Origin of the sequence: Halorubrum salsamenti, from assembly GCF_007671685.1 — an archaeon.
Lineage (GTDB): Archaea > Halobacteriota > Halobacteria > Halobacteriales > Haloferacaceae > Halorubrum > Halorubrum salsamenti.
Genome location: NZ_VCNL01000001.1, coordinates 723136 through 778817 on the forward strand (window position 1 = coordinate 723136; position 55682 = coordinate 778817).

Annotated in this window: 56 protein-coding genes (1 of these 56 running past the window's edge); 32 read left to right on the plus strand and 24 right to left on the minus strand. The window is 68.8% G+C overall.

Going from position 1 to position 55682, the window contains the following annotated elements; genetic code table 11:
* Nucleotides 1–92: 92 nt before the first annotated feature.
* The 9 genes from FGL94_RS03560 to FGL94_RS03600 form a co-directional block, all read right to left on the minus strand.
* Nucleotides 93–2483 (minus strand): amino acid permease, encoded by a 2391-nt coding sequence (locus FGL94_RS03560; RefSeq protein ID WP_241659119.1) that lies wholly within the window; start codon nucleotides 2481–2483, stop codon nucleotides 93–95.
* A complete protein-coding gene (locus FGL94_RS03565; RefSeq protein ID WP_144920993.1) occupies nucleotides 2480–2920 on the minus strand; it encodes a universal stress protein in 441 nt (146 codons plus the stop codon). The genes FGL94_RS03560 and FGL94_RS03565 overlap by 4 nt, the downstream gene beginning before the upstream one ends.
* Before the next feature lie 120 nt (nucleotides 2921–3040).
* Complete coding sequence (locus FGL94_RS03570; RefSeq protein WP_144920995.1) at nucleotides 3041–4579, minus strand: TrkH family potassium uptake protein; 1539 nt, start codon at nucleotides 4577–4579, stop codon at nucleotides 3041–3043.
* 630 nt (nucleotides 4580–5209) lie between these two features.
* Nucleotides 5210–6712, minus strand: a complete 1503-nt coding sequence (locus FGL94_RS03575; protein ID WP_144920997.1) for a TrkH family potassium uptake protein — start codon at nucleotides 6710–6712, stop codon at nucleotides 5210–5212.
* A gap of 7 nt (nucleotides 6713–6719) precedes the next feature.
* On the minus strand, nucleotides 6720–8057 hold the full coding sequence (gene trkA / locus FGL94_RS03580) for a Trk system potassium transporter TrkA (protein WP_144920999.1): 1338 nt from the start codon (nucleotides 8055–8057) through the stop codon (nucleotides 6720–6722).
* Nucleotides 8058–8141: 84 nt separating this feature from the next.
* Entirely contained in the window at nucleotides 8142–9035 is an 894-nt protein-coding gene (locus FGL94_RS03585) for a mechanosensitive ion channel family protein (RefSeq protein ID WP_144921001.1), read from the minus strand.
* A complete protein-coding gene (locus FGL94_RS03590) occupies nucleotides 9035–9280 on the minus strand; it encodes a YhbY family RNA-binding protein (protein WP_128904590.1) in 246 nt (81 codons plus the stop codon). Before FGL94_RS03590 ends, FGL94_RS03585 begins: the two co-directional genes overlap by 1 nt.
* A 272-nt stretch (nucleotides 9281–9552) precedes the next feature.
* Complete coding sequence (locus FGL94_RS03595; protein WP_144921003.1) at nucleotides 9553–12051, minus strand: efflux RND transporter permease subunit; 2499 nt, start codon at nucleotides 12049–12051, stop codon at nucleotides 9553–9555.
* A gap of 84 nt (nucleotides 12052–12135) precedes the next feature.
* Entirely contained in the window at nucleotides 12136–13824 is a 1689-nt protein-coding gene (locus FGL94_RS03600; protein WP_144921005.1) for a COG1361 S-layer family protein, read from the minus strand.
* 169 nt (nucleotides 13825–13993) lie between these two features.
* On the opposite strand from FGL94_RS03600, the gene FGL94_RS03605 reads away from it, so the two are divergent.
* A complete protein-coding gene (locus FGL94_RS03605) occupies nucleotides 13994–14656 on the plus strand; it encodes a TetR/AcrR family transcriptional regulator (RefSeq protein WP_144921007.1) in 663 nt (220 codons plus the stop codon).
* A 39-nt stretch (nucleotides 14657–14695) separates the two neighbouring features.
* Here the strand turns inward: FGL94_RS03605 and FGL94_RS03610 are convergent, their stop codons facing one another.
* Both FGL94_RS03610 and FGL94_RS03615 read right to left on the minus strand, forming a co-directional pair.
* Complete coding sequence (locus tag FGL94_RS03610; RefSeq protein ID WP_144921009.1) at nucleotides 14696–15397, minus strand: HD domain-containing protein; 702 nt, start codon at nucleotides 15395–15397, stop codon at nucleotides 14696–14698.
* A 159-nt stretch (nucleotides 15398–15556) separates the two neighbouring features.
* Entirely contained in the window at nucleotides 15557–16978 is a 1422-nt protein-coding gene (locus FGL94_RS03615) for a DUF7289 family protein (RefSeq protein WP_144921011.1), read from the minus strand.
* 190 nt (nucleotides 16979–17168) lie between these two features.
* Here FGL94_RS03615 and FGL94_RS03620 point away from each other — a divergent pair, with 190 nt between their 5' ends.
* Complete coding sequence (locus tag FGL94_RS03620) at nucleotides 17169–18095, plus strand: cation diffusion facilitator family transporter (protein WP_144921013.1); 927 nt, start codon at nucleotides 17169–17171, stop codon at nucleotides 18093–18095.
* Between the two features lie 59 nt (nucleotides 18096–18154).
* Nucleotides 18155–18868 (plus strand): YqjF family protein, encoded by a 714-nt coding sequence (locus FGL94_RS03625; RefSeq protein WP_144921015.1) that lies wholly within the window; start codon nucleotides 18155–18157, stop codon nucleotides 18866–18868.
* 619 nt (nucleotides 18869–19487) lie between these two features.
* Here the strand turns inward: FGL94_RS03625 and FGL94_RS03630 are convergent.
* Nucleotides 19488–19724: a hypothetical protein gene (locus FGL94_RS03630; protein ID WP_144921017.1), complete on the minus strand. Its 237-nt coding sequence runs from the start codon at nucleotides 19722–19724 to the stop codon at nucleotides 19488–19490.
* A gap of 112 nt (nucleotides 19725–19836) precedes the next feature.
* On the opposite strand from FGL94_RS03630, the gene FGL94_RS03635 reads away from it, so the two are divergent.
* From FGL94_RS03635 to FGL94_RS03645, 3 genes are all read left to right on the plus strand, one after another.
* Entirely contained in the window at nucleotides 19837–20670 is an 834-nt protein-coding gene (locus FGL94_RS03635; protein ID WP_144921019.1) for a 4-phosphopantoate--beta-alanine ligase, read from the plus strand.
* A gap of 57 nt (nucleotides 20671–20727) precedes the next feature.
* A complete protein-coding gene (locus tag FGL94_RS03640) occupies nucleotides 20728–21177 on the plus strand; it encodes an Lrp/AsnC family transcriptional regulator (protein WP_144921432.1) in 450 nt (149 codons plus the stop codon).
* Between the two features lie 69 nt (nucleotides 21178–21246).
* On the plus strand, nucleotides 21247–22401 hold the full coding sequence (locus tag FGL94_RS03645) for a DUF63 family protein (RefSeq protein ID WP_144921021.1): 1155 nt from the start codon (nucleotides 21247–21249) through the stop codon (nucleotides 22399–22401).
* A gap of 15 nt (nucleotides 22402–22416) precedes the next feature.
* Here FGL94_RS03645 and FGL94_RS03650 read toward each other — a convergent pair whose 3' ends face one another.
* The gene (locus FGL94_RS03650; RefSeq protein WP_144921023.1) at nucleotides 22417–22695 is read right to left on the minus strand and encodes a DUF7111 family protein; all 279 of its coding nucleotides are present in this window, start codon (nucleotides 22693–22695) and stop codon (nucleotides 22417–22419) included.
* A 103-nt stretch (nucleotides 22696–22798) separates the two neighbouring features.
* Between FGL94_RS03650 and FGL94_RS03655 the strand changes: the two genes are divergently transcribed.
* On the plus strand, nucleotides 22799–23728 hold the full coding sequence (locus tag FGL94_RS03655; protein ID WP_144921025.1) for a 1,4-dihydroxy-2-naphthoate polyprenyltransferase: 930 nt from the start codon (nucleotides 22799–22801) through the stop codon (nucleotides 23726–23728).
* Nucleotides 23729–23732: 4 nt separating this feature from the next.
* The gene (locus tag FGL94_RS03660) at nucleotides 23733–24821 is read left to right on the plus strand and encodes a mandelate racemase/muconate lactonizing enzyme family protein (protein ID WP_144921027.1); all 1089 of its coding nucleotides are present in this window, start codon (nucleotides 23733–23735) and stop codon (nucleotides 24819–24821) included.
* A 36-nt stretch (nucleotides 24822–24857) separates the two neighbouring features.
* Here the strand turns inward: FGL94_RS03660 and FGL94_RS03665 are convergent, their stop codons facing one another.
* Nucleotides 24858–25268, minus strand: a complete 411-nt coding sequence (locus FGL94_RS03665; protein WP_144921029.1) for a halocyanin domain-containing protein — start codon at nucleotides 25266–25268, stop codon at nucleotides 24858–24860.
* Between the two features lie 158 nt (nucleotides 25269–25426).
* Here FGL94_RS03665 and FGL94_RS03670 point away from each other — a divergent pair, with 158 nt between their 5' ends.
* Nucleotides 25427–25882: a DUF5799 family protein gene (locus FGL94_RS03670; protein ID WP_144921031.1), complete on the plus strand. Its 456-nt coding sequence runs from the start codon at nucleotides 25427–25429 to the stop codon at nucleotides 25880–25882.
* 72 nt (nucleotides 25883–25954) lie between these two features.
* On the opposite strand, the gene FGL94_RS18150 is transcribed toward FGL94_RS03670, so the two are convergent.
* Nucleotides 25955–26098, minus strand: coding sequence for a DUF7557 family protein (locus tag FGL94_RS18150; protein WP_186313326.1), 144 nt, complete (start codon nucleotides 26096–26098; stop codon nucleotides 25955–25957).
* 71 nt (nucleotides 26099–26169) lie between these two features.
* Nucleotides 26170–28275 carry a hypothetical protein gene (locus FGL94_RS03675; protein WP_144921032.1) on the minus strand — a complete coding sequence of 702 codons (2106 nt, stop codon included), beginning with the start codon at nucleotides 28273–28275 and terminating at the stop codon, nucleotides 26170–26172.
* Between the two features lie 145 nt (nucleotides 28276–28420).
* Here FGL94_RS03675 and FGL94_RS03680 point away from each other — a divergent pair, with 145 nt between their 5' ends.
* From FGL94_RS03680 to FGL94_RS03750, 15 genes are all read left to right on the plus strand, one after another.
* A complete protein-coding gene (locus FGL94_RS03680) occupies nucleotides 28421–29422 on the plus strand; it encodes a phosphotransferase family protein (RefSeq protein WP_144921034.1) in 1002 nt (333 codons plus the stop codon).
* A gap of 240 nt (nucleotides 29423–29662) precedes the next feature.
* Entirely contained in the window at nucleotides 29663–30466 is an 804-nt protein-coding gene (locus FGL94_RS03685) for a helix-turn-helix domain-containing protein (protein ID WP_144921036.1), read from the plus strand.
* A 91-nt stretch (nucleotides 30467–30557) separates the two neighbouring features.
* Nucleotides 30558–30935 carry a BlaI/MecI/CopY family transcriptional regulator gene (locus FGL94_RS03690; RefSeq protein ID WP_144921039.1) on the plus strand — a complete coding sequence of 126 codons (378 nt, stop codon included), beginning with the start codon at nucleotides 30558–30560 and terminating at the stop codon, nucleotides 30933–30935.
* Nucleotides 30932–33001 carry a TAT-dependent nitrous-oxide reductase gene (nosZ, locus tag FGL94_RS03695; RefSeq protein ID WP_144921041.1) on the plus strand — a complete coding sequence of 690 codons (2070 nt, stop codon included), beginning with the start codon at nucleotides 30932–30934 and terminating at the stop codon, nucleotides 32999–33001. The genes FGL94_RS03690 and nosZ overlap by 4 nt, the downstream gene beginning before the upstream one ends.
* 49 nt (nucleotides 33002–33050) lie before the next feature.
* Entirely contained in the window at nucleotides 33051–33881 is an 831-nt protein-coding gene (locus tag FGL94_RS03700; protein ID WP_144921043.1) for a hypothetical protein, read from the plus strand.
* Nucleotides 33881–35416 (plus strand): nitrous oxide reductase family maturation protein NosD, encoded by a 1536-nt coding sequence (gene nosD / locus FGL94_RS03705; RefSeq protein ID WP_144921045.1) that lies wholly within the window; start codon nucleotides 33881–33883, stop codon nucleotides 35414–35416. The genes FGL94_RS03700 and nosD overlap by 1 nt, the downstream gene beginning before the upstream one ends.
* Nucleotides 35417–35418: 2 nt before the next feature.
* Complete coding sequence (locus FGL94_RS03710) at nucleotides 35419–36156, plus strand: ABC transporter ATP-binding protein (protein ID WP_144921047.1); 738 nt, start codon at nucleotides 35419–35421, stop codon at nucleotides 36154–36156.
* Nucleotides 36149–37165 carry an ABC transporter permease gene (locus FGL94_RS03715; protein WP_144921049.1) on the plus strand — a complete coding sequence of 339 codons (1017 nt, stop codon included), beginning with the start codon at nucleotides 36149–36151 and terminating at the stop codon, nucleotides 37163–37165. Before FGL94_RS03710 ends, FGL94_RS03715 begins: the two co-directional genes overlap by 8 nt.
* A gap of 316 nt (nucleotides 37166–37481) precedes the next feature.
* On the plus strand, nucleotides 37482–38198 hold the full coding sequence (locus FGL94_RS03720; protein ID WP_144921050.1) for a ZIP family metal transporter: 717 nt from the start codon (nucleotides 37482–37484) through the stop codon (nucleotides 38196–38198).
* Nucleotides 38199–38319: 121 nt separating this feature from the next.
* A complete protein-coding gene (locus FGL94_RS03725) occupies nucleotides 38320–38649 on the plus strand; it encodes a DUF2249 domain-containing protein (RefSeq protein ID WP_144921052.1) in 330 nt (109 codons plus the stop codon).
* Complete coding sequence (locus FGL94_RS03730; RefSeq protein ID WP_144921054.1) at nucleotides 38646–38792, plus strand: DUF2249 domain-containing protein; 147 nt, start codon at nucleotides 38646–38648, stop codon at nucleotides 38790–38792. The genes FGL94_RS03725 and FGL94_RS03730 overlap by 4 nt, the downstream gene beginning before the upstream one ends.
* A 123-nt stretch (nucleotides 38793–38915) precedes the next feature.
* Nucleotides 38916–39464, plus strand: coding sequence for a halocyanin domain-containing protein (locus FGL94_RS03735; RefSeq protein WP_144921056.1), 549 nt, complete (start codon nucleotides 38916–38918; stop codon nucleotides 39462–39464).
* A gap of 84 nt (nucleotides 39465–39548) precedes the next feature.
* Nucleotides 39549–40346, plus strand: coding sequence for a helix-turn-helix domain-containing protein (locus tag FGL94_RS03740; protein WP_144921059.1), 798 nt, complete (start codon nucleotides 39549–39551; stop codon nucleotides 40344–40346).
* A complete protein-coding gene (locus FGL94_RS03745; protein ID WP_144921060.1) occupies nucleotides 40343–40654 on the plus strand; it encodes a CGCGG family putative rSAM-modified RiPP protein in 312 nt (103 codons plus the stop codon). Before FGL94_RS03740 ends, FGL94_RS03745 begins: the two co-directional genes overlap by 4 nt.
* Nucleotides 40655–40756: 102 nt before the next feature.
* Nucleotides 40757–41668 (plus strand): transcriptional regulator TbsP domain-containing protein, encoded by a 912-nt coding sequence (locus FGL94_RS03750; protein WP_144921062.1) that lies wholly within the window; start codon nucleotides 40757–40759, stop codon nucleotides 41666–41668.
* 16 nt (nucleotides 41669–41684) lie between these two features.
* On the opposite strand, the gene FGL94_RS03755 is transcribed toward FGL94_RS03750, so the two are convergent.
* Nucleotides 41685–43205, minus strand: a complete 1521-nt coding sequence (locus FGL94_RS03755; RefSeq protein ID WP_144921064.1) for an aldehyde dehydrogenase family protein — start codon at nucleotides 43203–43205, stop codon at nucleotides 41685–41687.
* A gap of 88 nt (nucleotides 43206–43293) precedes the next feature.
* Between FGL94_RS03755 and FGL94_RS03760 the strand changes: the two genes are divergently transcribed.
* A complete protein-coding gene (locus FGL94_RS03760) occupies nucleotides 43294–44031 on the plus strand; it encodes a helix-turn-helix domain-containing protein (protein ID WP_144921066.1) in 738 nt (245 codons plus the stop codon).
* A 148-nt stretch (nucleotides 44032–44179) separates the two neighbouring features.
* Here the strand turns inward: FGL94_RS03760 and FGL94_RS03765 are convergent, their stop codons facing one another.
* On the minus strand, nucleotides 44180–44581 hold the full coding sequence (locus FGL94_RS03765; RefSeq protein WP_144921068.1) for a thioredoxin: 402 nt from the start codon (nucleotides 44579–44581) through the stop codon (nucleotides 44180–44182).
* Between the two features lie 151 nt (nucleotides 44582–44732).
* Between FGL94_RS03765 and FGL94_RS03770 the strand changes: the two genes are divergently transcribed.
* The 3 genes from FGL94_RS03770 (at nucleotide 44733) to FGL94_RS03780 (ending at nucleotide 47816) form a co-directional block, all read left to right on the plus strand.
* Complete coding sequence (locus FGL94_RS03770) at nucleotides 44733–45650, plus strand: PLP-dependent cysteine synthase family protein (RefSeq protein WP_144921070.1); 918 nt, start codon at nucleotides 44733–44735, stop codon at nucleotides 45648–45650.
* 93 nt (nucleotides 45651–45743) lie between these two features.
* Complete coding sequence (locus tag FGL94_RS03775) at nucleotides 45744–46916, plus strand: MFS transporter (protein WP_144921072.1); 1173 nt, start codon at nucleotides 45744–45746, stop codon at nucleotides 46914–46916.
* 108 nt (nucleotides 46917–47024) lie between these two features.
* Entirely contained in the window at nucleotides 47025–47816 is a 792-nt protein-coding gene (locus tag FGL94_RS03780) for a PHP domain-containing protein (RefSeq protein WP_144921074.1), read from the plus strand.
* Between the two features lie 52 nt (nucleotides 47817–47868).
* On the opposite strand, the gene FGL94_RS03785 is transcribed toward FGL94_RS03780, so the two are convergent.
* The 3 genes from FGL94_RS03785 to FGL94_RS03795 form a co-directional block, all read right to left on the minus strand.
* Nucleotides 47869–48612: a ThuA domain-containing protein gene (locus FGL94_RS03785; RefSeq protein WP_144921076.1), complete on the minus strand. Its 744-nt coding sequence runs from the start codon at nucleotides 48610–48612 to the stop codon at nucleotides 47869–47871.
* 146 nt (nucleotides 48613–48758) lie between these two features.
* Nucleotides 48759–49307 carry a hypothetical protein gene (locus tag FGL94_RS03790; RefSeq protein WP_144921078.1) on the minus strand — a complete coding sequence of 183 codons (549 nt, stop codon included), beginning with the start codon at nucleotides 49305–49307 and terminating at the stop codon, nucleotides 48759–48761.
* Between the two features lie 125 nt (nucleotides 49308–49432).
* Nucleotides 49433–49993 carry a thioredoxin family protein gene (locus tag FGL94_RS03795; protein ID WP_144921080.1) on the minus strand — a complete coding sequence of 187 codons (561 nt, stop codon included), beginning with the start codon at nucleotides 49991–49993 and terminating at the stop codon, nucleotides 49433–49435.
* Between the two features lie 109 nt (nucleotides 49994–50102).
* On the opposite strand from FGL94_RS03795, the gene FGL94_RS03800 reads away from it, so the two are divergent.
* A complete protein-coding gene (locus FGL94_RS03800) occupies nucleotides 50103–50288 on the plus strand; it encodes a hypothetical protein (RefSeq protein ID WP_144921082.1) in 186 nt (61 codons plus the stop codon).
* Nucleotides 50289–50488: 200 nt separating this feature from the next.
* On the opposite strand, the gene FGL94_RS03805 is transcribed toward FGL94_RS03800, so the two are convergent.
* From FGL94_RS03805 to FGL94_RS03815, 3 genes are all read right to left on the minus strand, one after another.
* Complete coding sequence (locus FGL94_RS03805; protein ID WP_144921084.1) at nucleotides 50489–50887, minus strand: OsmC family protein; 399 nt, start codon at nucleotides 50885–50887, stop codon at nucleotides 50489–50491.
* A gap of 111 nt (nucleotides 50888–50998) precedes the next feature.
* Nucleotides 50999–52396: a sugar porter family MFS transporter gene (locus FGL94_RS03810; RefSeq protein ID WP_049908895.1), complete on the minus strand. Its 1398-nt coding sequence runs from the start codon at nucleotides 52394–52396 to the stop codon at nucleotides 50999–51001.
* Between the two features lie 250 nt (nucleotides 52397–52646).
* Complete coding sequence (locus FGL94_RS03815) at nucleotides 52647–53369, minus strand: metal-dependent hydrolase (RefSeq protein WP_144921086.1); 723 nt, start codon at nucleotides 53367–53369, stop codon at nucleotides 52647–52649.
* Between the two features lie 104 nt (nucleotides 53370–53473).
* Between FGL94_RS03815 and FGL94_RS03820 the strand changes: the two genes are divergently transcribed.
* From FGL94_RS03820 to hisC, 3 genes are all read left to right on the plus strand, one after another.
* Entirely contained in the window at nucleotides 53474–54508 is a 1035-nt protein-coding gene (locus FGL94_RS03820; protein ID WP_144921088.1) for a zinc ribbon domain-containing protein, read from the plus strand.
* Nucleotides 54509–54566: 58 nt separating this feature from the next.
* Entirely contained in the window at nucleotides 54567–55310 is a 744-nt protein-coding gene (locus FGL94_RS03825) for a fumarylacetoacetate hydrolase family protein (protein ID WP_144921090.1), read from the plus strand.
* A 142-nt stretch (nucleotides 55311–55452) separates the two neighbouring features.
* Nucleotides 55453–55682: the start of a histidinol-phosphate transaminase gene (gene hisC / locus FGL94_RS03830; protein ID WP_144921092.1), read on the plus strand. The gene runs 865 nt beyond the window's last position; only the first 230 of its 1095 coding nucleotides appear in the window; it begins with the start codon at nucleotides 55453–55455; the stop codon falls past the right edge of the window.

The following is a 55682-nucleotide window of genomic DNA, read 5'->3' on the forward strand; positions in this document are numbered from 1 at the left end:
CCGGCGCCGATCGTCATCCCGAACACGGTCCCTCGGTCCTCGGCGAACGTCTCCTCGCTCGTTCGTCCGTTCCGCTCATCCGTCCGCTCCGCTCACTCGTCCACCCGCGTGACCTCGTCGTCGCTCCTCGCCTCGGCGACGGCGCTCGCGTCCTCCGCCTCGGCGACGGCGCCCGCGTCCTCCGCCTCGGCGGTGTCGGTGGCGTCACCGTCCTCTACGTTCGCCCGGGAGCCGCTCCCGAACAGCCGAGCACGGATGCCGCGTTCGTCGCGCTTCTCCGCGAGCAGCACGGAGCACTCCACGTCCTCGAGCACCTGCAACACGAGCGATCCGCGGACCAACCGCGAGAGCAGTCCCTTCTGAGTCGCGCCGATGATCAGCATCGTGGCGTCGCGTGCGGCTCGGTCGATAGCGGCTTCCACGTCTCCGCTCTCGATCCGCAGCGTCGCGTCGGAGAGGTCGTGCTCGGCGGCCCACTCGGTGAGGAACCGCCTTCCGGCGTCCTCGTCGTCGGCGACGTGAAGGAGGGTGACCTCGCCGTCGAACTCCGTCTGGAGCATCTTGGCGACCGCGCCGGACAGATCCGAAGACGGCCCGCCGGCGGTCGGCACGAGGATCCGCGAGGGGTCGAACCCGCGGTCGCGGAACACGAGGAAGTCGGAGGGGAGCGAGTGCGCGAGCTCGTCGACCGCCGTCTCCGCGCGCCCCGGCGCGCCGTGGGAGTCCTCGCCCCAGCCCATCACGGTGAGATCGGCGCCGTACGTCTTGGCGGCGTCGAACACCTCCTCGAACACGCGGTGCGAGAGGACGACGTGCGTCTCCACGTCGACGCCGAACGTCTCGGCGTCGTCTCGGGCCGCGTCGAGGAGGTCGTGTGCCGCCTCGTGAGCGCCGCGGTCGCGGGCGGCCTCCAGCGACGTCTGGTCGGGGACGTTCGCGATGTTGACCGCGACGACCGTCCCGTTCCGCTGCTTGGCGATGGCCGACGCGAGCGTGATCAGGTGCTCCTCGGTCGCCGGATTCGCGAGCGGCACCATCACGCGGTAGTCGTCGCCGCTCGGCTGGACCGACGTGGCCGCCGACACGGCGGGCTTGGGCAGCTCGTCGGAGCGGTCGAGGATCCACGTCCCCAACACGCCGCGGGCCTCGACGCGGGTGCGGGCGTACAGCAGGTACCAAAGCACGGCGAAGGCGACGAGTCCGAACGAGATCAGGATGATCGTCGGCTCGATGTAGGCGATCAACGCGAACGACGACACCGTCCCGATAATCGGGACGGCCGGGTAGAAGGGGACCTCGAAGTCGGGGTCGTACCCCTCGACCTCCGACTCGCGCATCACGATGAGCGCGAGGTTAAGCAGCCCGTAGACGATGAGGTGGAGCACGGACCCCATCGTCGACAGCGACTCGACGCCGCCGGCGACGAGGAACACGAGGATGAGCGCGCCGGTGAGCGCGATCGACTTGTAGGGGGTTCCGAACCGGCTGTGGATCTCGTTGAGCTTCGGGGTGACGATCTTCTCTCGGCCCATCGCGAAGTTGATCCGCGACGACGAGAGGATCGAGGCGTTCGCCGACGAGGCGGTCGCGAGCAGTCCGCCGATCAGCAGCATGCCGGCGCCGACGGCGCCCAGCGAGTAGCCGAACACCTCGTAGTTGCCGAAGAGGAGACGCGCGGCGTCGACGACCGCGGTCTCGTTGTTCGCGACGAGCTCGTTCGGCACCGCCGCGAGCAGCACGACGAGGAACAGCGCGTACACGACCGTGACGATGACGACCGAGCCGAGGACCGCGAGCGGGAGGTTCCGCCCGGGGTTTTTGATCTCCTCGGCGACCGAGGTGATCTGCACGAACCCGAGATACGAGACGAAGATGATCCCCGTCACCGGGAGTACCTGGCTCGTCGTTCCCGGCGGCGCGATCGGTCGCAGCGACTCCATGTCGGCGTTCAGCATGCCGACGACGGTGAACACGGCGAGGATGCCCAAAAGCGACATCACGATGACGATCTGGAGTCCGCCCGTCTCCTTCGCGCCGAAGTAGTTGACCGCGATGAAAAGCAGCGCGCCGGCGAGCCCGATCACCTGCGCCGCCTCCAGCGTCAGCGGGCCGACCCCGACGGGGCCGAGCCCGACGAGCGCGTTGACGTACTCGCCGAAGCCGTACATGTAGAAGGCGGAGGCGAACGCGAGTCCGAGCCAGTTCGCCCACCCCGCGACGGAGCCGAACAGCGGCCCGAGCGCGCGGTTGACGTAGAAGTACGCGCCGCCCGACTTCGGCATCGCGGTGCCGAGTTCGGAGGCGGACAGCGCGGTGAACAGCGCGATCACGCCGCCGAGGACGAACGTGGCCGCCGCGAGCGGCCCGGCCCGGGCGACCGCGGTACCGGGGAGGACGAAGATCCCGGCACCGATCATCGTCCCGATCCCGATCGTGAGCGCGGCGAGGGGGCCGAGGTCCTTTGCCAGCTCCTCGTCGCTCATTCGGTCGATCCCTCGGGCGGGAGCGCGATTACGGGTACGTGCGACTTCGTCACGAGCTTGAGCGAGAGGTCACCGGAGAGGAACTGCAGCAGGCGGTTGCCGTCCCGCGAGCGGTAGGCGATGGCGCTCGCACCGACCTCGTCGACGGCGTCGAAGATGGCTTCCACGACGTCGCGGGCGTACGCGGTGTGGTCGTCGGCGTCGGGGAACACGGTTCGGACCGCGGCGTACGACTCGGCCGCGAGCTCCTCGGACTGTTCGACCGGCGACTTGTCGGGAGTGCCGCCGCCCTTCTCGACGACGTGGAGGGCGGTCACGCGCTCCGGGCGATAGGGTTCGAGCGCGCGCGCCGTCGCCAGCGCGTCCTCCTCGTGGGCGACCGGCAGGAGAACGTGGTCGAGCAGGTCCCGTTCCACCGGTTGGTCAGTGCTCGTCATACCAACACTCATAGCCTCGCCAGTTAAGAAGATACGCTCTCAGACGTCGCGTCGTTAGCTGAGTCCAAGTCTCGTCTCCCGCGGTTAGAGCGCGTCGCTGGTGCTCTCGAACGCGGACCGTCAGCGCTCGTCGATTCCGGTGACGAACAGCGCGAGCACGGGAACGATCTCCAGCCGACCGACCCACATCAGCCCGATCATCAACAGCTTCGTCGTGTTCGGCAGGAACTCGTAGCTCCCGAAGGGACCGAGCGGACCGAGGCCCGGTCCGATGTTCCCGATCGTCGCCAGCGAGGCCGCGAACGCCTCCGTACCGGTGAGCGCCTCTCCGACCCGCGCCGTGTCGATTTCGATGAACACGGCCGCGAGCGCGAACAGCAGGAAGTACAGGAGCGTGAACACCAGGATACCGCGGATCACGTCTTCGTCGACGACCTCGCCGCCGAGTCGTACCGGCCGGACGACGTCGGGGTTCGCCGTCGTGTACAGCTCCCGGCGAAGCGTCTTCAACAGGATGAGCCACCGGATGATCTTGATCCCGCCGCCGGTCGAACCCGCCGAGCCGCCGAGAAACATCGCGAACAGAAGGAGGAACTGCGTCTGGGTGTCCCACTGCGCGAAGTCCGCGGTCGCGAACCCGGTCGAGTTCAGCAGCGAGGCGATCTGAAAGGCGCCCTGTCTGAGCGCGTTCTCCGTGACGCCCTCGGTGACCCCTCCGATTTCGGTGACGGGGGCACCGCCGTAGAACAGCCCGACCGCGAGCACCGCCGCGAACCCGGTCACCAGCCCGAGGTACATGCGGAACTCGGTGTTCTCGAACATCCGCGTCGGGTCGTCGCGGAGCACGAACCAGAACAGCGCGAAGTTCACTCCGGCGATCACCATGAAGGGGACGAACACCCACTGGACCACGGGCGAGAACGCCGCGATGCTCTCCGCCTGCGGCGAGAATCCGCCGGTCGGGAGCGTCGAGAAGCCGTGAGCGATCGCGTTGTACAGGTCCATGTTCGGCGCGAGCGGCGTGAGCCCGAGTCCGAACAGGATCGCGATCAACGCGGCCGTGAATCCGGCGTAGATCAGCCAGAGCGCCCGCGCCGTCTCGGCGATCCGCGGCGTGAGCTTCTGGAGTCCCGGGCCCGGCGCCTCCGATTTCATCAGCTCCGCGCCGTTGACCGCCAGCTGCGGGAGGATCGCGACCATCAGCACGATGATCCCCATCCCGCCGAGCCACTGCGTGAGCTGCCGCCACATCAACACGGCGTGCGAGTGTTGCTCGAAGCTGATCTCCGCGGTCGCCGTCGCGCCGGTCGTGGTGAATCCGCTCATCGACTCGAACAGCGCGTTCACCGGGTGCCCGAGCGCCGAGGCGGTCCCGTACCCGGCGATGACGTACGGGACCGCTCCGACGATCGCGGCCATGAGCCACGCGAGCGAGACGACCGCGAGCGCGTCACGCGGTCCGAGATCCGGCTCGTCGTCGAGCCGTTCCATTCCCGCGCCGAGCGCGACGCCGATCGCCAGCGAGACCGCGAACGCGACCGCGTCCTCCCCGTAGATCAGCGCCACGACGAGCGGGACGCTCATCGACGCCGAGAGGTATTTAACGACGCTCCCGGTGTAGCTCAGCGTCGCCCGCGTGTTGACCGTCGTTCGCGTCACGAGTGTCCCTCAGAGGTTCCGATGTGAGCCGTAGCTTTCCGATGCGATAAGAAGCCGTCGGTAGGGGTCCAAGGCTTTTTAAAAGTCATCCGTCGGTGGTATCCTCGGATACGCTTCCGATCCGACCGGGACGGCTGCGATCGATAGCGAGAGTAGGTATCGCAGATCGGCGGCCGCGAGCCAGCCCGCGAGGGACGCCGCGAACGCCCGCAGGACGTGAGCGGCGAGGTTGGGGAGGAGTGAAGTGCGGGTGCTGTGGGTGGGACTCAAAGGGGCAGTCGCGAGGCGGACGCAGGCGACGTAAGTAGCGTGGCGCTACGCGCCACGGAAAGCCGGCGGCGAAGCCGCCGGCGACACCGCAGGAACGATCGAAGCGAGTGACGAGGAGCACAGCGAGCGTGCGTCCGCCTCGCGACTGGGGCTTTGGCGGTCGTCATCCCAGCAGCCTCAACCATTTATAAACAGCCAACGGCAACACCGATATTTCCTTATAAACCGCCTCACTCACGGCGTACTACATCTACTCCCGGCATCGATCGCCTATAATGCGCATTCGGTTTGAGGACCCGATTTAAAAAGCGGATACAACGACGCCGACTCCGTCGCTCGAGACTTGACCGCCGAGGGACGCTACGACGTCCAGAACGCCTTCGTGAACAGCACGAGCACCGGGATGATCTCGATCCGTCCGATCCACATGAGGACGATCATCACGGCCCGAGTGCTCATCGGGAAGGTCGCGAACGTCCCGTACGGTCCCGCGTCGCCGAACGCCGGGCCGATGTTGAGGAACGTCGTCGCCGCCGCGCCGAGCGCCTCGAACTCGTCCACGCGGAGATTCGCGCGCTCGGCGTCGACGACGATGACCACGGCGAGCAGGAAGAAGATGACGAGCGACAGGAGGAGGTACGCGTAGATGTCGCGGATCGCCCCCTCGTCGACCGGCTTGCCCGAGATCCGGACCGGCCGAACGGACTCCGGGTGGATCGCGGTGTAGAGGTTCCGGCGGAACGACTTCAGCGCGACCAGCCACCGCAGCGACTTGATCGAGCAGGTGGTCGACCCGACCATTCCGCCGACGAACATCCCCATGAACAGCATGTGCTTCGCCGCGGGCGCCCACAGCACGTAGTCGGTGCTGGCGTACCCCGTCGTCGTCACGATCGACGCGACGTTGAAGACGGCGTGGCGGATCGTCGCCTCGGCGCCGAAGGTGATCGTGGGATCGAGGAACAGGCCGACGGCGACGATCGACGCGAGCGTCCCCATCGCGCCGAGGTAGAAGTGGAACTCCTCGTTCCGCAACAGGCGCATCGGCTCCCCGTTGATGGCGAAGTAGATGAGGACGAAGCTCGTCGAGCCGATCACCATGAACGGGACGACGGCCCACTGGATGAGCGGGTGGAACGCGCCGACGGAGAGCGGCTCCGGCGAGAATCCGGCCGTCGCGACCGACGTGAACGCGTGCGCGACCGCGTTGTACAGGTCCATCTGCGGGTCGACGGCGAGTCCGAGCAGGAAGTAGACGGCGATCGCGAGCCCCGTGAGCCCGAAGTAGATCCCCCAGATGAGCCGCGCCGTCTGCGAGATCTTCGGCGTGAGCTTGTTGACGTCTTGGGTCTGCGACTCCGACTCCATCAGCTGGGCGCCACCGACCCCGATCTCGGAGAGCACCGCGGTCGCGAGGATGAGGATACCGAGTCCCCCGAGCCACTGGATCACCTGTCGCCACATCATCACGGACCGGGAGTGGATCGAGAAGTCCCGCAGGACGGTCGCGCCCGTCGTCGTCAGCCCGCTCATCGCCTCGAACAGCGCGTTCACCGGGTGCGCGACCGTCCCCACGCCCGCGACGACGAACGGGATCGCGCCGACCGCGGCGACGAGGAACCAGATCAGCGCCACCGCGAGGAACGCCTCGCGGGGCCCGAGGTCGACCGCCGGGTCCTGCACCGACCGGAACGCCGCGCCGAGCGCGAGCGAGACCGCGATCGCCGCGAGGAAGGGGAGGGGGGACTCGCCGTAGTAGAGGGCGATCAGCAGCGGGAACGCGAGCGGGATCGGGAGGGCCGCGAGGACGTCGCCGGTGAGTCCGACGCTGGCCCGCCAACCGACCCGGATCGTGGTGGTCACGGTCCTTTCACGCCATCGAGGTGATCTCGCTCACGGAGTCGGACTCCACGAACAGGATGACGTGGTCGCCGGCCCGGAGCACGGTGTCTCCGCGGGGGGTGACGAGTTTGTGATCGCGGGTGATCGCGCCGATGACGAACCGCACGTCGCTGTCGGCGACGATCTCCGAGATCGGCCGGCCGGTGAGCCCGCACCCTTCGGTGAGTTCGAGTTCGAGGACCTCGGCCTGGTCGTTTTCGAGGACGGCGATGTTCTCCGCGACGCTCTCGTAGGTGAACCGCGTGATCTCCTCGGCGGTCACGGTGCGGGGGTTGATCGCGATGTCGATGCCGATCTCCTCGAAGACGGTGACGTAGTCGGGGCTGTCCACCACCGCGATCACCCGGTCGACGCCCAGCCGCTTGGCGAGCACGGAGACGAGCAGGTTCTGCTCGTCGGACCCGAGCGCGGTGACGAGGATGTCCGCGTCGTCGACGTGCTCGCGGGAGAGGAACTCGGTGTCGGTGGCGTCGTGTTCCATCACGACCGTGTTCGGGAGATTCTCCGCCAGCCACCGCGCGCGGTCGGCGTCGCGCTCAATCAGCCGCGGTTTGAAGTCGCGCTCTTCGAGCAGTCGGGCGGTCTGGTACCCGATCTCGCTCCCCCCCACGACGACGATCTCGTCGGCGCGGCCGGGGGTCGTCTCCGGCGCGACGTCGGTCGCGAACGCCTGAACGCTCTCCGGGCTCCCGATCACGACAGCCCGATCGCCGGCCTTGATACCGGTGTCCCCGCGCGGGATCGTCATCTCCCCGTCGCGGAACAGACCGACAAAGGTGAGCGACTCGAAGCGGTCGGCCTGGGAGACGGTCTGTCCCGCGACCGGACTCTCCTCGTCGATCTCGAACTCGGCCATCTGGACCAGCCCGCTCGCGAACGGGTCGACGTCGATGGCGGCGGGGAGGCCGATGACGCGGACGATGTTCTCCGCGGTCAGGAGGTCGGTACACACCATGAAGTCGACGCCGAAGGCGCCCTCGTTCCCCTCCCACGTCCGGAGGAAGTCCGTGCTCTTCACGCGGGCGATGGTGAACCCCTCGCCGAGCGTCTTCGCGGCCCCGCAGGCGACGAGGTTCGTCTGGTCGTTGTCGGTGCAGGCGATCACCATGTCGGCCCGTCCGACGTCGGCCGCCGTCTGGATCTCCGAGGTGGTCCCGTCGCCGGCGATCGTGAGCACGTCGAGTTCGTACTTGAGCTGTTCCGCGCGGTCGGGGTCGACGTCGACGACGACGACCTCGTGGTCCGACGCGAGGCTCGCAGCGATGCTCGTCCCGACCTCGCCGGCCCCGATGACGACCACATGCATGGGCGCAACCAGAGACCCGACCCTCAAGTTCGTTACTATCGGGAGACGACCGGATCGCCGCGCGAGATCGCGTTCGACGGGCGCCTACGACTTCCCGCCGAACGACGAGGGCTCGGCCCACTCGTTCCGCCCCGAGACGGTGCGCTGCGGGAACGGGATCGAGATGCCCTCCTCGTCGAACCGCTGCTTGACGGCCTTCACGTAGTCGGCGCGGGCCTTCACGAAGTCGGCCCGCGAGGGGTCCTCGATCCAGATCCGCGACTGCAGGCCGACGTACGAGTCGGCCAGTTCGGTCAGCCGGACCGAGGGCGCGGGGTCGTCCAGGATCGCGTCGCTCTTCTCGGCCTCCTCGACGATGATGTCGGTCGCTTTCTCCACGTCGTCCTCGTAGTCGATCCCGAAGACGAACTTCAGCCGCAGCGTCTTCTTCGCGACCGGGTTCTTCACCACGTCGCTCGTCAGGGCGTGGTTCGGCACCGTGAGCAGCTCGTTGTCGAACGTCCGAACGCGGGTGACCCGGAGGGAGATGTCCTCGACGACCCCCGAGTTCCCCTGCCACTCGATCCAGTCGCCGATGCGGAACGGCTTGTCCGTGTAGATGAAGACGCCCGCGACGAAGTTCTTGATCACGTCCTGCAGCGCGAAGCCGATCGCGAGCGTCGCCGCGGCCGCGATCGTCGCCAGCGAGCGGAGGAACCCCTGATACCCCGCCGCTCCGAACGCGACGGTGACGCCCGCGAACAGCACGACGAACGCCACGAGCTTCTGGAGCGGGCGCCGGGCGTGCTCGTCGAGCCCCTGTCTGTCGAACAGTCGCGCCGTCAGCGGCGCGATAACGGACTTATAAAGCACGTACGTCGCGACGACGACGAGGAGGAAGATCGCGGCGTCGACGACGAGCCCGGTCAGCGGGCCGAGGTACGGTTCCAGCGTGCCCGCGACCGCGACGACCGCGGCTCCGTCGGCCGCGGCGCCCATCAGTGAAGCACCGCCGTGTTGCCGCGGGTCTCGATCAGATCCGCGTCGACGGCGTCAGCCAGTTCCGCGGCGAGCTCATCGGTCGTGGTCCCGCCCCGCGCGGCGCGGAGGAACTTCACCTTCACGAGCTTTCGGTCGTCGAGCTGGTCGTCGAGCTCGTCGACGACCGAGTCGATACCGTGTTTCCCGACCCAGACGGTGACGTCGAGGTCGTGCGCCTCCTTGCGAAGCTGTTGGTCGCTCATACACGGTGGAGTCGGCCGCGCGCATTGAAGCTTGAGGTTCGCGGGCCGGCTGATCGGGCTCGCGGGCCGGCTGATCGGGCTCGCGGACGCTCTCGCGGAGGCGGTCTACAGATCGCGCGCTACGAATCCCGTTCGCGCTCGACAGTGGGGTCCGGCTCCTCGGGGTCGTCGATGATGACGGCCGAGTTCGACGTATTCCGCGGTGTCCTCCGGCGTCTCCGTCTCTAACAGCCGGTCGAGCGCGTCGGTGAGGACGAGAGATCGACGAGCGACTAGTCCGCGCGTTCGCCCGACGTCTCGCGGAGTCCCCCGTCGAGCCCGAGTCCGACCCGGTCCCCGTACCGGTCCCAGACGACGACGAGCGAGGGGACGAGCAGGATCGAGTAGAGGTAGGCGTACAGCACGCCCAGCGCGAGCAGCACGCCGAAATCGCGGAGCAGGGGGATCACGGCGAGCCACAGGACGCCGAGCCCGCAGACGGTCGTGAGCATGCTCCCGGTGAGCGCGCCGCCGGTGCCGGCGATGGTGATGTCCAGCGCCTCGTCGATCGCGTGTCCCGCCTTGTACTCGTCGACGAACCGGTGGACGAAGTGGACGGTGTAATCCACTCCGAGCCCGATCGACACCGAGAGGATCGGGGCGTTGATCGGCGTCAGCGGAATCGAGAACAGCCGCATCGACCCCACCAGCAGCCCGACCGTGACGAGCACGGGCACGAGGTTGAGCAGGCCGTAGACGGCCTTCCCCTCCAGGTAGGCGTACGACAGCGCGAGGAAGACCGCCGTGAGCGCGAACGCGGCGAAGAGGCTCCGGATCGCGGACTCGGTGAGCCGATCGATCACGGCCTCGTTGACGACGAGGCTCCCGGTCGGCACCGCTTCCAGCGGGGTGCGCTCGGCGAGGTCGCGCACGTCCGCGACCGCCTCGGAGTTGTCGACGCCCGGTCGGATCGTGTAGTCGATCCGCGCGCTTCCGCGGTCCGCCGCGAGGTAGCCGCGGGCCTGCCCCTCGGCCGGGGAGTCGAGCAGGGCGTCGTACACCTCGTCGACGTTGCGGTCGGGCACTCCGGTCCCGAGCCGATCGTTGCGGTTGACGACGGCGGCGAATTCGGGGTCTCGCGCCGCCTGGTCCTCGATGACGGTCACGACGCTGGTCGAGGCCGCGCGCCGCTCGTCGGTCGTCGCGAAGGTGTCGGGCGGGTTGCGCGTGGTCCGGTCGATCAGCTCTAAGGCGTCGTCGTCTCGCACCGACTGGTCGACGTACAGCGTCACGCTCCCGACGAAGTCCTGCTCGAACTCCTCCTCGAACAGCGTGAGCACGCGCAGGAACGTGTAGTCGGTCGGCGCGAACGGCTCGGGGAGGTTCGAGTAGGTCTCCAGCCGGTCCTCGTCCGGGAAGAACGCCTCCTCGGAGAACTCCGTGTTCACCCCGGTGCCGTACGCGCCCCCGACCGCGCCGCCGACGAGGAGCACGGCGACGACGACGACCGGCGCGACTCGCGAGAGGTCGACGCCGACGCGCAGCACGCGGCCGAGCCGCGAGTCGCCCGCGCCGAGCGCGGTCGTGCCGAACTCGGGGATCGGGAGGCGCTCGCGCCAGCGGTCCGCGAGCACCTTCGCGGCGGGCAGGAAGATCCCGAAGACGACGAGCGTGAACACGATCCCGGCGGCGGCGACGATCCCGAAGTCCCGGTTGGGTTCGAAGGGGCTGGCCACGTTCGAGACGAGCCCGAACACGGTGGTGATCGTCACGAGCAGGAACGCGATGAGCAGCTGGTCGGTCGTCGTCCGCATCGCGGCCGCGATCCCCAACCCTTCGCCCCGCTCCTCGCGGTAGCGGTTGACGATGTGGATCCCGAAGTCGATCCCGACCGCGAGCAACAGCGGGAAGACGGTGACGAGCGAGTCGGAGAACGGTATCTGTGCGTACCCCATGAACCCGAACGTCCACAGCAGCGCCATCAGGAGCGCCACGAGCCCGATACCCATGTCGATCGGATCGCGGTAGGCGAACACGAGAAAGCCCAGAATCAACAGCAGCGCTGCGGGGAACACGATGATCGCGGTGTCGCCGAGCAGCGCGGTGATCTCCGACTGGAGCACGCCGTCGCCGAAGAGGATCGCGTTGTCGCCGGCCTCGTTGCCCGGTACCGAGTCGACGACGCCGACGCTGCGCGTCTGGAGCTCCGTCACCCGGGCGGTCGTCGCCGCGTCGGGCACGTCGTAGGTGATCCCGACGATGGCGGCGTCGGCGGTCTGGGCGGTCGGGTTGTAGTCCACCGACACCTGCGCCGCCACCGCGCCCGCCGCGTCGGCGTCGGCGATGGCCCCCCGAAGCTCCCGCGGGCTCGCCTCCGCCACCGCGTCACGCCGCTGGGCGGCGGTCTCCGCCGTCGGGTCGAGCCGGCGAGCGATCGCGTCCGCGTGGCTCGACGTCGACCCCACCCGGAGCGTCGACCGCGACTCCAGTCGCTCTTGGGTCTCCAAGATCCGTATCAGCGTCGGCCGGGAGAGCACGTTGTCGTCGGTGACGATCACCTGCGCGGCGGTGGCCGACCCGCCGATGGATGTCTCGAACTCCTCGTCGATGTCGTCTAACGCCTGCTGGGCCGGGATGTCCTGCGTGAACTGGTCGGCGCCGGCGCTCGTCTCGATACCGCCGAGCCCGCCGACGGCGACGACGCTGATCAGGAGGAAGACGGCGATCACCGCGCCCGGCCGCTCGGTGACGAACTCGTCGACCCGTTCGACGAACCGGTCGGCGGCGGTCACGGTCGCCTCCGGCGGTCGCGTCGGTCACCGGCCAGCGGCGGACGCCGCTCGCGCGGTCGCTCGGGTGTGGTGTCCGTCATCCGGCTACCGCCGCCGGTACCAGACGACCGCTCCCGCGCCGGCGACCACGACGAGCAGGCCGACGACGAGCGCCGTGATCGGGAGCCCCCCGTCGTCGGTGGACTCGGTCACCTCGATCGGGTACTGGCTCACGTCCGAGATCCGGTCGTTGCCCCGCTCGTCGTTGTACCGGAAGTCGAGTTCGATCGGGTGGGTCTCGACGCTGGCGCCGGGCGCGGCCGACACCTCGAACCAGATATCCGTCGACTCGCCGGGTTCGAGCTCGTCGACGAACGCCTCGTCGTTGGGGGCCGAAAGCGGGCTGTCGGCGTACAGCCCCGCGTTGATCGACGAGAGCGTCTCGGGCCGCTGGTTCGTGATCTCGAAGGAGATCCGCCGCGTCTCGCCGGCCGGCACCGTCGTGTTGTCGGCGACGAGGTCGAACTCGGGCTGGCGCGGCGCGACCTCGATCCGACGGGTCTCGTCGACCGCGATCGTCGAGTCGCCGCTCGTGTACTCGGTCGTGAACCGGAACTGTCGCGGTCCGGGGTCGGCGTTGCCGTTCACGTCCGCGTCGAAGGAGAACTCGACCGACTCGCCGGCCGGGATGTCGGGGAGCGCGTACCGGCTCTCGCCGAGGCTCACCCGCTGGCTCTGCGGGTCAGCGACCAACACCGCGTCGTCGACGTCGAGCGGTCCCTCGTTCGCGAGCGTCCCGGAGACGGTTCCCGAGTAGCCGACTTCGAGGGTGCCCTCGACGTCCTCGACCGAGAACGACTGCTCGGGGGCGGGGACGACGCCCGCTCGCGAGGAGGGGGCCGTCTCCTCGATCCCGTCGCGGTCGCGGTAGTCGACCGTCGAGACGAACGCGTACGCTCCGCCGCCGAAGTCCGGCGAGACGGTCGAGTCGAACGTCACGGTCCGGTTCTCGCCGGGCTCCCAGTTCCCGACGAACGCCTCGCCGCTGCCGTCGCCGCCGATCACGGCGCCGCTGCCGGTCGCGGTCCCGGTGACGACCGCGTCGCGGGCGGCCTCGTCGCCGACGTTCCGAAGCGTCGCGGTCACGTCGCCGCTCCCGCCGACCTGCGCGTCCGTCTCGGTGTCGAGGATCGCGAACCGCGCGCCGTCGTCGACGACGATCGTGACGTCAACGCTCTCCGTCCCCGGTGAGTCGTAGTGGTTGTCCTGACTCGGTACGATTGTTCGAGTATACCGGTATCGCGCCGTGACCTCGATATCGTACTCGCCGTCACTCACGTCATCCGGAACGGAAACGCTGATAGGAACTGCTGTTGGAACGCCAGTCGGGACGTCTCCGATCGCCGCTTCTCCTGAGGTGACGGAGAGGCGATCGTCCTCGGCCTCCGCTTCAACTTTGACACTACGCGCCGTCGTCACCCTGGGATCGAGTTGGTTCCCCATTTGCATCTCTCCGGAGTTGAGAAGGTCGACCGTGACCGTCGACTCCCCGCCGGACGGGACCGTCGGCTGAGAGAGGAACATGTCGATATCCGGAGATCCGCGGACCTGGCTCGCACCGGATCCGTTTGTCTGTTCAACGGACGCCCCGCTCCCCGCCAACGCTGCCTGCCCGCGGTCGGGTGTGTCGCCCGTCGCGGGCGCGGCCGCACCGGAGAGCGCGACGCCGGCGACGAGCGCTCCGGCAGCGACGAACGCGAGGACCAGCGTGCCGATCCGTGCGGCCCGGCTCATCTCCGCCCTCCGACGTCGGATCCCCCGGCTGCGACGCCGCAGCGACCGCCAGACCGCCCGTCGATTGCACCGGATCGAGTCATACGTTCGTGTCGGACGCTCGCAACATAAGCGTGTTGAATGAACGTTCAATCAGGATCGATATATACTCGGTCCCGGTAGGTAGTCCATGAAGGACCCCTTCGCGGAGCCGGCCGACACCCGGCAGGCGATCCTCGGAGCGGCGTTCCGCGCGCTCTGCGAGCACGGATACGCCGACCTCACGATCAGCCGGATCGGCGAGGAGTTCGACAAGAGCCCCTCGCTCGTCTATCACCACTACGACGGGAAAGACGAGCTGTTAGTCGACCTGCTCGGCTTTTTGCTCGACGGCTTCGAAGCGTCTGTCTCCGCGGGCGCGTTCGATATGACGCCACGCGAGCGGCTCGACACGTACGTCGCGGCGACGACCGATCCCGACTCGATCCACGGGGAATACGGACCAGACGGGCGGTTCATGACCGCCATTATCGAGCTTCGCACGCAGGCCGCAACCGACGACGCCTACCGCGACCACTTCGACCGCAGCGACCGGGTGTTCGGTTCGTTCCTCGAACGCACGGTCCGGGAGGCGGCGGCCGAGGTGCGAGAGGCGACGCGAGCCGGAGAACGAACCGACGCGTCCGACGACGCGGTCCTGCCCGCCGAGGTCGCGTCGACGCTTCAGACGCTCGCGATCGGCGGAATGTTACGCTGGGCGACGACGACCGACCGCGAGTGGACTGACGACACCCAGAGGGGGATCCGTCGGTACTTGGAGACGGTGCTCCCGAAGGTCGATCCCGACGCCTGAGCGGCGGCGACCGAAGACGCCCGGATCGGCGGCATCGGATCAGCGATCGGTGACGCCGTCGGCGTCCATCCGCGAAACCTCCTCTTCGAGCCACTCTCGCAACCACTTCACGCGCTTGATGCGCTGGTGGGCGATGCTCTCGGCGGTGTCGGAGACGACGCGATCGGTGTGGTCGTAGGCGCGCTGGAGCACCCGATCGACCATCTTCGCGGAGTCCATGTGGGTCCGCGATTCGTACCCCATCCGGAGTAACATTAACACGGCGCCGTTCGCGCCGACCTTGTCCAGCAGGTCGGCTTCCATCAGACACCGACTCTCTAGGGACACGTCCGTGAGGTCGCCGGTGTACGAGTGGTCGACGACTGCGCCGCACACCTCCTCGATGAACGACTCCGGATAGTTGCCGCGGCTCTGTAAGTACTCGCGGGCGACGCGCGCGCCGGCTTCGGCGTGTACGTCTTGTTCGGCCTCCAGTTTCGCTACGTCGTGGAACACCGCAGCCACGCGGACCACGTCCACGTCCGCGCCCTCGCTTTCGGCGATTTCGGTCGCCAGGTCGACGACGTTGAGGATGTGGTTGAACCGGTAGTCCGCGGAGTGCCAGGGGTACCAGCGCATCCGACCGCCGTCCTCCTCGCTCTCGACGCTGGCTGCGAGATAATCTCTCACAAACCCTTTCATCTCCTCAAAGTCCTCGTCGCTCACCTCCGTTTCCTTAATCTCGACGCCCACGGGAACCACCTCGGGCGAAAAACTCGTCGTTCATTACCGTAACCGAGGAGCGTTTCGTTCTTAGTCGTTACGACGGGCTTACCGCCCGACGTTCGCTCGGATCGGTAGTCGATTCCGTCAGTCTCACACGAGATCGATCGAATCCGACCTCACGGAGCGAAGTCGGCCTCACCGATCGAAGTCGATCTCGACCACGTTCTCGCTCACGTGAAGGTAGGTGAGCGGGTTCTGCCCCGGACCGCCGGTGATCCGGATCTCGATATCCTCGAGTGCCTCGTCTTGCTCAACGGTGAACGCGTTGCTCCTCGTGGCCAAACTGTTGAACACGAAGCCGCCGCGGAGCCTGACGTTTCCGGCGAGATCTGTGTCCGAGTTGGGAGCGTAGACGACGGCGTCGATGTCGACGTTCCCCTGGCCGGGGCCGTCTTCGAGAAACCCCTCTCGGACGTAGAACTGATTCCGACGCGCTTCGATGGACGCGCCGGTCGTCCCGACCGTCGCGTCGCCGTTCGCGAACACGGATCCGTTGACGTAGTACCGAACGACCCCATCGCCCTCGTTCGCGATCTCAAGTTCATTCCCGCCGAGATCGAGGTCTCCGTCGACCGCGATCTCGATGTCGCCGTCGCTCGTGTCGAACTCGACTCGCTCGTCGACGGCGACATCGCCGGACGCGTAGTACGTGCCGCTCGTACAGGCGCTTCCCGAGTCGAAACAGTTCGACAAATTGCTGGAATCCGCACTGTCCTGTAGGTTGGATTCGATCATCGACGCGGGCGAACGATGAACCGCTTGCTCGGTGTACTTCGATTCGCTGAGCCCGTTGTTGTTGCTTTTGTGTGTGTACTCCCCTTCGAGCGTGATCGCCCGATCGAAACTCACCTCCTCCGGCACCACCAGCCGGGCCGTCGCCGTCCGGTTCGCGTCGTCCTTCGTCACCGTGCCGTCGGCGCGTTGGACGAAGAAGTCGTACCACCCCTCGTAGTACTCGCTCTCGACTTCGACGACGACCGTCCCGTTCCGGAGGGGGTTCTCGGTCTCGGCGACTGCGCTGGAATTGCCCGCGGTCCGGCGGACGACGCCGGTCCCGCTCGCGGGCGACGACTCCGCTCCGGTCAGCCGAACGATCGGGAAGGTGAGCGTCTCACCGCGGTAGTGGTACTCCGGCGGCGAGATCATCTGCCCGCGACCGCCTTCCGTCGCCCAGACGCCCCCGCCCTGCAACGCCACGGTGCGCCGGTCACCGACGTACGCCAGCGTCCCGATCGACCCGTTGTACGTGACGGTGGTGTCGGTCCCGTTCTCGATGCGTACCTCGACGCGCCCCGCGCTCTCGTCGAGGCGGAGCTGTCCGCCGTCGACGGAACCGAGGTCGAACCGGCGCGCGTCCGTCTCGCCGAGCGCGACGAGGCTCGACTGCGAGCTGAGCTGTGACATCCCGTTCTCCACGCTCGCCGAGCGGGCCTCGTCGGTGACCAGCCCGAGCGCCGCGCTCCCGGTCGCCACCGTCACCGTCACGGCGCCGATCGTGATCGCCAACAGGAGCACGACCCCGATCACCTCGCTTTGGCCGCGCTCGCCGTGTTTCATACGAAGGCGTTCACCGCCGAGATATTTAAACGTCTACTGCCGACAATCAGTTCTGATACCCCACGGGCCACCGCAGCGCCGGGAGCGCGGCGTTGGGAACACGACGCTCGCGGCGTCCGGCACGCGGCGTCCGAACCGCGGTGATTCCGACGACGAGGTTCTTAAGGCCGGGGGATGACGACCGACACGTATGTGGGGCCCGTGGGAGAGCGGCGAGAAGGCGCGGTTCCAACGCGCCGCGGGGGTGAACGTCATCGGCAACGCGGTGAAGATCGCCGCCGAGGGGGCGGCGGGGCTGGCGTTCGGTAGTATCGCCCTCCTCGCGGACGCGGCCCACTCCGTCGCCGACCTCGTCGCCAGCGCGGTCGTGTTCGTCTGGGGCGGGTCGCGATACGACGACGCCGACGAGACCCACCCGCACGGCCACCAGCGGATCGAGCCGCTGACCGCGCTGTTCGTGGGCTCGACCATCGTGGTGCTCGGGCTGTTACTCCTCCGCGAGTCGGTACTCGGACTCGTGGGGCCGATCGAGGTCGCCGCGAGCCCCGTCCTCGTCGCCGCGCTGCTGTTCGCAATGGCCGACATGTACCTCCTCTACTGGTACACCGACCGCGTGAACGCGACGCTGGGGTCGACCGCGCTGACCGCGCTCGCGGCCGACTGCCTCAACGATATCTACACGACGATCGCCGCGTTGGTCGGCGTGTTCGGCGTCCTGCTCGGGTTCCCGATCCTCGATCCGGTCGCCGGGGCGCTCGTCAGCGTCCTCGTCGTCTATCAGGGGGTCGAGATCGCCCGCGAGAACGTCACCTACCTCGTGGGCGCGGCGCCGCCCGCCGCCGACCGGAAGCGCGTCACCGCCGCGCTCCGCGAGAACCCCGCCGTCGAGGGCGTCCACGACCTGACGGTGTACTACGACGGCACCGACCTCGAGGTCGAGGTCCACGTCGAGGTCGACGGCGGCATGACGCTCCGGGAGGCTCACGACGTCGAGACGGAACTGGTCACGGGGCTCCGAGAGCTGGAGGACGTCGGTGACGTCCACGTCCACCTCGACCCCTCGGGTGTCGGCGAGTGGAAGGACGCCGCGGACGGCGGCGACAGAGACGTCTCCTAGCGTTCCGCCCTTCTCCGGCCCGGCGTGCGGGTTAACCCGCCGGCGTCCCTCCCGTCCGTATGCTCGAACGGCGCTGGCTGGAGATGACGTGGCGCGACGGGCTGTTCTGCCACTGGCCGGTCGATCCCGTCGTCGTGTCCGAGACGCTGCCCGACCGGCTCTCGATCGCCACCCACGAGGGCGACGCGTACCTGAGCGTCGTCGCCTTCGTGATGGATGACATCCGCCCGCGCGGGGCGCCAGTCGGGCTCTCGTTCCCGGAGCTCAACCTCCGGACCTACGTCGAGGGACCCGACGGCCCGGGCGTCTACTTCTACAACCTCGACGCGGACGACCGGATCGGCGTCGCGGTCGCGCGGCGGCTGTTCGCGCTCCCGTACTACCGCGCGGAGATGGACGTGGTTCGGTCCGGGACCGCCGGCCGCTCGGGAGGCGGGGACGGTCCCGTTCGGTTCACCAGTCACCGGACTCACTCCGGCGTTCCGCACGCGCGGTTCGACGCGACCTACGAGCCGACCGGCGAGCGGTTCGCCGCCGAGCCGGGGTCGCTCGACGCCTTCCTTGCCGAGAACTACCGGTTCTACGCCGCGGGGAACCGGCTGTACCGCGGAGAGATCGCTCACGACCCGTGGACGCTGCGGGAGGCGACCGTCGACTTCCGAGCGAACACGCTGTTCGAGGCGAACGGGTTCGACCGACCCGACGGCGACCCGATCGCTCGCTACGCGGAGCCGATGGAGGTGAGCGCGGATCGGATTCGATCGGTCGGTTGAGGCCCCATTCTGCAGGCGTATTCTCGTCCGAAACGGCAAGTCTCCGAAGACTGCTTCTCGATCGATAGCGGGAGTACGTCTCTCAGTGTGGTGGTGTGGTCGTTTATAAGTCGGATCGGGGTGTTGCTGTTGGTGGTTTATAAGTGATCGATGCCGTGGTGACGGCCTCCAAAGCCCCGGCCGCGAGGACTCGCGCGGCTCGCTGCGGTCCTCGTCACTCGCTGCGCTCGTTCCTGCGGTCCTTGCGTCGCCGAGCTTCGTCCTTGCGGCCGCCCCTTTGAGTCCCACCCTGCCGCACCGCACAGCACCTCAGACCTCCCCAACCTCGCGATTCGCGCTCTGCGAGCGCTCACCGCGTCCCTCGCGCGTGCTCCTCGCGCCCGGTGGGCGCTCGGAGGCACGCGCCACCGCACTCGTTCTTGATAAGCGATCGTCGCCGTCGCTCACGGCTATTTAAATACGGTTACGCAGACGCCGATCTGCAAGACCAACTCCCGCAGTCGCCCATCGCCGTACCGGTACCGATCGCCATAGAGACGGAGATCTGCCAGGGATCGAGTGTTTCAACGGAGTCGCGAATGAAAAGCGGGGACGGCGAAGCGAACGGATTGACCGCGCGTTACGCCGGGTCGACCGGTCGCGCGGACTCCGCACACCACGCGTTACCCCGGCGACCCGCCCGTCGGAGGTCGAGCTCGACGACCGACCCGGCGTCGAGCGACGACAGCTCGGCTTCCACGTCGGGATCGTCGTACTCGACGACGTACAGCGTCCCGTTGCGTGGATATTCACGGAGCGTGATCGCTCCGTGGTCGTTGCACGCTCTCACGACCGTATACTTGCCAGTCCGTTCCATCACACGTGTTGCTACGCAGTAGCCCATGTTAACATTTGTGTAGGTGGGTACCGAGGGCGCACACTCCGGCCGCGAACGGTTCATTTTAATCGGCGCGCCGCCTCGCTCGGGTATGACGGAGACGGAGATTCCCGAGGATCACCCGCGCTACGCGTCGCTGGTGACGCGCCACCGGATCGAGGCGGGCGTCGAGAAGGGGATCACCTCGAAACAGGGGCTGATCGCGCAGGGGCGCGGCGAGGCGTTCGACTACCTCCTCGGCGAGCGGACGCTCCCGAGCGCGGACGCCGCCGCCCGCGCCGCGGCGGCGACGTTGCTCTCGGCCGAGCGCCCGGTGCTCTCGGTGAACGGCAACGTCGCGGCGCTCGCACCCGCGGAGACCGTCGACCTCGCGGAGGCGGTCGACGCCGACGTCGAGGTGAATCTCTTCAACCACACCGACGAGCGCGCCCGCCGGATCGCCGACCACCTCCGCGAACACGGCGCCGACGAGGTGAAGGGCCTCGCGGGGGACGGGGAGATCCCCGGACTGGACCACGCCCGCGGCACGGTCGACGCCGACGGGATCGAAGCGGCCGACGTGGTCGTCGTCCCGCTGGAGGACGGCGACCGCGCCGAGGCGCTCGACGCGATGGGGAAAACGGAGATCGTGATCGACCTGAACCCCGGCAGCCGGTCGCCCCGCACCGCCGATGTCCCGATCATCGACAACCTGATCCGAGCGGTGCCGAACGTCACGGCCCACGCGCGGGACCTCGCCGACGCGTCCCCCGCGACGCGTCGCGACGCGATCGACTCGTTCGACGCCGCCGAGGCGCTCGCCGAGGCGGAGGCCGCCATCCGCAAGGGGACCTTCGCGACGCCCGACGACGAGGTACCGAACGACGAGGCCGCAGATGCCGAGGCCTCGAACGCCGATATGGTCGGTGACACGTCCGCTCGTTGATGAATTCGGCACTGTCGGCGCCGGAAGTGCAAAGGCCGCTGACAACGTATGACACGCATGGAACTCGACGAGACGGACCGCGCGATCCTCCGGATTCTGCAGGAGGACGCCCGGACGCCGTTCTCGGAGGTCGCTCGCCGCATCGACATGTCCAGCGCGACCGTCCACGACCGGGTGAACCGCATGGAGGATGCGGGCGTCATCGAGGGATACCACGCGTCGATCGACCCGAAGGCGGTCGGTTACGGCGTCAGCGCCTTCGTCGGTCTCCGGGTCGAACAGGGACGAGAGGAGGACGCCTTGGAGCAGCTCCGCGAGATCGACGGCGTCCGTGAGATCCACCTGACCACCGGCGAGTGGGACGTGATGCTCAAGGTCGTCGCCGCGGACACGGACAGCCTCCGCGAGCTGATGTTCGATCGCGTCGCGGAGATGGAGGGGTTTTCGCGGTCGCAGACGATGATCATCCTCAGTACCGATTACGAGGCGGACGGACCGGCAGTTTGAGCGCCTCCCCCGGCGACGCGACGACGCCGGACCGGAACCCTCAATTCGGGGACTCCCTCAACGAAGAGCATGAGCACACGGGTCGAGGAGCGGTTCGGGCTGTCGCCGGAGAGCGCGTGGGCGGCGGTCGTCGGCGCCGTCGCGGCGCTTCTCGCTGTCGGGTCGGCCGTCTTTCCGCGGATCGTGTACGACCGATTCCTGTGGCGGTACTTCTGGGGGCCGGTCGCGGCCGACGGACAGGGCGCACAGTGCGCCGTCCGCGACGCGGGCGGGACCGAGCTGCTCGGGAGCTCGTCGGCGTGTTCGGCGGCTGTCCAGGCCGGCGAGGTCGTCGCGGAGCCGGGGTACACCACGGTCTCGACCGTGAGCTACGTCGTCATCCTGCTGGCGATGCTGATCGGCGTCGTCTTCCTCCTCCGCCGGCTGGATATCGGCACCGAGTTGCGCTTCTTCTACGCGCTGTTCCCGTTCATGCTGCTCGGCGGCGCCCTCCGAACCGTCGAGGACTCGGGGGTCGCCGCGATGCGCGCGGGCGTGGAGCCGCTGATACCGTTCCCGGCGAGTGCGCTGTTGATCAGCCCGTTCATCTACTTCACCGTCTTCGGCGTCACGCTCGCGTGCGTCCTCGCGGCGTACTCGCTCGAAGGGCGGGGCGTGGTCGACGACTACGCCCGCCCCCTGTTCGCGATGGGCGCCGTCGCGCTCGCGGTCGCGTTCGGGTACCTCTCGTACCTCTCGGCCGCGACCGACTACGTCCAGTTCTACCCGATCATCCTCGTCTTGACGCTGGGGATCGCGACCGCGGCGACCGCGGTCACGTGGAAGCTCGCGACCGCGTACGTGCCCGAGGTCCGGCAGGGGACCGGCGTCGCCGGGATCGTCATCATCTGGGGGCACGCGATCGACGGCGTCGCCAACGTGATCGGGCTCAACTGGATGCCGGCGCTGACGGGAACGGCGAACCTCGTCCCGAAACACGTCGTCAACGCGCTGATCGTCGACTGGACCGGCCGGCTGCTCCCGCAGTCGATCGTCTCGGTCACGGGGGACGCGTGGCCGTTCCTGCTGGTGAAGCTCGCGGCGGCGACGTTCGTCGTCTGGGTGTTCAACGGCGAGATGTTCGACGAGTCGCCGCGTTACACGCTGCTGTTGCTCATCACGGTACTCGCGGTCGGCCTCGGTCCCGGAAGCCGGGACATGCTGCGCGCGACGTTCGGGATCTGAGGGCGAGGAACGGGGTCACATCCCCATGTCGGCGGCGGCCTCGGGAACCGGGAGGTCGGCGACGGCGACGCCGAGCAGTTCGGCGGCGTGGTCGAGCGCCATGTCGAAGCCGTAGTACCGCTCTAACTCGTCGCCGGTCGGTCCCGGTCGAACCTTCAGCATCGCGTAGCCGTCGACGTTCTGGGCGACGGTCGCGTCCCTCCCGTCGGCCGAGAAGGTGAGGCGTCGCTCCCCGTCGATCTCCTCGTAGCGCGCGTCGATCCCGCCTTCGTCGCTCCCCGTCGCGTCGCTCATGCGCACGGTACGCTCCGATCCCAGTCGTATCTGTCGGTCGGAGCCGCCGGCTCGGCTCGCTCGGATGGTAAGATTAAGGGACGGCACGACCCTACCGGCGACAATGAGTACCGAAGTGTCGCGGCGGAGAGCGTGGGTGATCGCCGCGCGGCCGCAGACGCTCCCCGCCGCGGCGGCGCCGGTGATCGTCGGCGTCGGGCTCGCGGTTCGAGACGGGGCGTTCGCCCCGCTACCCGCGCTCGCGGCGCTCGTCGGCGCGGCGCTGATCCAGGTCGGCACCAACTTCGCGAACGACTACTACGACGCGATTCAGGGCGCGGACACCGACGACCGCGAGGGATTCACCCGCGTCGTCGCCAGCGGCCTCATCGAGCCCGGTGAGGTGAAGCGGGCGATGTGGCTCACGTTCGCCGCCGCGGTCCTCGTCGGAACTTACCTCGTGTACGTGGGCGGGATCCCGATCCTCGTGATCGGGCTCGCCTCGGTCGCGGCCGGGATCGCGTACACGGGCGGCCCCTACCCGCTCGGCTACCACGGGCTCGGCGACCTGTTCGTGTTCGTCTTCTTCGGCGTGATCGCCGTCGCGGGCACCTACTACGTGCAGGCCGCCGCGCTCGCGGGCGAGGCGTTCCCCTTGTGGCTCCCCGAGGGGACCGTCACCCTCGCGGCCGTCGTCGCGAGCCTCCCGATCGCCGCGCTGTCGACGAACATCCTCGTCGTCAACAACGTCCGCGACTTGGAGGAGGACGCGGAGACGGGCAAACGCACCCTCGCGGTCCGGTTCGGCTACCGGTTCTCGCGGGGCCAGTTCCTCGCGCTGCTCGCGCTCGCGTACCTCTCCCCCTTCTGGTTCCTCGCCGAGGGGTACGGGCTCGCCGTACTCTTACCCCTGCTCACCCTCCCGCTCGCGGTCGGCGTCGCCCGCACCGTGCTGACCGAGACCGCCGGCGACGCGCTCAACCCGGCCCTCGAATCGACCGGGAAGCTCCTCGCGGCGTACGCGGTCGCGTTCGCCGTCGGGCTCGCGGTCTGACCCGATGCGGCTCCGCCCCTTCTCGCTCGGACTGGCGAGCCCCCTCCGAACCGCACGCGGCCCCATCGATCGGCGCGAGGGGTTCCTCGTCGCCGTCGGCCCCGGCGTCGACGGCGAGTCGGTTTCCGTCCCCGGACTCGGCGAGGCGACGCCGCTTCCCGGCTGGACCGAGTCGCGGTCGGCCTGTGAGGCGGCGCTTCGCGAGGTCGGAACCGCGGGTGACGACGGCGGCGACGAAGCGATCGCAGACGACGCGCTCTCTCGACTCGACCCCGCTGAGACGCCCGCCGCGCGCCACGGTCTCTCGCTGGCGCTCGCGGACGCGACCGCCAGCGACGCCGGGTGCTCGCTCGCCGAGCACCTCGCCCGGATCGAGGGGTTTCCGGCGCCCGCCGAGACGGTCCCGGTCAACGCGACGATCGGAGACGCCGACCCGGAAGCCACCGTCGACGCGGCCGAGACCGCGGCCGAGAGGGGGTTCGACTGCCTGAAAATAAAGATCGGCGCTCGGAGCCTCGATGCCGACGTCGAGCGCCTTCGAGCCGTTCGGCGGGCGGTCGGTGACGACGTCGCTCTCCGAGCCGACGCGAACGGGGCGTGGGACCGGGAGACGGCCCGAGAGGCGGTCGAGCGGCTCGCAACGCTCGATCTCGCGTACCTCGAACAGCCGCTGCCGGCCGACGACCTCGACGGGGCGGCCGCGCTCCGAGAGCGCCAGATCGACGTGCCGATCGCCCTCGACGAGTCGCTCGCGAGCCGCGGGCTCGACGCCGTCCTCGACGCCGGCGCGGCCGACGCCGTCGTCCTGAAGCCGATGGCGCTCGGTGGGCCGGACCGGACGCTGGCGGCGTCAAAGCGTGCCCGAGCGGCCGGCGTCGAGCCGGTCGTTACCACCACGGTCGACGCGGTCGTCGCGCGCACCGCCGCGGTCCACGTCGCCGCCGCGATCCCCGATGTGCCCCCTTGCGGGCTGGCCACCGGCTCGCTGCTCGACGCGGACCTCGCTCCGGATCCCTGTCCGGTCTCGGAGGGCTCGGTACCGGTTCCGAGCGGTCCCGGCCTCGCCGGCGACGCCTTCGACGACCTGCCGTAGCTCGACGGCGAGGCGGTGAGTGACCCCCTCTCCGACTCACTCCACGACTTCGATCCTTCCCTCCATCCCGCGCGTCTGATGCGGCGTGCAGACGTACTCGAAGACGCCCGACTCAGCGAACGCGTGCTCGAAGGCGTACCCCTCCTCACCGGTGAGTTCGGACTCGAAGGCGCCGCCCTTGTCGACCACGTTGTGCGCGCCGCCCGCGCCCGTCCACTCCCAGACGACCGTCGTTCCGGCGTCGACCACGACGTTCGCGGGCGCGAAGGCGAACCCGGCGTCGGCGCCGACGGCGACCGTCACCCGCTCCTCGCCCCTCCGGTCGATCGGTTCCGGATCGCTGTCCTCGTTGCCGCCCGGGACGACGGCGTCGGCACAGCCCGCGAGCGACGCGGCTGCGATGGCTCCGGCCGCCGCAAGCGCCTCACGACGCGTTCGATCGGTCATACCGGATCGACGCCGTGGGTGGTATAAATGCCCTCGCGAACTCCGTCGGGATGAGAACCGACGGGTGGTCGGGCGGATGCCCTGGCGGACGTGCCGGCTGGCGACCGGACCGGCGATCGAGGGAAGGTGCTTTTACCGCCACCGTCGAAGGGGTGGGTATGAGCGAATGGACCGACGCGATCGTCGGCGAGCGCATGACCGTCGACAATCAGTTCACCGACCGAGTGTCGGCCTCGCGGTTCTCCAGTCAGGAGTGGGGGCTGATCATGACCGCGACCGAGTTCGAGATCGAGGACGCCGACGACCCCGACGACGCCCGGATCGTCGCCGACACCTCCAGCCTCCCGGCGATCATGCCGGAGCTGGAGAACGTCCGGTCGCAGGTCGCGGCGATGGGCGGCGCCCCCGGCGGTGACGGCGGGAGCGGCGGCTCCGGCGGCGGGCTCGTCGACTCGATCAAGGGCGCGCTCGGGCTCGGCGGCGGGGACGACGGCCCCTCCGACGAGGAGCTCGACGCGGCCGAGCGGCTCGTCCAGGAGTACGCCGACCAGCTACAGGCGCACCTCGAAGAGGTCGGCAAGTGGGAGCAGGTGCGGGTCGCGTATCAGGAATAAGGGACGGGTGCGGGGCGGAGCGAGGCCGGTGACGCCGGCGACGGCGGAAGCCCGGGAACGAGGTCGAGGCAGTTATTCGCTCCCGCGGAACAGCGTCAGCTCCTCGGCCTCGTAGATGTTGATGAGCTCGCGGACGATCTCGTCGTACTCCTCGTCGTCCATCCGGAGCGCGTCAAGCCGCTCGACCGTCTCCTCGTCGAGGTGGATCTGGGGCATACGTGACGGTTGGTCGGCAGGGGAAATAAAATCCCTCGGTCGTGGCGATCCCATCGGCGGTTCCGGCTTCGTCACTCGGAGCAACGCTCATACACGCGATCGCTCGGCTCGTTGTCGCTGGAGAGGTGTCGACGAGCCAGCTCCTCGATGTCGGCTTCGGTCTCGACGTCTTCCGGCAACAGGAGATGACCGTTCAGACGAACGATCGACTCGCTCTGATTGAGCAGCGCAAGAATATCCGATGAGTCGAGCGTCGGTCCGTTGATCCCCAGTCTCCCAGACAGTTCGTCCATCGGCTGAAACTCATCGAACAACTGGTTCTGTTCGATTCCGGCCCGTGCCGATAGCGAGAGAACGGATCCGCGCTCGATACGGTGTGACGCGGGATTTTCCGACCAAACACGGATAATCTGCATCACGAGGAAATTATGGGACGCGATTTCGAAGCCCGGATCGCCAACGATCCGCGTTCGAGTCGCATCCTCGGTCCCGGACAGAGCGACGCTTGCGGACGTCGAAACTCCATAACACAAGAGGCCAATAAGCGATCGAAACAGTCCGGCATTGAGAGTGGCCTCGGTGTGGATTGATGACAGTCCTCCGTTCTCGACGGTTGAGACACCGAACACGGGGTTGACAGTGTTCTCGAAGACCGCGAGTGCCGGTGCCCCGCGAAGACCATCGATCGAGACCGCCCCGTCGGCAGCGATGATTCGGTCGTCTTCGACCGGTAAGCCGCAGTACGCAACGTCGACCCCCGGGTCCGACAGGACCGCAGTAACGGTATCCGCGTCGGGATCGCTTATCACCTCCCATTCGCCGACCCCACCCGGAACCTCCGGGTCCGAGAGAGCGTAACGGAGCCTCCGTGCACGCTCCGCGGAATCGCACAAAGCGACGACTCGGATCTCCCCGCGTGCCGTCGTCGTTCTTTCGAGCCGGTTTTCGTGACCGTCTGTGGTCAGTACCGCCGTTCCCCACGGAACCGGCGTATCGCCCGGCGTCGGAACCGCGTCGGCGTCCGAATTGCCTTCTTCGTGGTTCAGCCACGGAGACATCCCGAGCGCGACCGGGGCGTCAGCCGTCGAATCCGACGATCCCCGAACGCGAATCGGAGCGAGTACGTGCGCGAGATGCGGCAGTAGCTCCGCGGCCTCGGCAACTGGACGGAGTACCGCTTCAGTCGGCCACTCGGGCGCGTACGGCTCGACGGTCTCCGGATCGACCTCCAAGTACTCCATCAGCCGCTCGCTCATCGAGCTGTCGGCCAAATTCGGCGGGTAAAAGGGAAGTTCCGAACCGACCTGCTCGTACTCGTGTCGGTCGGACTTGACGTACCCTTCCGTCCGGGCCAGCGTATCAAGGAAGAACCACGTCCGGAGTAGTTCCTCGACACGCTCCTCAAGCGCGACGCCCTCGGTCGGGAGCGACTCGACGTAGCCGGTGTCGAGTCGGATCGCCGGCGCGTCGCCGACGACGACCCGCGCGCCGAGGTAGTACGCGAGCGTGGAGAGCCGGTACACGTCCGCGTACGTGGGTCGAACTACAACCTCGACGCCGGTGTCGGGGGCGACGAGGGGGCTCGGGATGTCGAGTTCGTCGCCGACGCGGACCCGCGGCGGGTACCCCCGGAGCGTCGGCCACGAGCGCTCGGGGGTGAACTCCTTGATCGACGAGCCGAGCACGGATACCGCCTCGGCAAGTGCGGTCGGATCGTCGGGAACGGTGATCGTCGCTTCCGGGCGGGTGTGCAGCGATCGCGCGCCGACCGTGACGGTCGTTGAGCGGTCGAAGGTCAGTTCGACGGCTCCCAAATCGGTCGCCCCAGTCGCCGAGATCGCTACGTCCGGTATCCGAACGAACGCCTTCGTCACGCCGTTGATCTCGAGGAAGTACGTCCCTCGCGGAAAGTCCATCGAGTCGTCGAGCCGCGCGACCAACTCCCCGTCGGCGTCGCGGAGGAAGACAGACGAGTAGGCGGGGATCGAGACCGACTCGGCCTCGAAGCTGACGGCCCGATCGACGGGGACGTGAAACAGGTCGGGCAGGGCCGGCTGCGGCTGCGGCTCGCGGTCGAAACGAAGCGGGAACTCCTCGCCCTCGAGGGCGTCGCGGATACACAGCGTCCGCCCGTCTGTCTCAAATCCGATCCGACCGTCGATAGAGTCGTCAACCACGGAGTTCTGATAACCCGACAACAGTTATGAGGCTGTCGGTCATTCCCGATACCCGCCGATTCTGGCGCTCTATAACCGTATTCTACCAATTCGTGTTAACAAGCGTGACAGCAGCCTTAACATCCGGTGCGCGTGACACGCGAGCATGGACGAGAGGGTCGCGACCGCTCTCAGTGAGGCGTTTCCGGAGCGACTCGTGGACCGGACGTTCGGGGTCGGTCCCTCGTGGAACGGCGCCAACGAGACGGTCGGCGTCGCCTTCGACGACGGGGGGCGCGCGTTCTGTAAGGTCGCGGTCGACGACGACGGTACCCGGATCGCCCGCGAGCTGGCCGTCCTCCGGTACCTCGATGCAGAGCGGTCGGTCTCGGGCCCCGAGGTGTTGGCCGCCGACCCGGACGCGCCGATACCGTACCTCGTCACCGCGCCGGCGCCGGGGCGCGAGCTGCTCGGCGTCTGGGAGGACACCGATAACGCGCGCCGAGAGGCGCTCCTCCGGCGCGTCGGCGCGACGCTCGCGACCCTCCACGCGGAGCGGTTCGAGGCCCACGGGGAGATCGTCGGGAGCGACCCGCGTGGCGGGCTCGATCTCGACCCGGCTCCGTGGCCGGACGTGCTCCGCGCGACGATAGAGCGGACCCGCGAGATCGGCACCTCGGAGCGACTGGCCGACCACTACGACGCCGTGTTCGACTGCGTCGAGGCGAACCGGAACCGGCTCGACGGCGCCCCGGCCGCGCTGCTTCACGGCGACGTGGCGAAGCCGAACCTGTTCGTGGTCGACACCGGGAAATTCGAGCCGGACGCCGCCCCCGACGGGATCGTCCCGATCGACTGGGAGCTCTCACACGTCGGCGACCCGGCCCGCGACCTCGTCCGCGCGGAGGATCAGCTCCTCAACGGGTTCGACAGCGAGGGGCCAGAACGGTACGTGACATCCCTTTATAAAGGCTACCGCGACCGAGCGGGGGAGCTTCCGCCGGGGTTCTCCGAGCGGCGCCCGGTGTACCAGGTCGTTCGGATGCTCGGGCGTTCGGGGTTCATCGACCAGTGGGCGACGTACCTCGACGAGCCGCTCGATCGGCTCGTCGACCGGGCGGACGCGGAACTGCAGGCGCGGCTGGACGCCGCGCGAACGAGTTTATAAGGGTCGTGTCACCGTGTCGCGGCACTCCGCGTCGCCGTCGAGTCCGGACGTACCGAGGCCGAGCGGGAGTTCGAGCGGCGGCGTCCGACTTTGTACCACCCGTGAGGGTTGAAAAGCCAATCCGCCGGGAATGACTGCGAGGGAACGCGGCTCGGGAGCGGCTTCGACTCTCTGCGAGCGTTTTCATCGTGCTGGAAACCCCTCGCCGTTATATGGCTCGTCGAGACCCTACGTGCGAGTATGACCAACGGGATCCACGTCGAACTCGCCGTCTCGGCCTGCGAGGGCTGTCCCGTGGCCGCGCTCTCGTCCGACACCAGGGTCGAGGAGTTCCGAGTCGACGCGGACGACGCCCGCGTCGAGTTCGTCGCTCCCGACCCGCCCGAGGACCCACCGAGCGGGCTCGACCTCGTCGATTTCGCCGGCGAGGCGCACGGCCGCTACGAGATCACCTGCGAGCGCCCCGCGACCGACGGCGGCGTCGCGATCGACGCGCCGGAGGCCGAAGGGGGCGCCGATGTCCCCGCCCGCCCGTCGTCGCCGTCGATCGCGGAACCGCCTTCGCCGTCGACCGCGGAGCAGTCCTCTCACCCCACCGTCAACGGCGTCTGCGAGGGCTGCTCGTGCGCCGGGCTCCCGTCGGCGTTCGCGAACTTCCCGGTTTCTCCGCGTCGGACCGAGATGGACGACGGAGAGCTCCTCGTCTCGTTCGTGCTGACGGGTCACGAGGAGCTGCAGGCGATCGTCGACGAGTGCGAGGCCGCCGGACTCGGCGTGGAACTGCGTCGGCTGTGCGTCGACCGGGGAGACCGGAGCGCGGCGGACGACTCCTGTCGCGACGTCGTCCCGATCGACCTCGCGGGCGTGACGGACCGACAGGCGGAGATCGCGACCGTCGCCGCCGAGCGGGGATACTTCAACGGCGACGGCGCATCGGCCGCGGAGATCGCCGCGGACCTCGATCTCGCGAAGTCCACGGTCTCGGAACACCTCCGAACCGTGACGGACACGCTCTTCTCGCAGGCGTTCGGGGACGGTACTTAAACCCCCGAACAGTTCGCCGCCAGCTATCCGGAGGGTTCGACCGTAGTGATCAGTAGCGGGGTCGAACCCATCGGTTCGGCTCCGGTCACCCATGACCCAGTGGACACAGCTCGGACCGCGGGAACGCGAGCTCCTCGCCGTCCTGCGACGCGCCGACGCCCCCCTCACGGCCCGCGACCTGCTCGACGCGGTCGAGGGCCGCGGCGACGACGTCGCGTACACGACGGTCAAGCGGACCGTCGACCGACTCGTCGAGAAGGGGTTCGTCGAGCGCGAGTCGGAGCGGTACCGCGGCGGAACGCGGCACCGCTACCGGTTCGACGTCGAGGCCGCACGAGAGCGGCTGGTTCCGGAGTTCGCCGACGAGCTCCGGACGGTGCTCGGCGAGCCGGCGATCGAGCGGCTCGCTCGAACGGTCCGAACGGAACGCGACGGCGGCGACGAAGCCGACGCCACCACCCAACAATGACTACAGATCCGAACGCGAGCGACGAGCGGACGGCACGAACGGACGAACAACGCGACGAGCAGTCGGCGAAAGCGGATGCGAACGACGCCGAGACGGCGGACGACGAGCCGGAGATCGTCGACGGACGGACGATCGAACACCTGCTGACCGACCACGAGCGCGACATCGCCTCGACCGCGGAGGGGACCGACGCGACCGCGGCGAAGCGGCCGACGCTCGATCTCCCGCGGCTGGAGCTCGGGCGTCGCGACTTCATGAAGGCCGGCGCCGCCGTCGGGGCCATGAGCGGGCTCGCCGGCTGTACGAGTATCCTCGCGGACGAGGAGAGCAGCGACTCGGGCGGCGCGGCCGCCAGCGGCGAACACTCGGTCGCACCGGGCGAGCACGACGAGTACTACGGGTTCCTCTCCGGCGGTCACACCGGTGAGATCCGCGTCGTCGGGCTCCCGTCGATGCGGGAGCTGATGCGGATTCCGGTGTTCCAGGCGGAGAGCGCGCGCGGCTACGGCCACGACGCGAAGACGAGTCGGATGCTCGAGGAGGAGGGCGACGGCCACGTGTGGGGGGACACCCACCACCCGCGCGTCTCCCAGACCGACAACGACTACGACGGACGCTGGCTGTTCGTCAACGACAAGGCGAACGGGCGGATGGCCCGGGTCGACCTGGAGTACTTCGAGACCGACGCGATCACGAACGTCCCGAACTGTCAGGGCGTCCACGGCGCGTGTATGCAGCTGCCCGACACGCAGCTGGTGTTCGGCGTCGGCGAGTTCCGCGTACCGATGCCGAACGACGGGCGCGACGTGCAGAGCCCCGACGAGTACGGCTCCGTCCTCACCGCCATCGACCCGGAGACGATGGACGTCGAGTGGCAGGTCGAGGTCGACGGCAACATGGACAACGGCGACGGCGGCAAGGAGGGCCGCTGGTTCTTCGCGACCGGCTACAACAGCGAGGAGGGCGTCACGGAGTCCGAGATGGCTCGGTCGGACCGCGACTACGTGAAGGCGTTCGACATCCCCGCGATCTGGGACGCCGTCGAGGCCGGGAACTACGAGGAGATCAGCGGCGTGCCCGTCGTCGACGGGACGATGGACAGCTCGCTGAACGAGGGCGACCGCCCGATCGTCCGGTACGTGGCGACGCCGAAGAGCCCGCACGGGGTCAGCGTGACGCCCGACGGGAACTACGCCATCGCCTCCGGGAAGCTGGACCCGACCTGTACGGTCATCGACATCGAGGCGATCGCCGAGGTCGACGACCCGCAGGAGTCCATCGTCGGCCAGCCTCGCGTCGGGATGGGACCGCTCCACACCGCCTACGACGACCGGGGCCACGCGTACACGACCCTGTTCATCGACTCGCAGGTCGCCAAGTGGGACTACGAGGCCGCCGTCGAGGCCGAGGCCGGCTCTGAGGAGCCGATCATCGAGAAGCACGACGTGCATTACAATCCCGGCCACCTCATCGCCGCGGAGTCGTACACGGCGTCGCCGCAGGGGGACTACCTGGTCTCGCTGAACAAGCTCTCGAAGGACCGGTTCCTCCCGGTCGGGCCGATCCACCCCGAGAACGACCAGATGTTCTACATCGGCGACGACGAGGCCGGCATGCAGCTGATCAAGGACAAGCCGTCGTACCCCGAGCCGCACGACGCCAGCATCGTCCACAAGGACAAGATCGAGCCGGCGAAGACGTGGGACACGGACGACTACGAGATCGACTACGTCGCCGAGGGCGAGGAGTCCTTCGAGCGGGTCGACGACAGCACCGTCGAGATCGAGATGTGGGCGCGCCGCAACGAGTACGCCTTCCCCGAGGTCACGCTGCAGGAGGGCGACGAGGTCCACCTCAAGATATCGAACATCGAGACCACGAGCGACGTGATCCACTCGATCGCGATCCCGGAGTACGACATCAACCTCGCGTTAGCGCCGCAGGACACCCGCGAGGTGACGTTCACGGCCGATCAGCCCGGCGTGTTCTGGGCGTACTGCGCGTACTTCTGTAGCGCGCTCCACCTGGAGATGCGCTCGCGGATCCTCGTCGAGCCGAACGAATAGACAGTCGACCCATCCGACCGATCCACCCCCTCTACCCCATCCCCACACCATGACAGCCTCACTCGACCGACTGACGGAACTCAGGCGGGCGCTTCCGATAACGGCGGCGGCGATGTTCGTCGTCGCCCTGCTGGTGCCCGTCTGGAAGATCGCCTTCGAGGCGCCCCAGTACCCGGACGGGCTGCTCGTCGAGCTGTACGCGTACCCGCGACTCGGCGGCGACTACGCCGAGGTGCAGGCGCTGAATCACTACGTCGGGTTCTACTACCCGGACCCGGTGTTCGTCGACCCGAACTACGCGGTCCACCCGAACGCGATCGCCGCGCCGGAGTGGATCCTCGGGCCGGTCGTGTTCCTCGCGGTGGCCGCCGCGGGCGTGTTCGTCGCGCTCGCGCCGACCGACCGGAAGCTCCGTCTGGGGCTGCTCGGCCAGCTGATCGGGGCGACGGTGGCGTTCGTGGGGACCTTCGTGATCGTGCAGTACCGGCTGTACCAGGCCGGTCACGCGCTCGGAGAGGACGCGCCGGTCGTCGGGGTCGAGGAGTTCACCCCGCCGCTTCTCGGCGGCTACGAGATCGCCAACATCAGCGGGGTGGCGTGGTTCGGTCCCGGCGGCTACCTCGCCGGGGGCGGCTTCCTCCTCTTGGTCGTCGCGTTCCTGCTCCGCGGTTCGCGGGTCACGATCGGCGAGGCCCTCGGACTGGTCCGCGCCCGGCTCTCGGAGGGTCGGGGCGGCGGTAGCGACGGGGACGGCGACCCCGAGGACCTCGGACCGGCCGCCGAATCTCCCGGGCCGGAAACGGCCGGGCCGATCTCCGGCGAATCGCCGACGGACGAACCGACTCGGACCACAGACGAGTCGACCACGGAGGTGAACTGATGTCCCGGCTCCCGTCGATCGGCGGGCTGGTCTCGGCGCGCGCCGCCTTCGTCGCCGCCGCCGTCGTGCTCGCGGTCGTCCTCGGCGGCGTCGTCGCGGCGGCCGGCGCGGGGGTCGCCGGGAGCGACGCGGCGGACGCCGGAAACGACAGCGAGCCGGTCGTCGACCCGCCGACGTACGACCCGGACCGACCGACCGACGCGGGGACCGCGACGGTCCTGCGCGACGGGAGCGACGCTGAGGAGTCGGCCGACGGCGAGGCCGACGACGCCGGTCCCGAGACCTACGACGACCTGTCCGCCGCGGTCGACGCCGCGGGCCCGGGCGACGCGATCGAACTCTCTGGCGTCTTCGAGCCCGCGGAGACGGTCGTCGTCGACGAGCCCGGCGTGACGATCCGAGCGGAGTCGACCCACGGCGCCCTGATCGACGGGGGCGGCGAGGACACGACGATCGACGTGCGCGCGCCGAACGCGACGGTCGAGGGCGTCTGGATCGACGACACCGGCGAGGACCTCGAATCGCAGGACGCCGCGGTGTACGTCGCCGAGAACGCCACGGGGACGACCCTCGCGGATCTGTACCTCACCGACGCCGCGTTCGGGGTCTGGGTCAACGGCGCCGACCGGGTGACGATCGCGGACTCGCGGATCGAGGGGACTGAGGCCCCGCGGTTCGCGAACCGCGGCAACGGGATCAACCTCTGGGAGACGAACGGCACCGAGGTCCGGAACACCGATATCACCGACGTGCGCGACGGGATCTACTACTCGTGGGCCTCGAACGTCGAGGCGACCGGGAACACGATGTGGGACCTGCGGTACGGCGTCCACTACATGTACTCCGACACCAACCGCCTCGCGGACAACGTCGCCTTCGAGAACGACGTGGGGTACGCGCTGATGGTCAGCGAGGACATCGAGTTGGTCAACAACACCGCGGTCGCGAACCGCGGCAAGAGCGGTCACGGGATCCTGCTCAAGGAGATCGACCGCTCCGTGATCCGCGACAACGACCTCGTCGCCAACGGCAACGGCGTCTTCCTCTACAACGCCCAGCACAACGAACTGCGCGGGAACCTCCTGTACGCGAACGGCGTTGGAGTCCACCACTCCGCGGGCACGGAGGGGACCGCGGTCGCCGGCAACAGCTTCGTGACCAACGACGAGCAGGTGCTGACGACGACCCGCGACCTCGTGGCGTGGAACGGCACCGACCGCGGGAACTACTGGTCGGACGCCCGCGTCGCCGACACCGACGACGACGGGATCAGCGACGCGCGACACCGGCCCGCCGGCGCGGCCGAGCGGCTGGTCCAGGAGCACCCGGCCGCGGCCGTGTTCGCCGACAGCCCCGCGTTCGACGCGATCCGGTTGGTCGAGAGCCGGTTCCCCGCCGTGGAGAGCGCCGGGATCATCGACCACCGACCGCTCGCGAGCCCCACTCACGACATCGAGCCGTATCGCCCGTACGCCGCGGCCGTCGACGCGGCCGCGGAGTACGACGACGAGCCCGGAGACGACCACCACCAGTAACCATGCGCATCGAAATCACCGACGTTCACAGGCGATACGGCGACGTGCCGGCGCTCGACGGGGTCGACTTCACGGTCGAGTCCGGCGACGCGTACGGCCTCGTGGGAACCAACGGCGCCGGCAAGTCCACCCTGTTCGGACTGATCGCCGGCCACGACCGCCCCGACGAGGGATCGATCACGGTCGGCGACCGCGACGTGCGGGAGCTGGGGTGGCGTATCCGTGAGTCGATCGGCGTCCTCCCCGAGGACCCCGGCTTCCCGCCGGGCGAGACGGGCCGCGAGACGCTGGAGTTCCACGCCGACGTGCGCGGGATCGGCGCGAGCCCCGAGGACGCCGCCGAGCGGATCGCCGGTGCCGCGGCGACGGTCGGGCTCGCCGACGCGATCGACCGCCCCATCGACGGCTACTCGAAGGGGATGCGTCGACGGCTCGGGCTCGCGGCCGCGTTGCTCGCGAACCCGTCCGTGCTCCTGCTCGACGAGCCGACCGCCGGGCTCGACCCGAACGGGGTCGCCGCGCTCCGGGACGTGCTGACTCGCGTCCGCGAGGAGACCGACGTGACGCTCCTGATGGCGACCCACGCGCTCCGGGAGGCCGAGCGCGTCTGCGACCGCGTCGGCGTCCTCGACGACGGCCGGCTGGTCGCCGAGGGGACGCCCGACGAGCTGGGCGCGGACTACGAGGACGGGCTCGAGGGCGCGTTCGTCTCGCTCACCGGGGGTGGTCGCGATGCCTGAGAAGGGTGCCGCCGGGGCCGGCGAGTGCGACGGCGACGCGGCGCAGACCGAGCCCACCACGGACGGCGGGTTCGCCCTCGACGGAGCGCCCGCGGCGAGCGGAGCGGGCCGGGCGACGACCGACGAGTCCGCGACGACCGACGCGAACGCGCCCGGTGAGACCGAAACCGCCAACGCGACCGACGCCGACACCGTCTCCATCCCGCTCCCGCGGCCCGGGACCGTCGCGCGGATCGCGCGGCGGGAGACGCGGCTGACGACCCGCCGCGGGTGGACGGTCGGCCTGACGGTCGTCTTCGCGGCGTTCGGGCTCCTGCTGGCGACGTTCAGCGGCTCCGGGGTCGCGCCGACCGGCTACGAGCCGGTGGTCGCGAGCTACGTCGAGCTGGCGACGTTCCTCGTCCCGCTGGCGGCGCTGGCGTTCGGTCACGGCGCGGTCGTCGGCGCGGCCGAGCGCGGGCGCCTCGGCGTCGTCCTGACGCTGCCGGTCTCGCGCGCCGAGACGGCGATCGGGGTGTTCGCCGGGCGCGCGGCCGTCCTCGGCTCCGCGATCGTGCTCGGCTTCGGCGCCCCCGGCCTGCTACTGCTCCGCGAGTACGGGCTCGCCGGCTGGCCGACGTTCGCGTGGTTCCTGTTCGCGACCGTCGCCGTCGCCGTCGCGCTGCTCGGGATCGGGGTGGCGATCTCCGCGCTCGCGCCCACCTCGACGATGGCGCTCGCGGGCGCGCTGCTCGTGTGGGCGTGGGTCGCGCTGGTCCACGACCTGCTCGCGATGGGGGTGCTCGCCGCGCTCGACGGCGCGAGCGGGTTCGTCTCGGTCGCGGTCGCGGCCAACCCGGTCTCGACCTACCGGCTCCTCGCGCTCGCGCCGACCGACGCGGGCGGCGCCGGGCTCGCGGCCGCGCTTGAAGGGGGGCTGTCAGTCGGCGTGCTGGTCGGCATCCTGCTCGGGTGGGTCGCGCTCGGCGTCGTCGTCGCCGCCGTCGCGATGCGCGCGAAGCGGATCTAGAACGGGCTGTGCACGTCGCTTTGTAGCGTGGTTGTTTATAAGTCGAACTGGGGTGTGGCTGGCGGTGATTTATAAGTGGTCGACGATTCCGAGGTGGTGCTTCCAAAGACCCGGACAACCGAACCGGCGGCTCCGCCGCCGGCGACGCCACCGCACCGTTCTTTATAACTGATCGTCGCAGCCGTTCACGGCTATTCAAATACCGCATCACTGCCGACAGACCGCGACACTCGCTCCCGTCATCGATCGGCGCTGTACCTGCGTCGCCACGCCGGCCTATCAACACTCTTGTTGCTTCGGTTAGGATTCGACTCGTATGGTACTGGTGCAGGCGCTGTCGTACACGGCGCTCGCGGTCGTGGCCGGCTTAGTCGGCGGCGTGATCGCCGTCTACCGCCCTCCGAACCCACAGATGGAGAGCAATATCCAACACTTCGCGGCCGGGGTGGTTACCGCCGCGGTCACCGCCGAGCTACTGCCGGACGTACACGGACGAGCCCCGCAGATAGTCGTCCTCGGGTTCGCCATCGGGGTCGCGACGATGCTGGGGATCCACCGACTGAGCAAGACCATCGATAAGCGCAATATCGGCGGACAGTACGCGAGTGCTGCCGGGCTCCTCATCGTCGTCGGTATCGATATGACTATCGACGGGGTCCTGATCGGGGTCTCCTTCCTCGATAACCCCGATACCGGCGTCATCATCGCCGTGGCACTGGCGATCGAGGTGCTCTTTCTCGGGGTCGCCGGCGTCGTCGCGCTCCCGCAGGATATGGGCATGGCTCGGAAACTCGCGGTCCCGGCGATGTTCGGGCTGCTACTCGCGTCAGGGGTGAGCGTCAGTGTACTGGCACTGGGAGGCGTGACCGGCGCTCCGATCGCGGTTATTCTCGCCTTCGGTTCCGCTGCACTGTTGTATCTCGTCACCGAGGAACTGCTTGTGAAGGCCGGAAAGGTCCCCGAAACGCCGGTGTCGACGACGCTGTTTTTCGTCGGGTTCCTCTCGATCTTCCTGATAGATATGCTCCACTGAGGAAGAGAGCGAGCCGAGGCGGACGCCTCGCGTGTGAGCGGGCCCGTCCCGGTCGCCACCGTGGTCGCGTGCGAACACGTTCGGAACAAACTACGCGGGGGTGGGGACCCGATCGACGCGTATGGAACTGGAAACGGCCGCGCTCGAACGGACGGACGCGCCGGCGGACCGGCCCGTCGAGACGCTCGACGTCCGGGATCTCGGCCCGCCGGAGCCGCTCCGACAGACGCTCGAACTGCTCGCCGACCTCCCCAACGAGGCCGTGCTGGTCCAGCGCAACGACCGCGCGCCGCAGTTCCTCTACCCGAAGCTCGACGACCGCGGCTACGCCCACGAGACGGTCGAGACCGACGACGCGGTCGTCACGGCGATCTGGGTGGCTGACGGCGACGCGGACGTGACCGGCGGAACCGGCGACGCAGACGCGACCGACGAGGAAGGCGAGCGGTGAGCTCCCTCGGCCCGAACGAGTCCCCTCTCCTCGTCAGCGGTTTCGAGCCGGCGCCCCTCTACGACGTGCTGGCCGACCGGGAGTTCGGCCACGAGACCGAGCGCGTCGACGACGAGTGGCGCGTCACGATCGGACGGAAGTGAGCGCGACGCGGCGAGGCCCCGCGCCCGCCCTTTTATACTCCGGACCGAACAGTTCGGTGGGCGCCCCGACGCTCCGGGAATACCCGCCGAATGTATTCCCCCTACTACCCTACGTCGAGTCGCATGACCCGACGCACACTCGACCGGCGGACGTTCGTTCAGACGACTGCTGCGGTCGGCGCCACCGTTGCGCTGGCCGGATGTAGCGGCGGCGACGGCGGCGATGGGAGTAGCGACGGCTCCGACGGAAGCGACGGCTCCGACGGTTCGGATGGGTCGGACGGCTCCGACGGAAGCGACGGCGGCAGCGGCGGGGGAGAGACCCTCTCCGAGGAGCCGAACTACGACGGGTTCTTCGACAACGTGAGCAACTACGACGGCACCGTCGACATGCGGGACGCCGACGAGGTGACCGTCGACGTCGGCGCCAACGACGGACTCACGTTCGGCCCGGCCGCGGTGGCGATCTCGTCCGGCACGACCGTCGTCTGGGAGTGGACCGGGCAGGGCGGCGACCACAACGTCTCGGCCTCCGACGGGGCGTTCGAGAGCGACACCGTCGGCGAGGAGGGCCACACCTTCGAGCACACCTTCGAGGAGGCCGGCACCTACACCTACGTCTGCACGCCGCACGAGGCGGTCGGCATGAAGGGCGCGATCTACGTTGAGTAGCGTCTCGAACCGCGAAGCCGATCGATTCGAACCCGTACTGACCGCACGCCGATGACGACCCCCGACCCCACTCACTGATCACCCATGCCACAGGCACGCTTGCTGGTCGATTTACCCGACGGACCGTGGATAGCCGACGTGTCGCGCGACTTCCCGGACGCCGGGTTCCGCGTACTCACCGCGGTGCCGGACGAGAGCGCCGGCTTCGCGCTTATCAGGCTGACGGCCCGCGACGTCGACCCCGTGCTCGCGGAGATGAGAGATCACGAGGCGCTCTCGAAGGTGTCGGTGATGGCTCGGGGCGACGGGGTCGCGACCGTCCGGATCGAGACGACCGCCCCGCTGCTTCTGGCCGCCGCGAAGCGCTCGGGGCTCCCGATCGAGATGCCGCTCGACATCGAGAACGGCGTAGCGGAGGTCGACGTCACCGGCGAGCACGAGCGCGTCGCGGCCCTCGGCAAGCGGTTCGACGAGATGGGGCTCGACTACGAGGTCGAGCGCGTCCGCCAGCGCGTCGACCCGGTGCGGCTGTTGACGGACCGCCAACAGGAGCTCCTGCTCGCGGCCGTGGAGTTGGGGTACTACGAGGTGCCGCGTCAGTCCACGCTGACCGAGGTCGCCGACCACGTCGGGATCGCGAAGTCGACGTGCAGCGAGACGCTCCAGCGGGTCGAGCGGACCGTGGTGCGCGAGTTCGTCGACGACCTCCCGAATCGACCGCTCGACGACGACGCGAACGCCCCCGAGACGACCGATGAGACCGACGCGGACGCCGAGACTGAACCGACCGATGAGACCGACGCGGACGCCGACAGCGGCGCGGACCTCGACGCCGATACCGACGCGGAACCGGCGCCGAACCCCCAGACATACCACTCATGAGCGACACAGACGCCCACGCCCACGACGAGACCGCCGAACCGATCACCGACGAGGTACACGACAACTCCTGGTCGGCGAACCTCGAGAAGCCGAAGTACGCGGACGACGCTGACCTGGCGGTCCGCGACGCGCTGGCCGCCATCGACCACACGACGGCGGGCAACCACGTCAACCTAGTCACGCACGGGGACCTCGGGCATCCCGATGAGTTCCTCTACGACGCGATCGAGCGGGAGTACGACCTCGACCCCGAGTACGTCGAGCAGTGCGGCTGCGGCGGCCACGTCACCCGCGTACAGGTGGCCTGACCGGCGAGTAGCGGCTGACCGGCGACCCCCAGACGGAGACGCCTCGGGATATTCACCCGTCTGCCACCACGCTTATTTTGACTGGGACGGTGACTCCGAGCAGTGACGTCTCCCCGCTCCCCGACCCTCCCGCTCGCGGACGGGACGATCTCGATCGGGTCGTTCGCGGATCCGATCGCCGTCGACCCCGATCCGTCACTTCTGGCGGCCCTCGTCTCGGCCTACCGAGACGCCGCTCCCGCGGCGGTCGATCCGGACCTCGACGCGTTGCGTTCGGCCGCACAGGCCGCGCAGACGGCCGATGACCCGCTCTCGCCGGCCACCGACCTCCCGACGCTTACGGTGCTGGCGAGTGGTCGGGCGGTCGACGCGCTCACCGATCGGTTTCACCCGGCCAGCCGGCTCGCGGCGCTCGCGGAAGCGGGCGTCTGGGACCTTCGGACGCTCGCCGAGCCGCAGCCGAACGCCGTCCTCGCGGGGCGGTCCGACGGCTGCGTGCTCGTCGCGGCGGCGGGCGAGCGCGACGGTGACACGGAGCGGTGGTGCCGGATCGGCGCCGACGCGACGCTCCGCGACCGCTACGACGCTCTCGTCGCGGACGCGGGGACGGTTCGGCTCCGCACCCCGAGCCGTCACCGGCTGTACGGGGCGCTCCGGGACCGGTGCGGGAGCGACGTCGCGGACGAGGCCGTGCGGCTGATCGACGAGGACGCGGCGGGCTCCGATCCCCCGGACCGCGGCGAGGCGCGCCTCCGGGCGTACGCCGCCGGCGCGCGTCGCGGCGCGCTCGACCGCGACCTGCGGCGCGCCTGCGAGGACGCCGGGCTCGGGAGCGCGGCGACGTTCACTCGGATAAAACGGGACCTCTCCGAGGCCGACCTCCTTGGGACGGAGTCGGTCTCGCAACCGGTGGGGCGCCCCCGAGAGCGGCTCGTCGCCGACGGCGCGCTGGCGGACGCCCCGTCGCCGGCGGCGGCGCTCGCGGCCCTGAAATCGCTTCGGAACGGGGACTAAGCTCCGACGGCGACGTCTAGTCGTCCTTCGTCTTGATGTCCGCGGAGAGCCCCTGCGCCATCTCGATCTTCTTCGAGTTGTTGAGGGTCCACGCGGTGCGGTCGGTGACCGCCTCGATGGCCTCACGGGCCGAGGGGTAGCCGTTCCCGGACTTCTTCACGCCGCCGAAGGGGAGCTGGACCTCCGCGCCGATACAGGGGAGGTTGCCGTACGCCAGCCCGAGCTCGGCGCGGTCGCGGTAGTAGTTGATCTGCCGGTAGTCCTCGGAGACGATCGCCCCGGCGAGCCCGTAGTCGGTTTCGTTCTGGAGCTCGACCGCGCGCTCGATGTCGCCGTCGTACTCCAAGAGCGCGACGTGCGGCCCGAACACCTCCTCGTGGGTACACCGGAGGTCGGCGTCGGGGTCGGCCTCGTAGACGAACGGGCCGATCCAGTGGCCGTCCTCGTGGCCGTCGGGTATCTCGTCGGCGTCGAGCTCGGTCCGATCGACGAGCACGTTCACGCCCTCCTTGCGGGCGAGGTCGTTGTACTCGGACACCTTCTCGAAGTGTTCGGCCTCGATGAGCGGTCCCATGAACGTGTCTTCGTTTAACGGATCTCCGACGGCGACGGATTCTGCGACCTCGACGAACCGCTCTTTGAACTCGTCGTACACGTCCGTGTGGACGATCAGGCGCTCGGAGGAGACGCAGCGCTGGCCCGTCGTCTTAAACGAGGACATCACCGCGGAGTGGACCGCGATGTCGAGGTCCGCCGCCTCGGTGACGACGATCGCGTTCTTGCCCCCCATCTCGCACGCGACACGCTTGCCGGCGACGCCGCCGAGCTTGTCCTGAATGTGATGGCCGACCTCGGCGGAGCCGGTGAAGACGACGGTATCGACGTCCTCGTGCTCGACGATCGCGTTGCCGGCGTCGCCGAACCCCTGTACCATGTTGAACACGCCGTCGGGGATCCCGGCGTCGTCGAACATCTCCGCGATGATCTGCGCGCACCACGGGGTCTGCTCGGCGGGCTTGAACACGACGGTGTTGCCCTCGACCAGCGCGATGGCCATGTGCCAGTACGGGATCGCGACCGGGAAGTTCCACGGAGTGATACAGCCGGTGACGCCGCGGGGTTTCCGGCGCATGTACGCGTCCTTCGCCGGAATCTCCGAGGGGACGATGTCGCCCTTCGGGTGGCGCGCGTCGCCCGCGGCCCACTCGACCATGTGCGCGGCCTCGACTACGTCCGCCTTCCCCTCCGAGATCTCCTTGCCGCACTCCTTCGTGACTACCCGTCCGAGCTCGTCCGTCCGCTCGCGCAGCTCGTGGTACACGTCCCAGAGGTACTCCGCGCGCTGGATCCGGGAGAGCTCGCGCCACTCCTCGAACGCCTCGTCGGCGGCGTCGACCGCGGCCTCGACGTCCTCCGGCGTCCCGCGCTCGAACGTCCCGAGCGTCTCTCCGGTCGCCGGGTTCTCGCTCTCGAAGGTCTCCGAGCCCGCGCCCGAGATCCACTCGCCGTCGATGTAGTGTTGATACGGGTCCGACATGGGCGTTCGTTTCCGCCGCCACGTCCAAATATCCCACCCGACCATGGTCGGCAGAGTCTTTGTGATGCGATGCCACAGGGAGGGTATCATGGCTATCACCGACCCGAACGGGGCGGAGGAGTGGTCCGGAACTCGGCTCACGCTCGACCTGTGGCACCCGAACTGCTGGGCGATCGAGGCGACGAGCCGGACCGACGGCGGCGTCCTCGCCCACGCGATCTACAACACCCCGAAGGCGGACGGCGACGCGCCGAATTCGGTGAACGGGCTGTTCACCGCCTTCGCGGACACGAACGAGGAGGTCGAGGAGCTGCTCGACGCGATCCGCGCGTCCGACCACGCGGGAGACCTCCTGGAACTGCAAGAGCGGTTCGGACGCGCCCGAGACGCGCCGGGGAACGTCGTGCGCGAGTTCTTTTTGGAGTACGACCCCGCGGACATGGTGTGCCCGACGCTTCTGGAACACGGGTTCGTGCACAGCGCTCCGGTCCGGATCGAGGACGGCCGCGAGGAGTGGCAGGTGTGCTTCGTCGGCGAGCGGACGGAGATCCGGGAGTCGCTCGACGCGGTGCAGGCGGACTCCGGCGCGGAAGTGACCGTGCAGTCGATGTCATCCTCGGGGCGACCGGGGCGGTCTCCCCGCGAGCAGCGCCTCGACACGCTCACCACGACCCAGCGAGAGGTGTACGAACACGCCCGCGAGGCGGGGTACTACGAGTGGCCCCGAGAGGCGTCGACGCGAGAGCTCGCCGCCGACCTCGACGTGTCGAAGACGACGCTGCTCGAACACCTCCGGAAGGCGGAGTCGAAGCTGCTGGACCCGTGAACGTCGGTCTCCGATCGCCGATCCCCGAGCGCCGACCCTATTGAATCCGCTCTTCGTTCAGTTCTGTAGGCGGATCGTCGGTTCTGACGGAGGTTACACCCGCGTCGTTAGAGAGCCCCGTCGGGCTTCGAGATCGTCTCGGGCCGTCTCAAGCCCGAACGTCCACGTCAGCGAGCCGCCGCGCGAGGTACTCGGCGATCGAAACGTCCTCCTCCTCGACGAACCGCGCGACCTCCTCGCCGTCGGCGGTCTCGACGACGACCGTCGGGATCAGTTCGATCCCGTACTCGTCGACGCCCTCGCCCTCCTTGCCGTTCGGACCCTTCGTCACCGGGAAGTCCTCGATCCGGTCGTCGGGGACGCCGGCCGCGGCGAGCGCCGCGCCGAACGCCGGAAGCTGTCGCTGACAGTCGCCGCACCAGTCGCCGCCCCAGACCTTGAACCGGTAGTCGCGGGCTCCGAGCGCGTCGAGTACGGCGGGATCGAACTCGTCGGCGTCGGGGGAGGCCGGGGCGTCACCGAAGTCGGGATCGAGCGTTTCGAGCGTCATACCCGGCTGTACGCCGGCGACGCTTGTAAACGCCGCGTCGGTGGCAACGACTCGGAGGGGTCCGCCTGCTCCGACTTGCCGGACGCGACTTGCCGGACGCAACTTGCCGCAGTCCGCGGGGCATTTGAGTGGCGCCCTCCTCCGATCGCTCATGGACGACGACGCGTTGGACACGCTCGGTTCGCCGCTCGTGCGAGTCGGCTCGCCGCCCGGGACGACGGTGGCGGCGAAGGTCGAGTCGCGCAACCCAGGCGGCTCCGCGAAGGACCGCCCGGCGCTGTACATGGTCGAGGCCGCAGAGGAGTCCGGCGACCTGACGCCCGGCGACGGGATCGTCGAGCCCACCTCCGGCAACACGGGAATCGGGCTGGCGGTGGTCGGCGCGGTGAAGGGGTACGAGGTGACGCTCGTGATGCCGGACGGCAAGTCGATCGAGCGCCGTCGGCTCATGCGCGCGTACGGCGCCGACGTGGAGCTCGTCGACGGCGACATCTCCGACGCCAAAGAGCGCGCCGACGCGCTCGAACGCGAGGAGGGGATGGTCCAGCTCCGCCAGTTCGAGAACCCCGCGAACCCGCGGGCGCACTACGAGACCACCGGGCCGGAGATCCTCGATCAGGTGGATGACCGCACCGTCGACGCCCTCGTCGCGGGCGTCGGCACCGGCGGCACCCTCACGGGGATCGGGCGTCGCCTCCGGGAGGCGTTCCCCGACGTGCGGATCGACGCGGTCGAGCCGAGCGACAACGCCGTCCTCTCCGGCGGCGAGCCCGGAACCGACGAGTTCCAGGGGATGGGACCGGGGTTCGTCGCGCCGAACCTCGACACGGACCTGCTCGACGGGGTGCACACGGTCGACATCGAGGACGCCGAGGCCGAGTGCCGCCGGCTCGCGCGCGAGGAGGGGATGCTCGTCGGGCAGTCCTCCGGGGCCTCCAACCTCGCGGCCAAAGACGTCGCCGCCGAACTCCGAGAATCGGGCGCGTTCGCCGGCGAGGAGCCCCTCGTCGTCACCGTCTTCTGGGACAGCGGCGAGCGATACCTCACCGCCGGCACCTTCGACGAGTGAGCGCGGGTGCAACGACGGCGGACCGGTGCGGTTCCGCCCGGAACCGAAAGCGTTGACCCCGAACCGGACCGACGAGTCGCCAGTGACGGTCGGATGAGCTGGCAGTACCGCCACACGGTGCTGTCGCTGTGTATGCTCGCGTTCCTGGTGACGTACTTCGCCAGGTTGGCGATCAGCCCCGTCGTCCCGCTGATCGTCGACGATTTCGGGGTGTCGAACACCGCCATCGGGGTCGCGCTCTCCGGGATGTGGCTGGCGTACGGCGCCGCCCAGTTCCCGAGCGGCGTGCTCGCGGACCGGTACGGCGAGCGGCGCGTCATCCTCGTCGCCGTCGGCGGCACCGCGGCGATGAGCGTCGTCCTCGCGGTCGCGCCCGTCTTCCCCGCGTTCGTACTCGCGGCGGTGTGCCTGGGGCTCGTCGCCGGGCTCCACTACGCCGTGGCGACGACGCTGCTCTCCCGGACCTTCGACGACATCGGGACCGCGTTCGGGCTTCACTCGGTCGGCGGGCCGCTCGCCGGGCTCGTGGCGCCCGTCGCCGCCGCGTGGGTCGGCGTCCGGCTCGGCTGGCGACCCGCGGTCGCGCTGGCCGCGCTGGTCGGCGCGCCGGTGTTCCTGCTGTTCGCGTGGCGCGTCCGCCCGACAGCGCCCCGGCGCCCCGACCAGCCGATGCGGGAGCGGTTCGCGCTCGCTCCGCTCGTCGAGCTCCTCTCGCGGCCGAGCGTCCTCCTCCCGCTGTTCGTCGCGATGATCGGCACATACGTGGTCCAGGGCGTGATGTCCTTCCTCCCCACCTTTCTCGTCGAGTTCCGCGGGTACTCGCCGTCGGCCGCCGCCGGGGTGTTCTCGGCGTTCTTCGTCGTCCGCGCCGTCGCGCAGGTGGGGCTCGGGCGACTGTCGGACAGCGTGGGCCGCGACGCCGCCATCGGCGCGGCGATGCTCGCGGGAGCGATCGGTACCGCCGCCTTCGTCCTCGGCCCGGGGATCGCCGGCGTCGCGGTCGCGGTGCTGTTGGCCGGCTCCGGCGCGAGCTTCTTCTCGGCGATCGACCCGCGGTTCATGGACGCGCTCGACGACGCGGAGCGCGGCGCCGGGTTCGGGCTCGTCCGGACGGTGTACACCGTGATCGGCTCAGCGGGCTCCGTCGGCGTGGGACTCGCCGCCGACCTGTTCGGCTGGGGCGTCTCCTTCTCGATCCTGGCGGCCCTGTTCGGGGTCACGTTCGCCGTGCTCGTCGCGAACCGGGCGCTCGGGACGGGGTACTGACGCGGGGGCGGCCGGACGCGTCCCGACGCGAGGCGGCTGACAGAACGCCCGTGGGACGAACTCGCACCCGACCCGAAACTACGAGTTGGTCCGGACCGAACTCGGGGTGTGCACGACTACCACGTCCATTCGAACTACTCGGACGGCGCGTTCCTCCGCCAGATGGTGGACGCCGCCGCCGACGCGGGAGTCGACGGGGTGGGGATCGCCGACCACTGCAACGTCTCGCCCGACCCGAGCGCGGAGCGGTTCAAGCGCGTACTCGGATTCAACCTCGATCTGACCCACGAGCGGCGACGGGAGGCGATCGAGGGACTCCGCGGCGACCCCAGTGTCGAAGTCGACGTGTTCGACGCCGTGGAGATGGACTACGACCCCGACCACGAGGCGGCGATCGCGGACTTCCTCGACGAGGCCGGGTTCGACTACGCGATCGGGAGCGTCCACGACCTCGACGGCGCGAACGTCCACACGCGCTCGCACTTCGCCGACAAGCCGGCCGACGAGCGGCGGGCGCTCGTCGACCGGTACTTCGAGAAGCTGGTCGCGCTGATCGACGCCGAGCTGTTCGCGATCGCCGCGCACCCGGACCTGATCGAGCGCAACCCGCACCTCCGCGGGTTCGCGACCGAGGACCACTACGCCGCGGTCGTCGAGGCGTTCCGGGACTCGCGGACCGTCCCGGAGATCAACGCCGGGCGCCTGCTCGACGACTACGGGGAGTTCCACCCGGCGCCCGCCTTCCTCGACCGCCTCGTCGACGCCGGCCTCCGGGTGAGCGTCGGCACCGACAGCCACGAGCCGAAGGTCATCGCGCCTCGGACCGACGAGATCGAGGCCGAACTGGACCGGCGCGGGCTCGATCCCGTCCGGCCGGCCGAGATCGCGGAGGACGCCTGACTGCGCCGCAGGCGGCCGGTTCTGCGCATCCCTCGATCGGCCGACTCCCCGATCAGTGGACCGTCCGGTCGTCGTCGGTGTCGATCTCCTCGATCGGGTCGGCGTTGCCGAAGTCGGGCGTTGGACCGTCCCCCGGTTCGGCCCACGCGACCGCGTTCCGGAGCACCTGCCGCACGTCGTCGTCGTAATAAATCGGATACGTCTCGTGACCGGGGCGGAAGTAGAACACTCGCCCGTTGCCGCGGCGGTAACAGCAGCCGGAGCGGAAGACCTCTCCGCCGGCGAACCAGGAGTTGAACACGAGCGCGTCCGGCGCGGGAACGTCGAACCGCTCGCCGTACATCTCCGTCTCCTCCAGTTCGATGTACTCGCCGATCCCGTCGGCGATGGGGTGGCTCGGCTCGACGGCCCACAGCCGCTCGGTCTCGGCGGCCTCCCGCCACTTGAGCGAGCAGCTGGTGCCCATCAGCCGCTTGAAGATCTTCGAGTAGTGCGCCGAGTGGAGCACCAACAGGCCCATCCCGTCGAGGACGCGCTCGTGGACCCGGTCGACGACCTCGTCGCGCACCTCGTCGTGGGCCGCGTGGCCCCACCACGTGAGCACGTCGGTGTCGTCTAAGACCTCCTCGGTGAGCCCGTGGTCCGGTCCCTCGTCGAGGGTCGCGGTACGGACCTCGTGGCCGGCCTCGCGGAGAGCCTCCGCGATGACCGCGTGGATCCCGTCGGGGTACACGTCGGCGACCGCGTCGTTCTCCCGTTCGTGACGGTACTCGTTCCAGACCGTGACGCGTGCCATGGACACGCTCCCCGCCGTACCGACTTGTAGGATCGCATCCGGGACGAATCGGCGTCACATTCGAGACGAACCGGCATCGAATCTGGGGCGAGCCGGCGATCGAGAAAGTGTGCACCGCCTCAGAGGAGCAGGAGGCTTAGGTGTGGTTAGTCGTCGTCATCTGCCTCTTCATCCTCGTCTTCCTCGGACTCTTCCTCGCCTTCCTCATCGCCGTCATCGTCGGCTTCCTCGTCCTCTTCGCGTTCGTCGTCGCGCTCGTCGTCGCGCTCGTCGTCGTCGCCTTCCTCGACCTCGTACTCGTACTTCTCTTCGACGAGCGTCAGCGAGCCGTCGGCGACGACGTACTCGAGTTCGCCCTCCGCGTGGTCGGACTCGTACTCGACCTCGATCTCCTCGAGCGCCTCGCCGTCTTCGGTGAGCGCCGACCGGTTGACGACCGCGGTTCCGTCCGCGTCGGTAGTGACGGTGACCCCTTCGTTGCCTTCGACGGTGATCGAGGCGTTCTCCACGGGCGCACCGTCGTCGACCATCGTCACCGCGACCGTTTCGTTGTCCAGCGTCGCGTCCAGTTCCAGGTCAGACACGGACGCCGAGGACGCTCCGGCATCCGTCTGTGCGAAGCCCGTCACCGCGGCACCGCTTCCGGCGACGAGCAAGACTGCGAACACCGCGATCAGAGTTTTCGGGACTGACATTGCGCTCGGCGAAACGGCCGTGAGAAACATAAACCGGGGACGCCGTAACGCCGATTTTCGGCGAATTTCGGCGAATTAAACGGGTGAGTTAAAAACCACTGCCACCGCTCGTTCCCGCCTTCCCCTCACTCGTCGGGCCACTTGATCGAACAGCCTCGCGAGGGGCGGTCCGGGACCTCGACTTCCTCGCCCGCGAGGACGGCGTCGACGGCGTCTCGGATGTAGAACTCGGTCGGCTCGTCCTCGGGGTTGAGCGCGTCGTCGAGCCGACCGTGGTACCGGAGTCGGAACTCGTCGTCGTCGCGGCCGAACAGGAACGGGTCGGGGGTACAGACCGCGCCGTACGCGTCCGCGACCGCGGCGGTCTCGTCGCGGAGGTACGCGTCGTACGCGATCGTTCCGTCGGCGACGCGCTCGCGCATCGTCTCGAAGGAGTCGTCGGAGTACTCCTCCTCATCGTTCGGATTGATCCCCACGACGGCCAGGTCGTCGTACTTCGCCGCCAGATCGCTGAGGAGGTCGAACTTCGCCTGCGCGTACGGGCAGTGGTTGCAGGTGAACACCAGGAGCAGGGCGTCAGCGTCGAACGAGTCGAGCGTGTACGTCTCGCCGTCGGTGCCCGGTAGCTCGAACGGCGGCGCGGCGTCGCCGCGGTCGAGCTCCGAGTCGGATTCCATCGCGACCATACGCGGTTTTCCGGCGCGGTCCTCAAAACCGTTCCGCGGGGCGTCGTCATCGACGGCGGCTCACCGACCCAACTCGTGGCTTTTTGGTCTGCGACTCCATACGTCGGGTATGTCTCCCCGGGAACCGTCTTACCGGACGCTCCGGCTACTGTGCGCGAACGCGGTCGGCATGGCCGGGTTCGTGCTCGCGTTCGCGATCGCCCGGGAGTTCGCGGTCGCACTCGTCGCGGCCGTCGTCGTGGCGGCGATCGGGTACGTCGCCTCCAGCGCCGTCGTCGCGTACGCGTCGGCGTGACGGAGACGCTCTGAAATGCCACACGGAACCGGGTAGCGTGTCGGAGAGTCGACACGCTACCGGGGTCGACGTCGGGGACGACGGCCTCGGAGTCCCCGAGAGCCGACGCGACGAGGCGGTCGAGAGCGGTCCTGCGGCTCCCGAGTTCGGTTAGCCGGGCGAAAAATCGCTGCGACCGTCGAACCGCTTGCGACGCCGGCTCAGAACGCGCCGGGGTAGACGCTGATGTCGGCGTGGAGACCGTCGCGAAGCGCGCTGTGGACGTGACAGATGCCCTCGGCGCGCTCGGCGATGTCGGCCGCGGTCTCGTCGTCGAGGTCGGCCTCGACGTGTACGTCGAAGGAGATGGACTCCAGATCGTCGTCGTCGTCAAGTTCCGCGCTCGCGTCGATCTGTACCTTGCCGAGCTCCTCCTCGCCGCGCTGGCTCCCGCCGACTCGGAACGCGGGGAGGTAACAGGAGGCGTACGTCGCGACGAGCGCGGCGTTCGGGTTCGGCCCCGTCTCGTCGGTCGCGTCGATCTGCAGGTCGAACTCGCCGACCTGACTCGTGCAGGCGTAGCCCTCCTCGGAAACGGTGGATGTCTCGATGTCTGCCATAGTCGTTCTCCGGTTCGGTCTGGCGAGGATAAAGGTTATCGGCATCGGCACGTCGGCGCGATCGAGCCACGGCGCGCTTATCGCCGACGCGCTCAGTCACCGTCTACCGGCTCAGTCGTCTCCCGGAACGTCCGCCGCGCCCCCGGTCGCGCTCCGGAGGTCGGCCTCGATCGCCTCCAGCGTCCGGCCCTTGGTCTCGGGGACGGTGCGGTAGGTGAACAGCAGCGCGACGACGCTACAGACGCCGAACAGCCAGAACGTCGCCGGCGTGCCGATCCCGTCGAGCAGCACGGGGAACGACAGCGCCACGGCGAGGTTCGCGAGCCAGTTGGCGACCGTCACGATCCCCATCGCGCTCCCGCGAACGGCGAGCGGGTAGATCTCGGAGATGAGCAGCCAGAACACCGGCCCGAGCCCGATCGCGAAGAACGCGACGAACGACACGAGCGTGAGCGTCGCGAGCCAGCCGAGCCCGCCGGTCGGGTCGGCGAACTGGAAGACGAGGCCGGCGACGGTGAGCGACCCGATCATCCCCCCGGTCCCGACGAGCAGGAGGGGGCGCCGCCCGACGCGGTCGACGAGGAGGATCGCGACGACCGTCATCGCGACGTTGACGGTCCCGATGAACACCGACGCGAGGATCGACTGCGAGCTCCCGAACGCGGTCGACTCCAGTATCGTCGGCGCGTAGTACATCACGGCGTTGATCCCGGTGATCTGCTGGAAGATCGCGAGCCCGAGCCCGACGACCAGCGCCGGGCGCATCCACGGGCTGAGCAGGTCGCGGACCCCGTTCCCGGACTGCGCCTCGACGGTCGCCTCGATCTCGGAGAGCTCCGACTCGATGTCCCCGTCGCGCGTGCGGCGGAGCACCGCGCGGGCCTCGTCCGTCCGGCCCCGCTCGTAGAGCCACCGGGGGCTCTCGGGCATCCGGAGCATGCCGACCGCGAGCACGACGGCGGGGACCATCCCCGCGCCGAGCATGATCCGCCACGAGCCGGAGCCGGAGAAGGCGTAGTTGACGAAGTACGACGAGAGGATCCCCACGGTGACCATCAGCTGGTTCAGCGACGTGAGGCCGCCCCGGACCGAGGGCGGCGCGATCTCGGAGATGTACAGGGGCCCGACGATCGACGCGAAGCCGATGGCGATCCCGTCGATCATCCGCCCCGCGACGAGCACCTCGACGGTCGGCGCGACCGCCATGAGGAACGAGCCGAGGAAGAACACGACGGCCGACAACAGGATGAACCGCTTGCGGCCGATGCGATCCGAGATCTGCCCGCCGACGGCCGCGCCGGCCGCCGCCCCGACCATCGCGCCGCTGACGACGATCCCCTCCACCAGCGGCGTCAGCTCGAAGGCCGTGTCGATGAAGAGGATGGCTCCGGAGATGATCCCGGTGTCGAACCCGAACAGGAGTCCGTTGAGCGCTGCGAGCGCGGAGACGATGTAGACGAATCGTCCGCCTTCCCCGCGGATCACAGCCCGCATATCTGCGGTTGACATGGCGTACCATTCCGACGGTAACAGTCTTTTATTTAGAAGACTTCTGATTTATTATTAATTTAAATCTGTGAAGTAACTTTGTGCCCTTGGAGATCATCGGAATCTACCGCCATTCGTATAATATTTATTCACATCTAAATAGTATTCTACGATCGTGAGAAGGCGGCGACGCAGTCGCCGATCGAGAGTCCGAGTCCCGCGGCTCTCTGTCGTCGTCGCGGGAAAAAATCACTGCCGCGTGTCGGACCGACTACTCCAGCACGTACGTCTCGTCGCCCTCGAGGACGACGGGCTCGGCCGCGGCGCCGGCCGCCTTCACCTCGTTGACGAACTCCCGCGTCTCGATTTCGATCGGCCCGAACGAGTCGTAGTGCATCGGGAACACCACGTCGGCGCCCACCCAGTCGGCGGCGATGCCGGCCCCGGCGGGGCCCATCGTGAAGTGGTCGCCCGCGGGGAGCGCGGCGGCGTCCGGTTCGAGGTACGGCGCGATCACGTCGACCATCTCGGACATCAGGCCGGTGTCGCCCGCGTGGTAGAACGTCGTGCAGTCGGGGTCGGACTCCTGGGTCGGCTTCTTGTCGCCGATCACGAAGCCGGCGGGCATCCCGGCGGAAGTGCCGTAGCCGGTGTCGATCCCGTTCGAGTGGTCCGCGCGGACCATCGTCACCCACGCGTCGCCGCACTCGACGGTGCCGCCGATGTTCATCCCCATGCCGCCGACGGCGTCCTCGTGGCCGAAGTTGTCCTGGACGTACCCCGTCAGCTCCGGGGTGGCGACCACCGTCGCGTCCTCGTACCGGTCCACGTCGCCGATGTGGTCCGAGTGGCCGTGGGTCAAGAGGAGGTAGTCTGGGTCGAGTTCCTCCGGGTCGACGTCGGTCTTCGGGTTGTCGAAGAACGGATCGATCAGGAGTTCCGTGTCGTCGACGACGACGTGCCACGTGGAGTGGCCGTGCCAGGTGAGTTCCATGGTACGCGTGGTACGTCTCAGCGAGTCGTAATAAAAGTCGACGCCGCGGTCACCTCGCCCGTCGGCGAAAGCAATTAACAGCGGTGAGTGCGAATCCTCGGTGAATGCCCTCCGAGACCATCGATCCGGGCGGCCCTCCGACCGCGTGTCCGAGCTGTGGCGAGGCGGTGCCGGCCGGTGCGAGCTTCTGTCCCGACTGCGGCACCGACCTCGGCGACCCGTCCGATCCCGCGTACTGCGCCGCGTGTGGCGAGCGGTTCGACGACGACGATCGCTTCTGTTCGAACTGCGGCGCGTCGCGGTCGAGCGGCGGAGCCACCGCGACCGCGTCCGGGCGATCGAGCGGAGCGGACCGGTCCCCGCCTCCCTCGGCGTCATCCGGGGAAGAGAGCGCTCGGGCCTTTCGCCGTCGCGTTCAGGACCACCTCAACGCCGGGTGGGAGATCGAGCGAGACGACGGCGACCGCGTCCTCCTCGTCGACAGGGGGATCGGATCGGTCGGCGTCCACGTCCTCTTGTTTTTCATCACCAGCGGCATCGGGAACCTCCTGTACGGCTGGTGGCACTACTCCAAGCTGGCCGAGCGGCGCCGGCTCGTTCGAGGCGACGCGACGCCCGCCCGTCTCCCGTCGAGCGTCGACGACACGGGGCGAACGGAGACCGTCTCCGCGTACCTGTTGACCGGGGTGCTGTTGCTGATCGGCGGCTGGATCGTGGTGGTCGGGTCGACGAGCGGTTCGCCGCCCGTCGCGCTGATCGGGCTCGCGTTCTCGCTGCTCGGCCTCGGCACGGCTCCGGCGGTCCGCCGACGCCTCGACCGCCGCCACGGGATCACGACGTTCGGCCGACAGAAGACGGTGGATCACCGCGTGATTCGCCCGCCCGAGTCCGTCGACGAGCCGTGTGTCGTCTGCGGCGAGGCGTTCGACCGCGGACTCGTCAGGCGGCGGCGCGACGAGACGGTCGTCGCCGGCGTCCCGGTTCGTACCCATTCGATTCGCCGCAACCACTACTGCGTCGACTGCGCCCGGCGAGAGGTGTTCGGCGGCGGAGGCGCGGGACCGGCGTCCGACCCGCGGTCGCGGATCGACGACGATTCTGAGTTCGACGCCGAGCCCGCGGTCGAACGGGAGCGGTAGCCCCGTCCCGTTTGCCTCTCCGGGAACGCTTTTCGGGCGGCCGCCCGATCCGGGAGACATGCACCACGCACGGTTCCGCGACCCGGCCGGCTCGATCCGCGAGGGGACCTACGACCCCGAGACCGACACCGTCGCCTTCGCGGGCGACGAGTACGCGCTCGACGACCCCGCGATCGACGTGCTCCCGCCCGCGGAGCCGACGAAGATCGTCTGTATCGGCCGCAACTACGCCGACCACGCCGCCGAGCTCGACAACGAGGTGCCGGACCGACCGCTCCTCTTTTTAAAGCCGCCGAACGCGCTGGCGAGCCACGGCGGCGAGATCACGGTTCCCCCGGGGAAAGACCGGATCGACTGGGAGGCCGAGATCGCGGTCGTCATCGGCGAACAGTGCAAGGACGTCGACGCCGACGACGCGATGGACGTCGTCGCCGGCTTCACCTGCATGAACGACGTGTCGAACCGCGACGACCAGAACCGCGAGCAGAACTGGGTACGGGGCAAGGCGTTCGACGGCGCCGCGCCGCTCGGTCCGGTGATGGCGACCCCCGACGAGGTGCCGGACGACGCGAGCGTCGAGCTCCGCGTCAACGGCGAGACGAAGCAGTCGAGCGACCGCTCGTACCTCATGTTCGACGTGCCGACGCTGATCGAGGAGATCACCGCCTACCTCACGCTGGAGCCGGGCGACGTGATCTCGACCGGCACGCCCGAGGGCGTCGGCGCCCTCTCGGACGGCGACACCGTCGAGGTCGAGGTCGAGGGCGTCGGGACGCTCGAACACGACGTGCGGGTCCCCTGAGAACGCGACGGTCACGTCCTCCCGCTCTCTTCCCGCCTCCGCCCCGCCCCGCCCTTGTCCCGTGCCGCCCGGTCGCACACCGCGTTTCCGGTGAACGAGCGGTTCGGCCAGTCTTAAGAGCGCCCCGCCCGGATCCACGCGCATGCAACCACGGGATCTCTCCGATCACTCGCCGTACGTGCCGGGTCGAGGCGTCGAGGAGGTCGCCCGCGACCGCGGGCTCGACCCCGACGACCTCATCAAGCTCTCCTCGAACGAGAACCCGCACGGCCCGAGCCCGGCGGCCGTCGAGGCGCTCCGCGAGCACGCCGACCGCGTCCACCAGTACCCGAAGTCCTCGCACACCGACCTCACCGAGAGGCTGGCCGAGAA

What these genes read in the sequence shown, in the direction of transcription:
- FGL94_RS03560 (WP_241659119.1), bottom strand. Translation starts at nt 2,483, where the DNA reads ATGAGCGACGAGGAGCTGGCAAAGGACCTCGGCCCCCTCGCCGCGCTC.
- FGL94_RS03565 (WP_144920993.1), bottom strand. Translation starts at nt 2,920, where the DNA reads ATGACGAGCACTGACCAACCGGTGGAACGGGACCTGCTCGACCACGTT.
- trkA (WP_144920999.1), bottom strand. Translation starts at nt 8,057, where the DNA reads ATGCATGTGGTCGTCATCGGGGCCGGCGAGGTCGGGACGAGCATCGCT.
- FGL94_RS03585 (WP_144921001.1), bottom strand. Translation starts at nt 9,035, where the DNA reads ATGGGCGCCGCGGCCGACGGAGCCGCGGTCGTCGCGGTCGCGGGCACG.
- FGL94_RS03590 (WP_128904590.1), bottom strand. Translation starts at nt 9,280, where the DNA reads ATGAGCGACCAACAGCTTCGCAAGGAGGCGCACGACCTCGACGTCACC.
- FGL94_RS03600 (WP_144921005.1), bottom strand. Translation starts at nt 13,824, where the DNA reads ATGAGCCGGGCCGCACGGATCGGCACGCTGGTCCTCGCGTTCGTCGCT.
- FGL94_RS03605 (WP_144921007.1), top strand. Translation starts at nt 13,994, where the DNA reads ATGAAGGACCCCTTCGCGGAGCCGGCCGACACCCGGCAGGCGATCCTC.
- FGL94_RS03615 (WP_144921011.1), bottom strand. Translation starts at nt 16,978, where the DNA reads ATGAAACACGGCGAGCGCGGCCAAAGCGAGGTGATCGGGGTCGTGCTC.
- FGL94_RS03620 (WP_144921013.1), top strand. Translation starts at nt 17,169, where the DNA reads ATGTGGGGCCCGTGGGAGAGCGGCGAGAAGGCGCGGTTCCAACGCGCC.
- FGL94_RS03625 (WP_144921015.1), top strand. Translation starts at nt 18,155, where the DNA reads ATGCTCGAACGGCGCTGGCTGGAGATGACGTGGCGCGACGGGCTGTTC.
- FGL94_RS03630 (WP_144921017.1), bottom strand. Translation starts at nt 19,724, where the DNA reads ATGGAACGGACTGGCAAGTATACGGTCGTGAGAGCGTGCAACGACCAC.
- FGL94_RS03635 (WP_144921019.1), top strand. Translation starts at nt 19,837, where the DNA reads ATGACGGAGACGGAGATTCCCGAGGATCACCCGCGCTACGCGTCGCTG.
- FGL94_RS03640 (WP_144921432.1), top strand. Translation starts at nt 20,728, where the DNA reads ATGGAACTCGACGAGACGGACCGCGCGATCCTCCGGATTCTGCAGGAG.
- FGL94_RS03645 (WP_144921021.1), top strand. Translation starts at nt 21,247, where the DNA reads ATGAGCACACGGGTCGAGGAGCGGTTCGGGCTGTCGCCGGAGAGCGCG.
- FGL94_RS03650 (WP_144921023.1), bottom strand. Translation starts at nt 22,695, where the DNA reads ATGAGCGACGCGACGGGGAGCGACGAAGGCGGGATCGACGCGCGCTAC.
- FGL94_RS03655 (WP_144921025.1), top strand. Translation starts at nt 22,799, where the DNA reads ATGAGTACCGAAGTGTCGCGGCGGAGAGCGTGGGTGATCGCCGCGCGG.
- FGL94_RS03660 (WP_144921027.1), top strand. Translation starts at nt 23,733, where the DNA reads ATGCGGCTCCGCCCCTTCTCGCTCGGACTGGCGAGCCCCCTCCGAACC.
- FGL94_RS03665 (WP_144921029.1), bottom strand. Translation starts at nt 25,268, where the DNA reads ATGACCGATCGAACGCGTCGTGAGGCGCTTGCGGCGGCCGGAGCCATC.
- FGL94_RS03670 (WP_144921031.1), top strand. Translation starts at nt 25,427, where the DNA reads ATGAGCGAATGGACCGACGCGATCGTCGGCGAGCGCATGACCGTCGAC.
- FGL94_RS18150 (WP_186313326.1), bottom strand. Translation starts at nt 26,098, where the DNA reads ATGCCCCAGATCCACCTCGACGAGGAGACGGTCGAGCGGCTTGACGCG.
- FGL94_RS03680 (WP_144921034.1), top strand. Translation starts at nt 28,421, where the DNA reads ATGGACGAGAGGGTCGCGACCGCTCTCAGTGAGGCGTTTCCGGAGCGA.
- FGL94_RS03685 (WP_144921036.1), top strand. Translation starts at nt 29,663, where the DNA reads ATGACCAACGGGATCCACGTCGAACTCGCCGTCTCGGCCTGCGAGGGC.
- FGL94_RS03690 (WP_144921039.1), top strand. Translation starts at nt 30,558, where the DNA reads ATGACCCAGTGGACACAGCTCGGACCGCGGGAACGCGAGCTCCTCGCC.
- nosZ (WP_144921041.1), top strand. Translation starts at nt 30,932, where the DNA reads ATGACTACAGATCCGAACGCGAGCGACGAGCGGACGGCACGAACGGAC.
- FGL94_RS03700 (WP_144921043.1), top strand. Translation starts at nt 33,051, where the DNA reads ATGACAGCCTCACTCGACCGACTGACGGAACTCAGGCGGGCGCTTCCG.
- nosD (WP_144921045.1), top strand. Translation starts at nt 33,881, where the DNA reads ATGTCCCGGCTCCCGTCGATCGGCGGGCTGGTCTCGGCGCGCGCCGCC.
- FGL94_RS03710 (WP_144921047.1), top strand. Translation starts at nt 35,419, where the DNA reads ATGCGCATCGAAATCACCGACGTTCACAGGCGATACGGCGACGTGCCG.
- FGL94_RS03715 (WP_144921049.1), top strand. Translation starts at nt 36,149, where the DNA reads ATGCCTGAGAAGGGTGCCGCCGGGGCCGGCGAGTGCGACGGCGACGCG.
- FGL94_RS03720 (WP_144921050.1), top strand. Translation starts at nt 37,482, where the DNA reads ATGGTACTGGTGCAGGCGCTGTCGTACACGGCGCTCGCGGTCGTGGCC.
- FGL94_RS03725 (WP_144921052.1), top strand. Translation starts at nt 38,320, where the DNA reads ATGGAACTGGAAACGGCCGCGCTCGAACGGACGGACGCGCCGGCGGAC.
- FGL94_RS03735 (WP_144921056.1), top strand. Translation starts at nt 38,916, where the DNA reads ATGACCCGACGCACACTCGACCGGCGGACGTTCGTTCAGACGACTGCT.
- FGL94_RS03740 (WP_144921059.1), top strand. Translation starts at nt 39,549, where the DNA reads ATGCCACAGGCACGCTTGCTGGTCGATTTACCCGACGGACCGTGGATA.
- FGL94_RS03745 (WP_144921060.1), top strand. Translation starts at nt 40,343, where the DNA reads ATGAGCGACACAGACGCCCACGCCCACGACGAGACCGCCGAACCGATC.
- FGL94_RS03755 (WP_144921064.1), bottom strand. Translation starts at nt 43,205, where the DNA reads ATGTCGGACCCGTATCAACACTACATCGACGGCGAGTGGATCTCGGGC.
- FGL94_RS03760 (WP_144921066.1), top strand. Translation starts at nt 43,294, where the DNA reads ATGGCTATCACCGACCCGAACGGGGCGGAGGAGTGGTCCGGAACTCGG.
- FGL94_RS03765 (WP_144921068.1), bottom strand. Translation starts at nt 44,581, where the DNA reads ATGACGCTCGAAACGCTCGATCCCGACTTCGGTGACGCCCCGGCCTCC.
- FGL94_RS03770 (WP_144921070.1), top strand. Translation starts at nt 44,733, where the DNA reads ATGGACGACGACGCGTTGGACACGCTCGGTTCGCCGCTCGTGCGAGTC.
- FGL94_RS03775 (WP_144921072.1), top strand. Translation starts at nt 45,744, where the DNA reads ATGAGCTGGCAGTACCGCCACACGGTGCTGTCGCTGTGTATGCTCGCG.
- FGL94_RS03785 (WP_144921076.1), bottom strand. Translation starts at nt 48,612, where the DNA reads ATGGCACGCGTCACGGTCTGGAACGAGTACCGTCACGAACGGGAGAAC.
- FGL94_RS03790 (WP_144921078.1), bottom strand. Translation starts at nt 49,307, where the DNA reads ATGTCAGTCCCGAAAACTCTGATCGCGGTGTTCGCAGTCTTGCTCGTC.
- FGL94_RS03795 (WP_144921080.1), bottom strand. Translation starts at nt 49,993, where the DNA reads ATGGTCGCGATGGAATCCGACTCGGAGCTCGACCGCGGCGACGCCGCG.
- FGL94_RS03800 (WP_144921082.1), top strand. Translation starts at nt 50,103, where the DNA reads ATGTCTCCCCGGGAACCGTCTTACCGGACGCTCCGGCTACTGTGCGCG.
- FGL94_RS03805 (WP_144921084.1), bottom strand. Translation starts at nt 50,887, where the DNA reads ATGGCAGACATCGAGACATCCACCGTTTCCGAGGAGGGCTACGCCTGC.
- FGL94_RS03810 (WP_049908895.1), bottom strand. Translation starts at nt 52,396, where the DNA reads ATGTCAACCGCAGATATGCGGGCTGTGATCCGCGGGGAAGGCGGACGA.
- FGL94_RS03815 (WP_144921086.1), bottom strand. Translation starts at nt 53,369, where the DNA reads ATGGAACTCACCTGGCACGGCCACTCCACGTGGCACGTCGTCGTCGAC.
- FGL94_RS03820 (WP_144921088.1), top strand. Translation starts at nt 53,474, where the DNA reads ATGCCCTCCGAGACCATCGATCCGGGCGGCCCTCCGACCGCGTGTCCG.
- FGL94_RS03825 (WP_144921090.1), top strand. Translation starts at nt 54,567, where the DNA reads ATGCACCACGCACGGTTCCGCGACCCGGCCGGCTCGATCCGCGAGGGG.